At 66.4% G+C, this 56,082-nt stretch carries 55 protein-coding genes (2 of these 55 running past the window's edge); 20 read left to right on the top strand and 35 right to left on the bottom strand.

All coding sequences use genetic code 11. The annotated features are described in order from the left end of the window. The 9 genes from hslU to VPH47_RS02755 form a co-directional block, all read right to left on the bottom strand. Window positions 1-274, bottom strand: the 5' end (the start) of a protein-coding gene (gene hslU / locus VPH47_RS02795) for an ATP-dependent protease ATPase subunit HslU (RefSeq protein ID WP_014038532.1). 1,100 nt of this gene lie to the left of the window's left edge; only the first 274 of its 1,374 coding nucleotides appear in the window; it begins with the start codon at window positions 272-274; its stop codon lies off the left edge, out of view. Between the two features lie 103 nt (window positions 275-377). Then, a complete protein-coding gene (hslV, locus tag VPH47_RS02790; protein ID WP_005411093.1) occupies window positions 378-929 on the bottom strand; it encodes an ATP-dependent protease subunit HslV in 552 nt (183 codons plus the stop codon). A 172-nt stretch (window positions 930-1,101) separates the two neighbouring features. Then, window positions 1,102-1,302, bottom strand: a complete 201-nt coding sequence (locus VPH47_RS02785; protein ID WP_049421394.1) for a DUF3079 domain-containing protein — start codon at window positions 1,300-1,302, stop codon at window positions 1,102-1,104. Window positions 1,303-1,379: 77 nt separating this feature from the next. Then, window positions 1,380-2,270 (bottom strand): tyrosine recombinase XerC, encoded by an 891-nt coding sequence (xerC, locus tag VPH47_RS02780; protein ID WP_164161501.1) that lies wholly within the window; start codon window positions 2,268-2,270, stop codon window positions 1,380-1,382. Between the two features lie 16 nt (window positions 2,271-2,286). Then, complete coding sequence (locus VPH47_RS02775; RefSeq protein WP_153854552.1) at window positions 2,287-2,961, bottom strand: DUF484 family protein; 675 nt, start codon at window positions 2,959-2,961, stop codon at window positions 2,287-2,289. Next, window positions 2,958-3,809: a diaminopimelate epimerase gene (dapF, locus tag VPH47_RS02770; protein WP_153854553.1), complete on the bottom strand. Its 852-nt coding sequence runs from the start codon at window positions 3,807-3,809 to the stop codon at window positions 2,958-2,960. The genes VPH47_RS02775 and dapF overlap by 4 nt, the downstream gene beginning before the upstream one ends. Next, window positions 3,802-4,074: a lipoprotein gene (locus tag VPH47_RS02765; RefSeq protein ID WP_164161500.1), complete on the bottom strand. Its 273-nt coding sequence runs from the start codon at window positions 4,072-4,074 to the stop codon at window positions 3,802-3,804. Before VPH47_RS02765 ends, dapF begins: the two co-directional genes overlap by 8 nt. Before the next feature lie 82 nt (window positions 4,075-4,156). Continuing rightward, the gene (locus VPH47_RS02760; protein WP_153854555.1) at window positions 4,157-4,582 is read right to left on the bottom strand and encodes a YbaN family protein; all 426 of its coding nucleotides are present in this window, start codon (window positions 4,580-4,582) and stop codon (window positions 4,157-4,159) included. A gap of 54 nt (window positions 4,583-4,636) precedes the next feature. Continuing rightward, entirely contained in the window at window positions 4,637-6,748 is a 2,112-nt protein-coding gene (locus VPH47_RS02755; RefSeq protein ID WP_368850074.1) for a S9 family peptidase, read from the bottom strand. A gap of 143 nt (window positions 6,749-6,891) precedes the next feature. Between VPH47_RS02755 and VPH47_RS02750 the strand changes: the two genes are divergently transcribed. Next, on the top strand, window positions 6,892-8,085 hold the full coding sequence (locus VPH47_RS02750; RefSeq protein WP_071229056.1) for a pyridoxal phosphate-dependent aminotransferase: 1,194 nt from the start codon (window positions 6,892-6,894) through the stop codon (window positions 8,083-8,085). Between the two features lie 118 nt (window positions 8,086-8,203). On the opposite strand, the gene VPH47_RS02745 is transcribed toward VPH47_RS02750, so the two are convergent. Then, window positions 8,204-10,300, bottom strand: a complete 2,097-nt coding sequence (locus tag VPH47_RS02745; RefSeq protein ID WP_368850073.1) for a prolyl oligopeptidase family protein — start codon at window positions 10,298-10,300, stop codon at window positions 8,204-8,206. A gap of 69 nt (window positions 10,301-10,369) precedes the next feature. Continuing rightward, the gene (locus tag VPH47_RS02740) at window positions 10,370-10,696 is read right to left on the bottom strand and encodes a hypothetical protein (protein WP_368850072.1); all 327 of its coding nucleotides are present in this window, start codon (window positions 10,694-10,696) and stop codon (window positions 10,370-10,372) included. A gap of 127 nt (window positions 10,697-10,823) precedes the next feature. On the opposite strand from VPH47_RS02740, the gene VPH47_RS02735 reads away from it, so the two are divergent. Next, window positions 10,824-11,426, top strand: coding sequence for a lipocalin family protein (locus tag VPH47_RS02735; RefSeq protein ID WP_094001036.1), 603 nt, complete (start codon window positions 10,824-10,826; stop codon window positions 11,424-11,426). Between the two features lie 121 nt (window positions 11,427-11,547). Here VPH47_RS02735 and VPH47_RS02730 read toward each other — a convergent pair whose 3' ends face one another. From VPH47_RS02730 to VPH47_RS02720, 3 genes are all read right to left on the bottom strand, one after another. Next, window positions 11,548-12,237, bottom strand: coding sequence for a methionine ABC transporter permease (locus VPH47_RS02730; RefSeq protein WP_014038544.1), 690 nt, complete (start codon window positions 12,235-12,237; stop codon window positions 11,548-11,550). Further along, entirely contained in the window at window positions 12,234-13,241 is a 1,008-nt protein-coding gene (locus VPH47_RS02725; protein WP_006471119.1) for a methionine ABC transporter ATP-binding protein, read from the bottom strand. The genes VPH47_RS02730 and VPH47_RS02725 overlap by 4 nt, the downstream gene beginning before the upstream one ends. Window positions 13,242-13,451: 210 nt before the next feature. Continuing rightward, window positions 13,452-14,348, bottom strand: a complete 897-nt coding sequence (locus VPH47_RS02720; RefSeq protein ID WP_110713766.1) for a DMT family transporter — start codon at window positions 14,346-14,348, stop codon at window positions 13,452-13,454. Between the two features lie 185 nt (window positions 14,349-14,533). On the opposite strand from VPH47_RS02720, the gene VPH47_RS02715 reads away from it, so the two are divergent. Beyond that, window positions 14,534-15,016 (top strand): YajQ family cyclic di-GMP-binding protein, encoded by a 483-nt coding sequence (locus VPH47_RS02715; RefSeq protein WP_006471121.1) that lies wholly within the window; start codon window positions 14,534-14,536, stop codon window positions 15,014-15,016. Window positions 15,017-15,051: 35 nt separating this feature from the next. On the opposite strand, the gene VPH47_RS02710 is transcribed toward VPH47_RS02715, so the two are convergent. The 3 genes from VPH47_RS02710 to VPH47_RS02700 form a co-directional block, all read right to left on the bottom strand. Continuing rightward, window positions 15,052-16,149: a helix-turn-helix domain-containing protein gene (locus tag VPH47_RS02710; RefSeq protein WP_368850071.1), complete on the bottom strand. Its 1,098-nt coding sequence runs from the start codon at window positions 16,147-16,149 to the stop codon at window positions 15,052-15,054. 161 nt (window positions 16,150-16,310) lie between these two features. After that, window positions 16,311-17,438 carry an NAD(P)-dependent alcohol dehydrogenase gene (locus VPH47_RS02705; RefSeq protein WP_153854561.1) on the bottom strand — a complete coding sequence of 376 codons (1,128 nt, stop codon included), beginning with the start codon at window positions 17,436-17,438 and terminating at the stop codon, window positions 16,311-16,313. Between the two features lie 17 nt (window positions 17,439-17,455). After that, complete coding sequence (locus tag VPH47_RS02700) at window positions 17,456-18,922, bottom strand: benzaldehyde dehydrogenase (protein ID WP_368850070.1); 1,467 nt, start codon at window positions 18,920-18,922, stop codon at window positions 17,456-17,458. A gap of 193 nt (window positions 18,923-19,115) precedes the next feature. On the opposite strand from VPH47_RS02700, the gene VPH47_RS02695 reads away from it, so the two are divergent. Both VPH47_RS02695 and VPH47_RS02690 read left to right on the top strand, forming a co-directional pair. Further along, a complete protein-coding gene (locus tag VPH47_RS02695; RefSeq protein ID WP_368850069.1) occupies window positions 19,116-19,682 on the top strand; it encodes a DUF1415 domain-containing protein in 567 nt (188 codons plus the stop codon). Beyond that, window positions 19,679-20,482, top strand: a complete 804-nt coding sequence (locus VPH47_RS02690; RefSeq protein WP_368850068.1) for an SDR family oxidoreductase — start codon at window positions 19,679-19,681, stop codon at window positions 20,480-20,482. The genes VPH47_RS02695 and VPH47_RS02690 overlap by 4 nt, the downstream gene beginning before the upstream one ends. A gap of 138 nt (window positions 20,483-20,620) precedes the next feature. On the opposite strand, the gene VPH47_RS02685 is transcribed toward VPH47_RS02690, so the two are convergent. Then, window positions 20,621-22,651, bottom strand: coding sequence for a M3 family metallopeptidase (locus tag VPH47_RS02685; protein ID WP_368850067.1), 2,031 nt, complete (start codon window positions 22,649-22,651; stop codon window positions 20,621-20,623). Window positions 22,652-22,816: 165 nt separating this feature from the next. Here VPH47_RS02685 and VPH47_RS02680 point away from each other — a divergent pair, with 165 nt between their 5' ends. After that, the gene (locus VPH47_RS02680) at window positions 22,817-23,221 is read left to right on the top strand and encodes a hypothetical protein (RefSeq protein ID WP_110713776.1); all 405 of its coding nucleotides are present in this window, start codon (window positions 22,817-22,819) and stop codon (window positions 23,219-23,221) included. 71 nt (window positions 23,222-23,292) lie between these two features. On the opposite strand, the gene VPH47_RS02675 is transcribed toward VPH47_RS02680, so the two are convergent. Next, on the bottom strand, window positions 23,293-24,405 hold the full coding sequence (locus tag VPH47_RS02675) for a PLP-dependent cysteine synthase family protein (RefSeq protein ID WP_368850066.1): 1,113 nt from the start codon (window positions 24,403-24,405) through the stop codon (window positions 23,293-23,295). A gap of 122 nt (window positions 24,406-24,527) precedes the next feature. Between VPH47_RS02675 and gloA the strand changes: the two genes are divergently transcribed. Both gloA and VPH47_RS02665 read left to right on the top strand, forming a co-directional pair. Further along, window positions 24,528-25,046: a lactoylglutathione lyase gene (gene gloA / locus VPH47_RS02670; RefSeq protein WP_153854566.1), complete on the top strand. Its 519-nt coding sequence runs from the start codon at window positions 24,528-24,530 to the stop codon at window positions 25,044-25,046. Between the two features lie 92 nt (window positions 25,047-25,138). Continuing rightward, window positions 25,139-25,567 carry a VOC family protein gene (locus tag VPH47_RS02665; RefSeq protein WP_110713782.1) on the top strand — a complete coding sequence of 143 codons (429 nt, stop codon included), beginning with the start codon at window positions 25,139-25,141 and terminating at the stop codon, window positions 25,565-25,567. Between the two features lie 67 nt (window positions 25,568-25,634). Here VPH47_RS02665 and VPH47_RS02660 read toward each other — a convergent pair whose 3' ends face one another. After that, on the bottom strand, window positions 25,635-26,066 hold the full coding sequence (locus VPH47_RS02660) for a CBS domain-containing protein (protein WP_368850065.1): 432 nt from the start codon (window positions 26,064-26,066) through the stop codon (window positions 25,635-25,637). Between the two features lie 445 nt (window positions 26,067-26,511). Further along, on the bottom strand, window positions 26,512-28,350 hold the full coding sequence (gene glmS, locus VPH47_RS02655) for a glutamine--fructose-6-phosphate transaminase (isomerizing) (RefSeq protein ID WP_110713784.1): 1,839 nt from the start codon (window positions 28,348-28,350) through the stop codon (window positions 26,512-26,514). Window positions 28,351-28,553: 203 nt separating this feature from the next. On the opposite strand from glmS, the gene VPH47_RS02650 reads away from it, so the two are divergent. The 7 genes from VPH47_RS02650 to VPH47_RS02620 all read left to right on the top strand — a co-directional run bounded on the left by VPH47_RS02650 (window position 28,554) and on the right by VPH47_RS02620 (window position 36,349). After that, window positions 28,554-29,831 (top strand): efflux RND transporter periplasmic adaptor subunit, encoded by a 1,278-nt coding sequence (locus VPH47_RS02650; protein WP_110713786.1) that lies wholly within the window; start codon window positions 28,554-28,556, stop codon window positions 29,829-29,831. Between the two features lie 35 nt (window positions 29,832-29,866). Further along, window positions 29,867-30,592 (top strand): ABC transporter ATP-binding protein, encoded by a 726-nt coding sequence (locus VPH47_RS02645; RefSeq protein ID WP_014038558.1) that lies wholly within the window; start codon window positions 29,867-29,869, stop codon window positions 30,590-30,592. A gap of 10 nt (window positions 30,593-30,602) precedes the next feature. Beyond that, entirely contained in the window at window positions 30,603-31,904 is a 1,302-nt protein-coding gene (locus tag VPH47_RS02640) for an ABC transporter permease (RefSeq protein ID WP_153854567.1), read from the top strand. Between the two features lie 21 nt (window positions 31,905-31,925). Next, entirely contained in the window at window positions 31,926-33,143 is a 1,218-nt protein-coding gene (locus VPH47_RS02635) for an ABC transporter permease (RefSeq protein ID WP_164161490.1), read from the top strand. Between the two features lies 1 nt (window position 33,144). Then, window positions 33,145-33,531: a PDZ domain-containing protein gene (locus tag VPH47_RS02630; RefSeq protein WP_368850064.1), complete on the top strand. Its 387-nt coding sequence runs from the start codon at window positions 33,145-33,147 to the stop codon at window positions 33,529-33,531. A 122-nt stretch (window positions 33,532-33,653) separates the two neighbouring features. After that, window positions 33,654-35,000, top strand: coding sequence for a sigma-54 dependent transcriptional regulator (locus VPH47_RS02625; protein WP_110714381.1), 1,347 nt, complete (start codon window positions 33,654-33,656; stop codon window positions 34,998-35,000). Continuing rightward, a complete protein-coding gene (locus tag VPH47_RS02620) occupies window positions 34,997-36,349 on the top strand; it encodes a PAS domain-containing sensor histidine kinase (RefSeq protein WP_180847824.1) in 1,353 nt (450 codons plus the stop codon). Before VPH47_RS02625 ends, VPH47_RS02620 begins: the two co-directional genes overlap by 4 nt. Before the next feature lie 54 nt (window positions 36,350-36,403). Here the strand turns inward: VPH47_RS02620 and VPH47_RS02615 are convergent, their stop codons facing one another. Together VPH47_RS02615 and glmU are read right to left on the bottom strand one after the other, a co-directional pair. Next, the gene (locus tag VPH47_RS02615; RefSeq protein WP_197612354.1) at window positions 36,404-36,937 is read right to left on the bottom strand and encodes a GNAT family N-acetyltransferase; all 534 of its coding nucleotides are present in this window, start codon (window positions 36,935-36,937) and stop codon (window positions 36,404-36,406) included. Continuing rightward, window positions 36,906-38,273, bottom strand: a complete 1,368-nt coding sequence (glmU, locus tag VPH47_RS02610) for a bifunctional UDP-N-acetylglucosamine diphosphorylase/glucosamine-1-phosphate N-acetyltransferase GlmU (protein ID WP_164161488.1) — start codon at window positions 38,271-38,273, stop codon at window positions 36,906-36,908. Before glmU ends, VPH47_RS02615 begins: the two co-directional genes overlap by 32 nt. Before the next feature lie 83 nt (window positions 38,274-38,356). On the opposite strand from glmU, the gene VPH47_RS02605 reads away from it, so the two are divergent. After that, a complete protein-coding gene (locus tag VPH47_RS02605) occupies window positions 38,357-38,740 on the top strand; it encodes a GtrA family protein (protein ID WP_368850063.1) in 384 nt (127 codons plus the stop codon). A gap of 137 nt (window positions 38,741-38,877) precedes the next feature. Here the strand turns inward: VPH47_RS02605 and VPH47_RS02600 are convergent, their stop codons facing one another. The 9 genes from VPH47_RS02600 to VPH47_RS02560 all read right to left on the bottom strand — a co-directional run bounded on the left by VPH47_RS02600 (window position 38,878) and on the right by VPH47_RS02560 (window position 46,095). Continuing rightward, entirely contained in the window at window positions 38,878-39,300 is a 423-nt protein-coding gene (locus VPH47_RS02600) for a F0F1 ATP synthase subunit epsilon (protein WP_005411127.1), read from the bottom strand. A 113-nt stretch (window positions 39,301-39,413) separates the two neighbouring features. Further along, entirely contained in the window at window positions 39,414-40,820 is a 1,407-nt protein-coding gene (gene atpD, locus VPH47_RS02595; RefSeq protein WP_010481327.1) for a F0F1 ATP synthase subunit beta, read from the bottom strand. A gap of 38 nt (window positions 40,821-40,858) precedes the next feature. After that, window positions 40,859-41,722 carry a F0F1 ATP synthase subunit gamma gene (gene atpG / locus VPH47_RS02590; RefSeq protein WP_006471334.1) on the bottom strand — a complete coding sequence of 288 codons (864 nt, stop codon included), beginning with the start codon at window positions 41,720-41,722 and terminating at the stop codon, window positions 40,859-40,861. Window positions 41,723-41,819: 97 nt separating this feature from the next. After that, complete coding sequence (gene atpA, locus VPH47_RS02585) at window positions 41,820-43,367, bottom strand: F0F1 ATP synthase subunit alpha (protein WP_008266965.1); 1,548 nt, start codon at window positions 43,365-43,367, stop codon at window positions 41,820-41,822. Between the two features lie 44 nt (window positions 43,368-43,411). Continuing rightward, window positions 43,412-43,939 (bottom strand): F0F1 ATP synthase subunit delta, encoded by a 528-nt coding sequence (locus VPH47_RS02580; protein WP_110713802.1) that lies wholly within the window; start codon window positions 43,937-43,939, stop codon window positions 43,412-43,414. 2 nt (window positions 43,940-43,941) lie between these two features. After that, entirely contained in the window at window positions 43,942-44,412 is a 471-nt protein-coding gene (locus VPH47_RS02575; RefSeq protein WP_005419512.1) for a F0F1 ATP synthase subunit B, read from the bottom strand. Between the two features lie 106 nt (window positions 44,413-44,518). Further along, window positions 44,519-44,824 carry a F0F1 ATP synthase subunit C gene (atpE, locus tag VPH47_RS02570; RefSeq protein ID WP_005411133.1) on the bottom strand — a complete coding sequence of 102 codons (306 nt, stop codon included), beginning with the start codon at window positions 44,822-44,824 and terminating at the stop codon, window positions 44,519-44,521. A 73-nt stretch (window positions 44,825-44,897) separates the two neighbouring features. Beyond that, a complete protein-coding gene (gene atpB / locus VPH47_RS02565) occupies window positions 44,898-45,698 on the bottom strand; it encodes a F0F1 ATP synthase subunit A (RefSeq protein WP_049466592.1) in 801 nt (266 codons plus the stop codon). A 31-nt stretch (window positions 45,699-45,729) separates the two neighbouring features. Next, entirely contained in the window at window positions 45,730-46,095 is a 366-nt protein-coding gene (locus VPH47_RS02560; RefSeq protein ID WP_006394654.1) for a hypothetical protein, read from the bottom strand. A gap of 459 nt (window positions 46,096-46,554) precedes the next feature. On the opposite strand from VPH47_RS02560, the gene VPH47_RS02555 reads away from it, so the two are divergent. Beyond that, on the top strand, window positions 46,555-47,373 hold the full coding sequence (locus VPH47_RS02555) for a hypothetical protein (protein ID WP_368850062.1): 819 nt from the start codon (window positions 46,555-46,557) through the stop codon (window positions 47,371-47,373). Between the two features lie 445 nt (window positions 47,374-47,818). Here VPH47_RS02555 and lpdA read toward each other — a convergent pair whose 3' ends face one another. From lpdA to VPH47_RS02540, 3 genes are all read right to left on the bottom strand, one after another. Continuing rightward, a complete protein-coding gene (gene lpdA / locus VPH47_RS02550; RefSeq protein ID WP_368850061.1) occupies window positions 47,819-49,621 on the bottom strand; it encodes a dihydrolipoyl dehydrogenase in 1,803 nt (600 codons plus the stop codon). 107 nt (window positions 49,622-49,728) lie between these two features. Continuing rightward, window positions 49,729-51,432, bottom strand: a complete 1,704-nt coding sequence (aceF, locus tag VPH47_RS02545; protein WP_368850060.1) for a dihydrolipoyllysine-residue acetyltransferase — start codon at window positions 51,430-51,432, stop codon at window positions 49,729-49,731. Window positions 51,433-51,545: 113 nt separating this feature from the next. Next, window positions 51,546-52,115, bottom strand: a complete 570-nt coding sequence (locus VPH47_RS02540) for a DNA-deoxyinosine glycosylase (protein WP_368850059.1) — start codon at window positions 52,113-52,115, stop codon at window positions 51,546-51,548. Window positions 52,116-52,301: 186 nt separating this feature from the next. Here VPH47_RS02540 and VPH47_RS02535 point away from each other — a divergent pair, with 186 nt between their 5' ends. The 3 genes from VPH47_RS02535 to glpK all read left to right on the top strand — a co-directional run. Continuing rightward, a complete protein-coding gene (locus tag VPH47_RS02535; protein WP_153854577.1) occupies window positions 52,302-52,937 on the top strand; it encodes an OmpW family protein in 636 nt (211 codons plus the stop codon). Between the two features lie 126 nt (window positions 52,938-53,063). Then, on the top strand, window positions 53,064-54,566 hold the full coding sequence (glpD, locus tag VPH47_RS02530; RefSeq protein ID WP_368850058.1) for a glycerol-3-phosphate dehydrogenase: 1,503 nt from the start codon (window positions 53,064-53,066) through the stop codon (window positions 54,564-54,566). A gap of 106 nt (window positions 54,567-54,672) precedes the next feature. Next, window positions 54,673-56,082 carry the 5' portion of a glycerol kinase GlpK gene (glpK, locus tag VPH47_RS02525; protein WP_368850057.1) on the top strand. It continues 90 nt past the right edge of the window, so 1,410 of the gene's 1,500 nt are visible here — the first part of the coding sequence; its start codon is at window positions 54,673-54,675; its stop codon lies off the right edge, out of view.

Here is a 56,082-nt window from a genome sequence, read left to right as displayed (position 1 = left end):
GGGTCGCTTCAACCTTCACGAACGGTGCGTTGGCCAGGGTGGCCAGGCGACGCGCGATCTCGGTCTTGCCGACGCCGGTCGGGCCGATCATCAGGATGTTCTTCGGCATCACTTCATTGCGCAGCTCGGGCACCAGCTGCATGCGGCGCCAGCGGTTGCGCAGGGCAATGGCCACGGCGCGCTTGGCGTCGTGCTGGCCCACGATATGCCGGTCCAGTTCCTGCACGATCTCGCGCGGGGTCATGGTGGCGGAGGAAACTTCGATCTTCGACATGGATGTGCTCACGAATTCAGTGTCGGTAGTGCCGGCTGCTGGCCGGCAACCAGGCACGCGTGGGGGGGATCATGAGGTTGCTGGCCAGCGGCCGGCACGACCCTCACAGCTCCTCGACCACCACGTTGCGGTTGGTGTAGATGCAGATGTCGCCGGCAATGCCGATCGCTTCGCTGGCGATGGTGCGCGCATCCAGTTCGGTGTGCGCCATCAGCGCGCGCGCGGCCGACAGTGCATAGGAACCACCGGAACCGATGGCGATGATGCCGTCCTCCGGCTCGATCACATCGCCGGTGCCGCTGATGATCAGCGAGGTTTCCTTGTCGGCCACCGCCAGCAGGGCTTCAAGCTTGCCGAGGCGGCGCTCGGTGCGCCAATCCTTGGCCAGCTCGACCGCAGCGCGCTGCAGCTGGCCGTGCTTTTCCAGCTTGGCCTCGAACAGCTCGAACAGGGTGAAGGCATCGGCGGCGGCACCGGCGAAGCCGGCCAGCACCTGGCCGTCACGACCGAGGCGGCGCACCTTGCGCGCATTGCCCTTCATCACGGTGTGGCCCAGCGTGACCTGGCCGTCGCCGGCAATGGCCACGTGCTCGCCGCGACGGACGCAGACGATGGTGGTGGCGTGGAAAACGTTGGGATTCTGACTGGGGTCCATGCGGCCTCCGATAGCTGTTCCCGGGACATGGGGACAGCGCCGGGTACGATCAAGCCTGTGCGGATGGCTGCCGTTCAGCGCTTGGTGGCGCCCCATGGGAAGAGGGCGCCCTTTTAACGAGCGCATCGCAATGCGCGCGGACCCCGCCGCCCGAACGTGGAACGCCTGCCGTTCAGCGCTTGGCCTGCGAAGGCCGATCCGGATTCGGCTCGATGCCCCAGGCGAGGTACCAGTCTTCGCCCTGCGTCTCGATCGGGTGCTGGGTGCGGCCGGAACCATTGCCGCAGGCCAGCGCGTCGGCCGCGCAATAGCGGTCGCAGCCCCAGCAGATGCGCTCGGGATGCCTGGGGTGCAGCGGAATGGGCTTCGCCATGGTGGCAGTGTCCTCGTGGCCTGCGGCCACGATGCGCCGGTAGCGCCCGCCCTGCCCTGATCCAGATCAAGGGCGGGCTATTCAGCCTTGTCGTCCCTGCTGCGGCGCTTCGCACGTGGATGCGCGGCGTCGTAGACCTTGGCCAGGTGCTGGAAATCGAGGTGGGTGTAGATCTGGGTGGTGGCGATGTCGGCATGGCCAAGCAGCTCCTGCACACCGCGCAGGTCGCCGGACGATTCCAGGATGTGGCTGGCGAAACTGTGCCGCAGCATGTGCGGATGCACGTGCTTGAACAGGCCCTGGCGCTGCGCCAGCTGGCGGATGCGGATCTGCACCGCGCGCTGGCTGATCGGCCCGTTGCGGCCGGGAAACACCGGCGAGGCCGGGCCGCCGCCACTTTCCGCACGCCACGCCTGCAGCGCTTCGCGCGCCGGCCGGCCGAACGGCACGCGGCGCTGGCGGTTGCCCTTGCCCAGCACGTTCACCAGGCCGCTGTCGAAATCCAGGTCGCGCCAGGTCAGCGCGCAGACTTCGCTCAGGCGCAGGCCGGAGGAATAGAACAGTTCCAGCAGTGCGCGATCACGGCGGCCGAGTTCACCTTCCGGCTCCAGCTCGACCAGCTGCACGGCTTCGTCGGCATCGAGCACCTGCGGCAACCGGCGCGGTGCGCGTGGCGCCTTCAGCGTCGCCGCCGGGCTGACCTCGATGCGTCCATGCTTCAACAGCCAGGCGTAGAAGCTGCGGCACGCCGACAAGCGGCGCTGCAGGCTCTTGGCCGACAGGCCACGCCGGTGCTCATCGGCGACGAACTGACGCAGCGCCTCGGCATCGAGTGCCTCCACCGCAACACCGCGTGGCTCGGCCCAGGCCGACAGCGCGTCCAGGTCGCGGCGGTAGGCGTCGAGCGTATGTGCCGACATCCGCCGCTCCACCTGCAGGTGCTGCAGGAAGGCCTGTACCGCGCTCATCGTCGTCGTGCCCTGCTCAGTCCTGGAATCGCTTCAAGCCGGTAACCAGGGCGTCACCCATCATGCGCAGGAACAGCGTGCCCATGCCCGGATAGAAGCGGTTCGGGTCGTGGCTGCCCACGGCAATCAGGCCCACACCCGGCAACGGCAGCAGCGCGGTGGTCTGCACTTCTTCGCTGCGCACGCCATACAGCACGGCATTCTTTTCCGGCTGCAGGCGGCCGCAGATCGGCTCGCCGTCGTTCAGGCAATCGCGGAACGGGCCCAGCTGCGGATCGTCCGCGGCGATCACCTGCAGCCAGTCGGCCTGTTCCAGCCCGGCCACCGGTGTGTGCACCACCAATCGCACCAGGTCGCCAGCGAAATCCTCCTGCAGCGATGCCGCCATTGCACGCAGGGTATCGGCAGCGTTGTCCTGCTTCATCAGCGCCAGGGTCAGCTGGTGCGTGCGCACCGCCAGGCGTTCATTGACCTGGGCGGTGGCGCCCAGATCGGCCAACCGTCGCGCCAGCTCGCGGTTCTTCTCGCGCAGCACTTCCAGCTGGTAGCTGGCCAGCGATGCGGTCGGGCCGTCATCGCGTGGCACCACCAGGGTCAGGGCCAGGTCCGGGAACTGCTTGAGGAAGCCGGGATGGCGCCGCAACCAGGCAGCGACTTCATGGGCCCCGAGCTTGTCGACGGTTTCGGTCATGCGATCCACTCCCCTTCGAAGACGAATGCAGTCGGGCCGGCCATCACCACCGGCTGGCCATCGCCCGGCCACTGGATGCGCAGGTCGCCACCGGGCAGGCTGATGCGCGCATCGCGCTGCAGGCGGCCACGCTGCATCAGGGTCACCGCGGCGGCACAGGCACCGCTGCCGCAGGCCAGGGTTTCACCGACGCCGCGCTCGAACACCCGCAGGCGTGCATGCGCGGGGCTCATCACCTGGGCGAAGCCCACGTTCACCGAGCGCGGGAACGACGCATGCTGCTGCAGCAGCGAACCGACGCGCTCGACCGGGGCCGCATCGATCAGGCCCACTTCGATCACCGCATGCGGGTTGCCCATCGACACCGCAGCGAAACGTACGCTCTCGCCCTGCAACGGCAGCAGGTATTCCTCGCGTGCGTGGGCAAAGCCCATCAGCGGCACGTTGGTCGGCTCGAACGCGGGCACGCCCATGGTTACCGCGAACTGCCCCTCGCCCAGCACCTTCACTTCGTGGCTGGCCAACGGGCTGTCGATGACGAATGCATCGCCCTGCGCACTGCCTTCGCGCACCAGCCAGGCCGCGATGCAGCGCGCGCCATTGCCGCACTGTTCGGAGTTGGAACCGTCGGCATTCCAGATGCGGTACGAAGCCACCGAGCCTTCCGCACGCGGCGCTTCGATGGTCAGGATCTGGTCGCAGCCGACGCCGGTGTGGCGGTCGGCCAGGCGCGCGGCCAGTTCAGGCGTGGGCGGCGACGTACCGTCACGCAGGTCGATCACTACGAAATCATTGCCCGCGCCGTGCATCTTGCTGAAGCGCAGGGCCTTGGAACCGGCCTTACTCATTCCCGCCGCCCACCTTCTTTGCCGGCGCAGGCGCCGGCTGGGTGGTCGGTGCGGCCGGCTCCACGGTCGTGGCCGGGGTGCCGCTGCCCTGGGTCTCCGCCGGGGTCGCCTCGGTGGCGGGCTCGGCAGCGGGCTCGACGGTTTCTTCCACCGGCACCGGCTTCTGCGGCAGTACCAGCGGGCCCTTGTTGCCGCAGGCGGCGAGGAGCAGCAGCGAGGCCGCTGCCAGCGGAATCAGGATGGCGTTTCGATGGGGGATCTTCATGCCCCGAGTATAGCCATTGGCGGCTGAGCGGTTGGTGCAGGGGCTCGGGTTGCCGGCCAGCGGCCGGCACTACCGCAGGCGCTCAATCCGCGGGCGGTGGCAGCGGCCGCGTCCACAGCCAGATCGCCACCACGGTCATGCTGCCGATCGAGAACCACTTCACCCAGGCGATCGGCACGCACCACAGCATGATGCCGGCGCACACCGCCATGGTGATCGTCGCCATCCACTTGCCGTAGCGGCTGACCGCACCGTGCGCCTGCCAGTTGGCGATGGCCGGGCCGAAGCGCGGATGCTGCAGCAGCCAGGTATGCAGACGCTCGGAACCCCGCGACGCAGCCCACGCGGAAATCAGGATGAATACGGTAGTCGGCAGGCCCGGAACGAAGATGCCAACGATGCCGGTACCGAGGCTGACATACGCCAGCAGCCACCACGCCCAGCGGAAACGCACCACGCGCGGTGGCGTGGCAGCATCGCGGGGTGCGGGGGGTTCAGGCGGGTTCATGGCCGCAAGGATACCGGTTCGGGGTGCCAGGCAACGCCCGGCCCCCCTGTGCCCTTACGGTTGGGCGATGCCCAGCTGCTGCAGCACGAACGCATACGACTCGGACAGCTCGCGGTAGCGCTGGAAGCGACCCGACTTGCCACCGTGGCCGGCTTCCATGTTGGTGCGGAACAGGATCGGGTAGTGGCCGGTGTTGTCGTCACGCAGCTTGGCCACCCACTTGGCCGGCTCCCAGTACTGCACCTGCGAATCCCACAGGCCAGTACCCACGAACAGCGCCGGATAGGCCTGCTTCCTGACGTTGTCGTAAGGCGAGTAGGACAGCATGTAGTCGTAGTACGGCTTCTGCTCCGGGTTGCCCCACTCGTCGTACTCGTTGGTGGTCAGCGGAATGGTCGGGTCGAGCATGGTGGTGACCACGTCGACGAACGGTACCTGCGCCACCATCACCCGGTAATCCTGCGGCGCCTGGTTGGCCACCGCGCCCATCAGCAGGCCACCGGCGCTGCCACCCGAGGAGGCAACGCGATCCTTCGCCGCCCAGCCCTGCGCCACCAGGCCACGGGTGACGTCGATGAAGTCGTTGAAAGTGTTCTGCTTGTGCAGCAGCTTGCCGTTCTCGTACCAGTCGCGGCCCATCTCCTGGCCGCCGCGGATGTGGGCGATGGCATAGACCACGCCACGGTCGAGCAGGCTCACTGCGGTCTGGTTGAAGTACGGATCCATCGACATGCCGTAGCTGCCGTAGGCGTACTGGAACAACGCACCCTTGCCATCCTTCTGGTAGCCCTTGCGGTAGACCAGCGACACCGGCACCTTCACGCCATCGCGTGCGGTGATCCAGACGCGGTCGGTCTCGTACTTCGACGCGTCATAGCCGATCACCGGCTGCACCTTCAGCTGGCGGCGCTCACCGGTGGCGGTGTTCAGCTCGAACACGGTGGTGGGGGTGGTCATCGAGGTGTAGACGTAGCGCAGCCACGGCGTATCGGCCTCGGTGTTGTCGCCCAGGCCCATCGAATACGCCGGCTCATCGGCCTTCACGTAGTCGCTGCGGCCATCCTTGAACAGCAGGCGGATGCGCTCCAGGCCCTCGGAACGTTCGGCGATGGCGGTGTACGCATCGAACAGCTCGAAGCCTTCGATGAACACCGCATCGTCGTGCGCGATCCAGTCCTTCCACTGTGCGCGCGAGGTCGCATCGGTCGGTGCGGTGACCAGCTTGAAGTTCTTCGCACCGTCGTTGGTGCGGATCACCCAGCGACCATCGTAGTGGTCAGCGTCGTACTCCACATCGCGCTGGCGCGGCGCCAGTACGGTGAACGTGGTCGGGTCGCTGGCCGGCGCGTAGCGCTCTTCCGAGGACACGGTGCTGTGCACGCCGATGGTGATGAAGCGATCATCGCGGGTACGGCCGATACCCATGTAGAAGCTGTCGTCCTTCTCTTCGTAGACGACGGTGTCGGCGCTGGCCGGGGTGCCCAGCACGTGCTTCTTCACGCGCACGGTCAACAGCGTTTCCGGATCGTTCTCGACGTACAGCACGGTGCGGTTGTCGTCGGCCCAGACCAGGTCACCGGAGCTGCCGGTGATCACATCGGGCAGCACCTTGCCGGTGGCCAGGTCCTTGAAGCGGATGGCGTACTGGCGGCGGCCGACATCATCATCGGCCCAGGCCAGCAGCTGGTTGTCCTGGCTGACCTCCATCGAGCCAACGCTGAAGTAGCCCTTGCCGGCGGCCATCGTGTTGACGTCCAGCAGGATTTCCTCGGCGGCATCCATGCCGCCCTTGCGGCGTGCGTGGATCGGGTAGTCCTGGCCGGTCTCGAAGCGGCTGTAGTACCAGTAGCCGCGCTCGCGCGCCGGCACACTGGAATCGTCCTGCTTGATGCGGCCGACGATTTCCTTGTACAGGGTGTCTTCCAGCGGCTTCAGCGGCGCCAGCAGCTGGTCGGCGTAGGCATTCTCGGCCTGCAGGTAGGCCAGCATGTCCTTGTTCTCGCGCTTGTCGTCGCGCAGCCAGTAATAGTCGTCGTTGCGGGTCGCGCCGAACGGCGCCTTGACCACATGCGGATGCTTGGCGGCATCCGGCGGAACGGGCGGCGTGGCGGCGGTAGCAGTGGTGGTCATCAGGCTGGCAAGCAACAGGCAGAGGGTGGATTTCATGAGATAAGGCTCCAGGCGCATCAATGCAATGGTCTTCGGCGGGGTCAGATCCCTTTTCCCGAAAAAGGATCTGACCCCAATCCCGGCAATGCGGCAACCCTGCGGATCGTCATGGGTCGTGCCGGCCGGCGTACCATGGGCACATGAGTACCCTGCCCCACACGCCGGGCTACAGCCGGCGCAGCCATGAAATCGCTCCGTTCCACGTAATGTCCCTGCTGGCCCGCGCGCAGGCGCTGGAACAGGCGGGCCACGATGTGATCCACCTGGAAATCGGCGAACCGGACTTCACCACGGCCGAACCGGTCGTGCGGGCCGGCCAGGCCGCATTGGCCGCCGGCCATACCCGCTACACCGCCGCACGTGGCCTGCCGGCCCTGCGCCAGGCGATCAGCGGCTTCTATCGCAGCCACTACGGGCTGGACATCGACCCCGAACGCATCCTGGTCACTCCCGGCGGCTCCGGTGCGCTGCTGCTGGCCAGCAGCCTGCTGGTCGATCCGGGCCGCCACTGGCTGCTGGCCGACCCCGGCTACCCCTGCAACCGCCATTTCCTGCGCCTCGTTGAAGGCGGCGCGCAACTGGTGCCGGTCGGCCCGGACACCGCCTACCAGCTCACACCGTCGCTGGTGGAACAGCACTGGAATGCCGACAGCGTCGGCGCACTGGTCGCCTCCCCCGCCAATCCGACCGGCACCGTGCTGTCCGCCGACGAACTGGCCGCCCTGTCGCAGGCCCTGCACGCGCGCGGTGGCCACCTGGTGGTGGACGAGATCTACCACGGCCTGACCTACGGCCTGGATGCACCCAGCGTGCTGCAGGTGGATGACAGCGCGTTCGTGCTGAACAGCTTCTCCAAGTATTTCGGCATGACCGGCTGGCGGCTGGGCTGGCTGGTGGCCCCACCGGCCGCGGTACCGGACCTGGAGAAGCTGGCGCAGAACCTGTACATCAGCGCCTCAAGCATCGCCCAGCACGCCGCACTGGCCTGCTTCAGCGAGGAATCGATGGCGATCTTCGAACAGCGCCGTGATGCGTTCCGCCAGCGCCGTGATTTCCTGCTGCCGGCACTGCGTGAACTGGGCTTCCGTATCGAAGTCGAGCCGCAGGGTGCGTTCTACCTGTACGCCGACGTCAGCGCGTTCACCGACGACGCACAGGCCTTCTGTGCCCATTTCCTGGAAACCGAGCACGTGGCGTTCACCCCGGGGCTGGATTTCGGCTTCCATCGCGCCAACCAGCATGTGCGCCTGGCCTACACCCAGGAAGTGCCGCGATTGCAGGAGGCGGTGGCGCGGATCGCGCGCGGGTTGAAGCGTTGGCAAGGATCACGTTGACGGTCGTGCCGGCCGCTGGCCGGCAACCCGGGAATGCGTGAATGATGCAGTTGCCGGCCAGCGGCCGGCACTACCGGTAATGAAAAACGCCGCCCTGGGGCGGCGTTTTCCGTTCTGCTTACTTACCGCCCAACCGCTCCCACAGGAAGCTGTAGGCCAGCGCCGACATGTGCGCGGCCTGCGCATTGTTGGCTGCGCCGCCGTGGCCACCTTCGATGTTCTCGTAGTAGGTCACGTCCTTGCCGGCGTCGATCATCTTCGCCGCCATCTTGCGGGCATGGCCCGGGTGCACGCGGTCATCGCGGGTGGAGGTGGTGAACAGCACCGGCGGGTACTTCTTCTTCGCGTCGAACAGGTGGTACGGCGAGAAGGTCTTGATGAACTCCCAGTCGCTGGTGTCCGGGTTGCCGTATTCGGCCATCCACGACGCGCCGGCCAGCAGGTGGCTGTAGCGCTTCATGTCCAGCAGAGGCACCTGCACGACCACTGCACCGAACAGTTCCGGATACTGGGTCAACATGTTGCCGGTCAGCAGGCCACCGTTGCTGCCGCCCTGCACGCCCAGGTGCTTGGCGGTGGTGATCTTGCGCTTGACCAGATCCCGCGCCACGGCGGCCATGTCTTCGTAGGCCTTGTGGCGGTTCTGCTTCAGCGCTGCCTGGTGCCAACGCGGGCCGTACTCGCCGCCGCCACGGATGTTGGCAACCACGTACACGCCGCCCTTCTCCAGCCAGGCGCGGCCCATGCCACCGGAATAGCTCGGGGTCAGCGAGATCTCGAAGCCACCATAGCCGTACAGCAGGGTCGGGTTGGAGCCGTCCAGCTTCATCGCCTTGTCATGCACCACGAAGTACGGCACGCGGGTGCCGTCCTTGCTGGTGGCGAAGTGCTGCTCGATCACCTTGCCCTTGGCATCGAAGAAGGCCGGCATGGTCTTCAGCGTTTCCGGCGCCTGCCCGATCTCGGCCAGGGCCAGGGTGGTCGGGGTGAGGTAGTCGGTGGCGGTCAGCCACACCGCGTCGCTGTCGTTGCTGTCCACCGCAGCCACGCCCAGCGTGCCGAAGGCCGGCGCGCCGACGAAGCGGCTGGTCTGCCAGCCATTGGCGCCCGGGGTCAGCACCGACAGGCGGTTCTTGACGTCATCCAGCACGTTCAGCACCAGGTGGCTCTTGGTCCAGGTGGCGCTGGCCAGCGAGGTGGTCGCGGTCGGGGTGAACAGCACCTCGAAGTCGCGCTTGCCGGCCAGGAAGTCGTCCAGCTTCGTCGCCAGCAGCGAACCGGACGCGTAGGTCTTGCCGCCCACGGTCCACGGATCGCGCAGTTCCAGGGTCAGCCACTGCTTGTGCAGGCCCTTCTCGGCCGAGTTCGGCGCGTCGATCTTGGTCAGCGTGCCGTCGTCGCCACGCAGGTAGAGCTCGTTGTTGTAGAACGCCAGCGTGCGGCTGACCAGGTTGCGCTCGAAGCCCGGGGTGTCATCGTGCATCGCCGCGATGTACATGTCTTCCGGCTTGCCTTCATACACCACGGTGGCCGAGGCCATCGGCGTGCCGCGCTTCCACAGTTTGGCCACGCGCGGATAGCCCGACGTGGTCATCGTGCCGGCACCGAAGTCGGTGTAGACGAACACCGTGTCGCGGTCGATCCAGTTGAGGCCGCCCTTCGACTCCGGACGGAAGAAGCCGTCCTTGATCCAGGTCTTGTTGGCCAGGTCGAATTCGCGGGTGACGTCGGCGTCGGCGCCGCCACGCGACAGCGCGATCAGGCAGCGGCTGTAGTCCGGGCGCAGGCAGTCGGCACCGTGCCAGACCCAGTTCTCACCCTCGGCCTTGTTCAGCGCATCCAGGTCGAGCACGGTCTCCCACTGCGGCGAGGCCTTGCGGTATTCGGCCAAGGTGGTGCGCCGCCACAGGCCGCGCTCGTGCTGCTGGTCCTTCCAGAAGTTGTAGTAGTAGTCGCCGATCTTCTGCACGCCGGGGATCTTGGCATCGGAGTCGAGCACCTCGCGGATGCTGGTCTCCATCTGCTTGAAGGCCGGGGTCTGCGCCAGGCGCGCCTCGGACTTGGCGTTCTGTTCCTTGACCCAGGTCAGCGGCTTGTCGCCGGTGACGTCTTCGAGCCAGGCGTAGCGATCGGTGTCTTCAGCGGCCACGGCGGTCCCCACCGAGGCAGCGGTCATCATGCCGGCCAGCAGGCAGGCGGAAGCGAGTCGAGACATTGCAGCTCCAGGCAGTCATAAGCCGTGGAACGCTAGCATGGATCGCCGCGGCCGCCCCCGTGTCGAAGGTCAGGCCGCGGCGGTCGAGCCGCGACGGCCTCGCACCGCCCCGCCGCTACGGCGACGCGCCTGTCCACCGGTACGACGCGCCAGCCGCAGCCACGACAGGTGCGGCAACGGGAAGCGCAGCAACGCCCACCAGGCCACCAGCGGCATGCCCACCAGCCACATCGGCAGCCAACCCAGCCAGGCACTGCTGCCGCGCGCGGCCGGCCAGACCAGTACCAGTGCCACGCCGGCCAGGGCCAGCTGCTGCACGCTGCGCAGCAGGCGGGGGTCGGCACGCTCGAGAATGACGCGTTCAGTTGCAGGGCGGCGGACGGAACGTGCGTTCATGGGGCTTCTCCGGTGGACAATGCAACACAGCATGGGCAAGGCCCTTCTCACAGGTTGCGACACCATTGACGGATCGCGTGCACACAGTCGACCATGCGCGTGCAAGCCCACTGGAGCCCGCTCCCGCATGACTTCGATCCGCCCGCTCTGCGCCGTGCTGCTGGCCCTGTCCCTGGCGGGCCCCGCCGTGGCCGCCAGTGAGCCGCCGTCGCCCCGTGCCAGCGCTCCGCGCGCCGCCGACCCGGATGCGCCGATCGACCTGAAGCGTTTCATGGGCACCTGGTACGTGATCGGCCGCGTGCCGAACTTCATCGAACGGGGCCATGTGGCCAGCGTCAACGAGTATGAGCTCCGCGACGCGCACAAGGTCGGCATCACCTACCGCTACCGCGATGGCTTCGGCGAACCGCTGCAGGAAGTCCGCGCGCGTGCCAGCGTCGACCCGGACAGCGGCAACCACGGCTGGCGCACCTGGTTCTACCGCGTGGTGCCCACCCATTCGCGGGTACTGGAAGTGGCCCCGGACTATTCGTGGGCGCTGATCGGCTATCCCGGCCGTGAAATGGCCTGGATCTTCTCTCGTACGCCGGACATGGACAAAGCCCTGTACAAGGAGCTCGCAGAGCGACTGCGCGACGAGTACGGCGTGAACACCGACAAGCTCAAGCGCGTGCCGCAGCACCCGGAGCAGGTCGGCAAGCTGGGCTACGAAGTACCGAACGTGCGTTGATTGCAGGTGGAATTGCCGGCCAGCGGCCGGCACTACCATTTCCAGGCAATGGGGTAGAGCCGGCCGCTGGCCGGCTGCCGCGATGCACCGGGCGACGCCGGGGCAGCGCCCCGGCGCCTCGTCATTTGCGGCTGTAATGCGCGACCAGGCGGTCGCCGAGCATCTGCAGCAGCTGCACCAGGACCAACAGCAGGACCACGGTAACCAGGGCCACGTCGGTGTGCGAACGCTGGTAGCCATCGCGGAACGCCAGGTCACCAAGGCCGCCGGAACCAATCGCGCCGCCCATCGCGGTGAAGCCGATCAGGGCCACGGTGGTGACCGTCGCACCGGCGATCAGGCCAGGACGCGCTTCCGGCAGCAGCACGCGGGTGACCAGCTGCCAGGTGGTGGCGCCCATCGCCTGGGTGGCCTCGATCACGCCACGGTCCACTTCGCGCAGCGCGGTCTCGACCAGGCGCGCGTAGAACGGCGCTGCGCCGATCACCAGTGGCACGATCGCACCACGCACGCCCAGCGACGTCCCCATCAGGAACAGGGTGACCGGAATCAGCACGATCATCAGGATGATGAAAGGCACCGAGCGCAGCAGGTTCACCACCAGCGCCAGCACGCCATAGGCGAACGGACGGCGCTTCATCTGCGGTGCGCCGAACAGGTACAGCAGCACGCCCAGCGGCAGGCCGATGGCCAGGGTCAGCGGCAGCGAACCGAGCAGCATCAGCAGGGTGTCGATGGTGGCCTGGCCGATGTCGGCCCACTTGCCCGCATCCAGGTGGCGGAAGAAACCGCCGGCAGTGGCGATGATCATCGACGCAGTTCCTCAACGTGCACGCCGGCGGCCACGAACGCGGCCTGCGCGGCGGACTGGTCACCGCCCACCAGGGCGACAACCAGCTGGCCATACGGGGTGTCCTTGATCCGGTCGATACGGCCGGACAGGATGTTGTAATCGACACCGGTCTCCCGCGCGACGCTGCCGAGGAGGGGTTCGTAGGTGTCTCCGCCGAGGAAGGTCAGGCGCACGATGCGGCCACCGACGGCATCGAAATCACGGTGCAGCGCGCCTTCATCCACGTGCTCCGATTCGCTGACGAAACGGCGCGTGGTCGGGTGCTGCGGGTGCAGGAACACCCGGGTGACCGGCCCGGTCTCGACCATCTGGCCGGCATCGAGGACGGCGACGCGGTCGCAGACGCGGCGGATCACGTCCATCTCGTGGGTGATCAGCACGATCGTCAGGCCGAGCTCGCGATTGATCTTCGACAACAGCGACAACACCGAGGCGGTGGTCTGCGGGTCCAGCGCACTGGTGGCCTCGTCGCACAACAGGATCTGCGGGCGTGTCGCCAGCGCACGGGCGATGCCGACGCGCTGCTTCTGGCCACCGGAAAGCTGTGCGGGGTACTTCTGCGCATGCGCCTCCAGGCCCACGGTCTGCAGCAACTCGGCCACGCGCGCGTCGATCTCCGCCTTCGGCGTGCCGGCCAGCTCCAGCGGGAAGGCGACATTGCCGGCCACCGTGCGCGACGACAGCAGGTTGAAGTGCTGGAAGATCATGCCGATTCGCCGGCGCAACGCGCGCAGGCCATCCGCGTCCAGTGCGGTGACATCCTCGCCACCGATCAGCAGCCGGCCACCGCTGGGTTCTTCCAGACGGTTGATCATGCGGATCAGAGTCGACTTGCCGGCGCCGGAGTGGCCGATGATGCCGAATACCTCACCGGCCTCGATGGTCAGGTCCAGCGGCTGCAGCGCGCTGACTTCGCGGCCGGCAACGGCATAGGATTTGTGCAGGCGCTGGAACTCGATCACGGGCGTGGCTCACCGGCTGGGTGACGGAAGGGGGCGTGCAGCCTACCAGCGCAGGCGGTCGCGCGCCCGCGCCATGGGCCAGAATGTTATTCCTTTTGGTTCTAAGGCGCCCGCACCGACACGTTGGCTGGGGTCAGAGCCCCTGCGGGGATCCGACCCCGGGGTCGGATCCCCGCAGGGGCTCTGACCCCATTCCCCGGCCAAACCGACTCAGGGATGGTCCAGCGGCTTCGGCGGCTCCTGCCGGTTCACCCGCTCACGGTGCAGCAGGTACAGCCCCGAGGCGACGATGATCGCCGCACCCACCCAGGTATAGCTGTCTGGCAGCTGGCCCCAGAAGGCCAGATCCCAGCCGATCACCCAGACCAGGCCGCTGTACTCCAGCGGCGCGATCATCGAGGCCTCGCCCAGCTGGAACGCCTTGGTCAGGGCGATCTGGCCGAGCGCGCCGGCCAGGCCCATGCCGGCGATCAGCGGCGCATGCGCCAGCTGCAGCGGCACCCAGCCGGGAAGGGCCAGCAGGCCGGCGCCGATGGCCATGATCACCAGGAACCAGACCACCATCGACTGCGAGGTATCGGTGCGGGTGAGCAGGCTGACCGTGATCGCCGCCACGGCATAGGCGGTGGCGGCGGCCAGCACCATCAGGCCGGGCACCGAGATGAAACCGTCCACACCCGGCCGCAGCACCACCAGCACGCCGACCAGGCCGATGCCGATGGCCACCCAGCGCCGTGGCCCGACCCGCTCGCCCAGCAGCGGCACCGACAATGCGGCGATCAGCAGCGGGGCGACGAAATAGATGGTGTAGGCGGTGGACAGCGGCAGGTCGCGCAGGGCGAACACGAAGCAGCCGATCATCGCCATGCCCAGCGCGCCACGCAGCAGGTGCAGCCCCCAGCGACGCGGGATCAGCGAGCGCGGGCCGGCGCTGGCCAGCACCCAGACCAGCACGAACGGCAACGAGGCCGCGCCGCGCAGGAAGGTCACTTCCAGGGTCGGATAGCTGGCCGACAGCTGCTTCATGCCAGCGTCCATCAGCGAGAAACAGGCGACCGCAGCGACCATCCAGGCCACCGCACGCGAAGGGGAGCGTTGCACGTTCATGGCCCATTATCGCCGACCGCACCGGATTGTAGAGTCGAGCTTGCTCGACTGCCGCCCTTCTGTAGAGTCGAGCCATGCTCGACTGCCTTGTGAAGAGCAGTCGAGCATGGCTCGACTCTACAGAAAGCGGGCATGCGGGCCCTCGCGATAGAATGGCCACCACTGAATCCTGCGGAGCATCGCCCATGCCTTCCTTCGACGTCGTGTCCGAAGTCGACACCCACGAGCTGACCAACGCCATCGACCAGGCCAACCGCGAACTGGCCACCCGCTTCGACTTCAAGGGCGTGGACGCCAAGTTCGAGCGCGATGGCGATGTGATCAACCAGACGGCGCCGACCGAGTTCCAGCTCAAGCAGATGAACGACATCCTGCGCGCCCGCCTGGCCGCGCGCGGCATCGACGTGCTCAGCCTGGAGTTCGGCGACATCGAAACCAACCTGGCCCAGGCCCGGCAGAAAATCACCGTCAAGCAGGGCATCGAGCAGAAGATCGCCAAGAAGATCGCGGCGGCACTGAAGGACGCCAAGCTGAAGGTGGAAAGCCAGATCAACGGCGACAAGCTGCGCGTGCAGGGCAAGAAGCGCGATGACCTGCAGGACGCCATCGCCGTGCTCAAGGCCGGCAAGTTCGAACTGCCGCTGCAGTTCAACAACTTCCGCGACTGATGCCCCCGCCGGGCCCTGCCCGGTGGACTACGCGGTCAATCGCGCAGCAGCTTGTACAGCGTGGTGCGCGAGATTCCCAACTGGCGTGCGGCCAGGCTGAGGTTGCCGTCAGCGGCCTGGGCCGCGCGGCGCGCGGCCTCACGCTGCTGGTCACGCAGCCGCGGCGCGCCTGGATCTGCCGGGGTGCTCCGCACAGTAGACCGGTGCGCCGCGCCTCGCGGCCCCTGCAGACGCTGCAGGTAGACCGCACTGCCCTCGCCCAGCCGGACCCGATGCGCTGCGCCCGGTTGCAGCAGCCGACGCCGTTGCGCCGCACTGGCACCAGCAAACAGCGCTTCCAGACCCAGCAGCGGCAACGGCCCGCGCCGTGGCAGGCCCAGCAGGCGCCGTGCAACGCGGTTGGCTGCACGCAGCTGGCCATCCTCCTGCACCGCCAGCAGCCCCTGCAGCGGTGACGCCAGCCAGCGCGGATCATGTTGCACGGCCAGCAGGTGCACGTCGGTAAGGCTGTGGAACAAGCGGTTTTCGCTGGCCAGCGCAGCCTGCCGGAAATAGCCCTGCAGCAGGGCGGGATCGCGCTCGCCAAGACCGGTGATGTCGATCACTCCGCAGACCCGACCGTCGAGATCGTGCAGTGGCTCGCTCAGGCAGAACACCGGCGCGAACCGCTGCAGGTAGTGTTCGTTGCCGCGCACCAGTGCCGGCACATCGTCGGCCAGGCTGACCGCTGGCGCGGTGGTGCCGATCTCGGTCTCGCCCAGCTGTCGCCCGACCTGGATCGGCCGCAGCAAGGGAGCATCTTCCAGCCCGTGGGCCTGCTGCGCGATCACCATGCCATCGCGGTTGGCGCAGAACATCGTCCAGCCACGCCCACCGAAGGCCGCCCAAAGCTGTTCCAGCTCCGGCTGCACGCAACGCGCCAGGCGCCGGTCATCGGGATGGGACAGATGGCGGCCATCGCCCAGCAGCGGCCGATAGTCCGGCTCCTGCCCCGGCTGCAGGCCCGCCGCGCGCGAACGCAGCCATGACTGCTGCAGCGGCAGCGGCAACACGCCCAATGAGCGCGCATCGCCGTCGGCGAAGGCGGCACGTGCCGCCACCAGTTGTTGCTGCCCGACTGTCGTGGCCATCATGGACGCAGCGTACACCCGCCAGCGGCAACGCCATGTTACGTCTCGGCAACGGAGCGTTTCCGTTTCAAGACGCGTTCAAACTAAGGGGGCAGAGCCGTTTTCTCCTGGAAAACGGATCCGCCCCCGGGCCGGCCGGCGTCCGGCACTACCAACAGGGGAAACTACGCCGCGATGCGCAGCACCGGCTTCAGGGTAATGCCACGGGTACTGTCTTCTGCGGCCTGGTTGATCTGTTCCAGCGGATAGAACTTCACCAGCTTGTCGAACGGGAAGCGTCCCTGCTGGAACAGGGTCACCAACTGCGGAATGAACACCTGCGGCACACTGTCGCCCTCGACGATGCCGCGGATGCTGCGACCGCCGAGCAGCAGGTTGTTCACATCGAAGCTGGCCGTCGTGCCCAGTTTCGGCGCGCCCACCACGCCCATCATGCCCAGCCCACCCAGCGCCTCGACGCCAGCGGACAGCACGTCCGGACGACCGGTCGATTCCAGCGCGAAGTCAGCACCCCCACCCGTGATCGCACGCACCGCCTCGACCACATCGGTCTCCCGGCTGTTGACCACGTGGGTGGCCCCCAGCTCCAGAGCAAGCTCCAGGCGCGAAGGCACCACGTCGATGGCAATGATGGTGGTGGCCCCGGCCACCTTGGCCGCCATCACCGCGCTCAGGCCCACCGCACCGGCACCATAGCTTGCAAAGCTGCTGCCCGACCGCACCTGCAGCGAGTTGAGCACCGCACCGGCACCGGTCTGGATGCCGCACCCCAGCGGGCCCAGCAGTTCCAGTGGTGCGTCATCAGGCACCTTGATCGCATTGATCTCGCGGGCCAGCGCGTAGGTGGCAAACGAGGACTGGGCGAAGAAATGATCGTGCAGCGGCTGGCCCTGCGCATCGGTGATCGCGGTACGTCCGTGGCCATCATCGCCACCGAAGTTCAGGGCGAAGAAATCCCTGCAGTAGGCACCGTGTCCACCCCGGCAGGGATTGCAGTGACCACAGGCGCCGTAGGTCAGCACCACGTGATCCCCCGCCTTGAGGTCGCGCACGTTCGGGCCAACCGATTCGACGATGCCCGCCCCCTCATGGCCCAGCACCGCCGGCAGCGGCACCGGATAGTACTGATCGCGCACGATCAGGTCGGTATGGCACAGGCCGGTGGCCACCACCTTCACCAGCACCTCGTCGTCCTGCGGACCGCGCAGCGTCGCCTGCTCGATGACGAAGGGCTGCTCCTTGCCGCGTACCACGGCGGCGGTGATCTCACGCGTTGCGTTGTTGTCGTTCATCGTGATGGCTCCTTCGATCAGATCGGGTATGCGGGCGCTTCGCCCTTGACGGTCAACCACTGCCACTGGGTGAACTCCTCGCCATTGGCCGGGCCACCGATGCTGGTGCCGTTGCCGGACGCGCCGACGCCGCCGAAGGGGTTGATCACCTCGTCATTCACGGTCTGGTCGTTGATGTGCAGCAGACCGGTACGCAGGCGCTCGCCGATCTTCAGCGCGCGGCCGACGTTGCTGGACACGATCGCCATCGACAGCCCGTACTCGCTGTCGTTGGCCAGGCGCACGGCTTCGTCGTCATCGTCGAACGGCACCACCACCGCCACCGGCGCGAAGATCTCCTCGCTGAAGGCCGGATTGTCGGCCGCAACGTTGCCGAGCACGGTGGGTGCGAAGAACAGCTCCCGGTGCGAGCCGCCCGCTTCCAGCGTGGCACCGGCCTGCACCGCCTGCTCGACCACGCGTGCGGCATGGTCGCGCTGGCCGGCATTGATCAGCGGGCCGATCGCCACGTCCTCACGTGCCGGGTCGCCTACCTTCAGCGCGTTGGCCTTGGCCACCAGTTTCTGCAGGAACGTGTCGTGGATCTTCCGGTGCACCAGCACGCGCCCGGTCGCCATGCAGATCTGGCCCTGGTGCAGGTAGACGCCCCACGCGGTGTTGGCCACCGCCAGGTCCAGGTCCGCATCGTCCAGGATGATCAACGAATTCTTGCCACCCAGCTCCAGCGAAACCTTTTTCAGGTGCTTGCCCGCCGCTTCGCCGACCTTGCGCCCGGCGGCGGTGGAACCGGTGAACTGGATCATCGCCACGTGCGGGTCACTGGTCAGTGTAGCCCCGGCCGCGCCATCGCCGGGCAGCATGTGCAGCACGCCTGCCGGAAGGCCCGCCTGCTCGAACAGGCGTGCGATCACCGCGCCACCACACACTGCCGTACGCGGGTCCGGCTTGAGGACCACAGCGTTGCCCAGCGCGATCGCCGGGGCCACCGCGCGCATCGCCAGGTAGAGCGGGAAGTTGAACGGCGAGATGACCCCGACCACGCCCAGCGGCCTGCGCCGTGCCAGGTTCAGCCGGCCCGGTTCGGAGGGCAGGATCTCGCCCACGCTGCGCGACGGCAGTGCGGCGGCTTCATGCAGCGCCTTGATCGTCACCTTGGCCTCGAAGCCGGCCTTGAGGCGGGTCGAGCCGCTTTCGCGGACCAACCAGTCGATGAGGGTGTCGATGTTCTCCTCGGCCAGCCGCGCAGCCTTGCGCAGCACCTCGGCGCGCTGTTCGTAGGGCGCCGCCGCCCATGCCTGCTGCGCCTGTGCCGCGGCGGCTGCCGAACGCGCGACCTGCGCCGGGTCGGCCAGGCCGATCTCGCCCAGCTCCTGGCCGGTGGCCGGTTCAATCACCGGGTGCCGTTGCGGGGCAGCCTGCCAGTGGCCATCAAAGAAGGCGCCGGCCCAGAGGGCGTCCGGCAGCCACGGGGAAGATGCAGTCATGGGTGTCCTCCTGTGTCGTGCATCCATTCCACGCCCGTCGCCCCGGGCTGGCAATCGGCCATCCATCGGTAGCGCGCAACAGTTTGAATCTTCGGGGATTTCCAGCTTCGCCTCTGTCCAGTTCCTGCACAGTGGACAGCGCAGCACCGGCACACTGCCTACAATGGCGGCACCGCCAGCCGACGTGCCCGCCATGACCGATTCCCACCTGCCCACCGATGACCCGATCGCCGCCACCCGCCTGTGGCTGGAGCGCATCGTCATCGGCCTGAACCTGTGCCCGTTCGCCAAAGCGGTGTACGTGAAGGACCAGGTCCGCATCGTGCTCAGCGATGCGACCACGCCGGAAGCCCTGGTTGAACAGCTGGCCGAGGAACTGGTGCTGCTGCGTGACACACCCGCCGAGCAGGTCGACACCACCCTGATCGTGCACCCACAGGTGCTGACCGACTTCCTCGACTACAACGATTTCCTCGATAACGCCGACGCGGCGATCGAAGCGCTGGACCTGCAGGGCATCCTGCAGGTGGCCAGCTTCCACCCGGACTATCAGTTCGACGGCGTGGCCGCGGACGACGCCAGCAACTACACCAACCGCGCGCCCTTCCCCACCCTGCACCTGCTGCGCGAAGACAGCGTGGCGCGCGCGGTGGATGTCTATCCGGACCCGGACGTGATCATCGAGCGCAACATCCAGACGCTGGACCGCATCGGTGTGGACGGCTGGCATCGCCGCCTGCGTGGCGAAGACCTGACGTGAGCACGGTGCCGCCGATTGCCACATGGCCGGCCGCGCCGCTGTCGGGCAAGGCGGTGCTGGTCACCGGCGGCGCCAACGGCATCGGCCGTGGCATCGCCCAGGCCGTGCTCGGTGCCGGCGGACGCGTGCTGATCGGCGACCTGGATGAGGAGGCCGGCGAGGCGTGTCTGGCGGAATGGCAGCGTGGTGATGACGCCGCGTTCCAGCGCCTGGACATCACCGACGAAGCCAGCGTGCGCGACTTCATCGCCGTGGCCCAGCAGCGTTTCGGCCGCATCGACGGGCTGGTCAACAACGCGGGGATCGCCGGCCCGCACGGCACGCTGCTGCAGGACATGGACTGGGACGAGTGGCAGCGCCGGCTGTCCTCGCTGCACGGCGCCTTCCTGTGCAGCAAGCACGCGTTGCCCGCGCTGACTAACAGCGCCGCCGGTGCGATCATCAACATCGCCTCCACCCGCGCCTGGCAATCCGAAGCACACAGCGAAGCCTATGCCGCGGCCAAGGGTGGGCTGGTGGCCTTCACCCATGCACTGGCGATCAGCGCCGGCCCGGCGGTGCGGGTGAACAGCATCAGTCCCGGCTGGATCGGCACCACTGCGTGGCAGGCACCCTCACGGCGCCTTGAGCCAGAGTACTCGGCCATCGACCAGGCGCAACACCCGGTCGGCCGGGTCGGTCGCCCCGAAGACATCGGTGCACTGGCGGTGTACCTGCTGTCGTCACTGTCCGGTTTCACCACCGGCCAGGACTTCATCGTCGACGGCGGCATGACCCGGAAGATGATCTACGCCGAATGACCCCAAGGCGCGACGCCCGGTAGAGGCCAACCTTGGTTGGCCTGGGCTTTTCGCCAACCAAGGTTGGCACCTACCAAGGCGTTACGCCATGTCCGAACATTCCGGTAGATCCACGCCATGCGTGGATGATCGTTGGGTTTACGCCATGCCCGAGTGGCGCAGCAGCGCGTCAATCTGCGGCGCGCGGCCGCGGAAGGCCTTGAAGTTCTCCGCCGCCGGGCGGCTGCCACCACGCGACAGGATCTCATCGCGGAAGCGTGCACCGGTTTCAGCCAGTGCCTGCGGCGCTTCCTCGAATGCGGCGTAGGCATCGGCGCTGAGCACCTCGGCCCACTTGTAGCTGTAGTAACCCGCGGCGTAACCGCCGGCGAAGATATGGCTGAACTGGTGCGGGAAGCGGTTCCAGACCGGCGGGTGGTTCACTGCCACTTCCGCACGCACGCGGTCGAGCAGTGCCAGCACGCTGTCCTGCGCCGGTTCGAACTGGCTGTGCAGCAGCATGTCGAACAGGCCGAACTCCAGCTGGCGCACCGTGGCCATGCCGCTGTGGAAATTGCGCGCGGCCAGCATGCGCTCGTACAGCGCGCGCGGCAGTGGCTCACCCGTTTCAACATGCGCGGTCATGCCCTGCAGGTGGTCCCATTCCCAGCAGAAGTTCTCCATGAACTGGCTGGGCAGCTCCACCGCGTCCCATTCCACGCCGTTGATGCCGGCCACACCCAGTTCGCCGATGCGGGTCAGCAGCTGGTGCAGGCCGTGGCCCATCTCATGGAACAACGTGGTTACTTCGTTGTGGCTGAAGGTCGCCGGCTTGCCGTTGGCACCACGGCCGAAGTTGCACACCAGGTAGACCAGCGGCGTCTGCACGCTGCCATCCCCACGCACGCGACGGTTGCGGCAATCGTCCATCCACGCGCCACCGCGCTTGCCTTCGCGCGCGTACAAGTCCAGGTAGAACTGGCCAACCAGCGCGCCCTGCGCATCGACCAGGCGGAAGAAGCGCACATCTTCGTGCCACACCGGCGCGCTGTCCTCCTGCACGCGCAGGCCGTACAGCTGCTCGATCACCGAGAACAGGCCGCCCAGCACCTTCGGTTCGGTGAAATATTGCTTCACTTCCTGCTCTGAATAGCTGTAGCGCGCCTGCTTCAGGCGATCGGCGGCGAACGCCAGGTCCCAGGCCTGCAGGCTGTCGATGCCGAGCTGTTCGCGTGCAAACTGCTCCAGCTCGGCGCGGTCCTTGGCCGCAAACGGTTTGGCGCGCGAGGCCAGGTCGCGCAGGAAGCCGAGCACCTCGGCCGGGTCCTGCGCCATCTTGGTGGCCACCGAATAGTCACCATACGAACCGAAGCCGAGCAGTGCGGCCAGCTCCGCGCGAAGGGCGAGGATGCGGTCGATGTTGCCGCTGTTGTCCAGCGCATCGTCGCCGAATTCGGACGCACGCTGCGCGCTGGCACGGTACAGAATCTCGCGCAGGTCGCGATCTTCGGCCCAGGTCTGCACCGGCAGGTAGCACGGCATCTGCAGGGTCAGCTTCCAGCCGCTCTTGCCCTCCTTTTCCGCCGCAGCGTGCGCGGCTGCCTTCACGTCCTCCGGCAGCCCCTTCAGTCGCGCTTCGTCCTCGATGATCAGCGACCACGCATCGGTAGCATCGAGCACGTTCTGCGAGAACTTCGCCGACAGCGCCGACAGTTCCTCCTTGATCGCCGCGAAGCGCTGCTGTGCCTCGGGCGCCAGCTCGGCACCGCCAAGGCGGAAGTCACGCAGCGTGTTGTCCAGCACCTTGCGCTGGGCCTCGTCGAAGCCCGCGGCCTCCGCGCTGGCGGCCAGTGCCTGGTACTGGCGGTACAGCGCCAGGTTCTGGCCCAGCGCACTGGCGAAGCGGGTCACCCGCGGCAGGTTGCTGTTGTAGGCCTCACGCAGTTCCGGGGTGTTGACCACGCCCTGCAGGTGGCCGACCAGGCCCCAGGCGCGCCACAGGCGCTCGGTGGCGTCATCCAGCGGGGCCACGAAGGTCTCCCAGCGCACCGGCTGCACCTGCTCGGCCGCGCTGACGGCGGCTTCGGCCTCGGCCAGCAGCACATCCAACGCCGGTGCCACGTGCTCGGGGCGGATGGCCTCGAAGCGCGGCAGGCCGGAAAAATCGAGCAGGGGGTTGGCAACGGTCACGGCAGATCTCCAGGGAACGGGCCCGGCGGGCGGGCAGCTTGGTACATATGGCGCTGGCAGGCGTGGCTGACAAGGGGGCGCGGCATTCACATCGGCCTTACGGTCACGCATCGAAGCTCTGGCTGCGGGGGAGTCCGCAGCGGTAGGTACTGAACGAGGCCCCACATGGAAGGTCTGGCTGCAGTTGCATCCGCCCCACCGGCGCGGTCGTTGGCGTTGTCCGCCAGCCCGGCCGAACTGACCTGGATCGCCGCGCTGTGCGATGCCGGCGATGACGCCCCGCGCCATCTGCAGCAACTGCAGGCGGTGCTACAGCAGGGCGGCACCTTCAACGACGCCCAGGAGTGGTACCCGTTCGAGGTGATCGAGCGCGGCGCCAGCCAACTGCGGCTGGGCCATGAGCGCGAGTTCGTGATCTGCGTGCTGCTGTGGCTGCAGGCGCTGGCCCAGGGCCGTGCCAGCAGCCTGGACCCGAGCCTGCATCTGGATGACCGCGCGATGGACATCGAGGCATTGCCCGATGCACTGCGCGATGCGGTGCTGGATGCGTTCACTGCGGCGGGGTATTGAATCTGTAGCGTCGAGCCATGCTCGACGGCTCTTTCCCGGAGTGTCGAGCACGGCTCGGCTCTACGAGGGCGCTACAGCGCTTCCAGGCTGCACCACGGCAGTTCGGGCAGTCCCTGCCCAGCCACCGCCGCTGCCAGCTGTGCATCGGCGCCGTCGACATCGATGCCCTGGCGCACGTACCACGCCGGGTCGTAATAGCTCTGCGCATAACGCTCGCCGCTGTCGCACAGGATGCTGACAATGCTGCCCTGGTGGCCCGCGTCTCGCATCCACTGCGCCGCCTGCAGCACACCGATGAAGTTGGTGCCGGTGGACCCACCGACACGGCGGCCAAGCTGGCGGCTGACATGGCGCATCGCGGCCAGGCTCAGCGCGTCGGGCACCTTCACCATTGCATCGACGCTGGTCGGGATGAAACTCGGCTCCACCCGTGGCCGGCCGATGCCTTCCACGCGCGAGCCACCGCTGCAGGTCAGTCCGCGCCAGTCCTGTTCACCGGCCACGGCAGCCTGGTAGCCGTCGAAGAACACCGACACTTCCGGGTCCGCGCACAGGATGCGGGTGTCATGCCGGCGGTAGCTGACATAACGCCCCAGCGTGGCAGCGGTACCGCCGGTGCCGGGGCTGCAGACGATCCACTCCGGAACCGGGCTGGGCTCTTCGGCCATCTGCTTGAAGATGGATTCGGCGATGTTGTTGTTGGCGCGCCAGTCGGTAGCGCGCTCGGCATAGGTGAACTGGTCCATGAAGTGGCCGCCGGTTTCGCGGGCCAGCTTCTCCGATTCACCGTTGAGTTCACAGGCACGCTCGACCAGGTGACAGCGGCCCCCGTGGAACTCGATCGCGGCGATCTTTTCCGGCGAAGTGGTCGCCGGGATCACCGCAATGAACGGCAGGCCGAGCAGACGCGCGAAATAGGCTTCGGAGACGGCGGTCGAGCCGCTGGAGGCCTCGATCACCGGCCGGCCTTCGCGCAACCAGCCGTTGGTCAACGCATACAGGAACAGCGAGCGCGCCAGCCGGTGCTTGAGACTGCCGGTGGGATGGCTCGACTCGTCCTTCAGGTACACATCGATGCCCTCGAACCCGGGCAGCGCCAGCGGAATCAGGTGGGTATCGGCGGAACGGTTGAAATCGGCTTCGATCTTGCGGATGGCGGCGGCCACCCATTCACGCTGCGACATGGCGGGCAATGCTCAGAACGGAACGGTGCGATGCGGCCATTGTACGTCGCGGTGCCGTCAGGTGACGGCCGGTAGAATGGGCCCATCCGGCCGGCAACGGCCCTGTCTGAAGGACCTCCCCCATGACCATTCCCGCCCTGCGCGATGTCCCCGGCGTCGCCACCCAGGCCCCAGCCGAAACCAGCGGCTTCGTGTTCAACCACACCATGCTGCGGGTGAAGGACATCACCGCCTCGCTGGACTTCTACACCCGCGTGCTCGGCTACCAGCTGATCGACAAGCGCGACTTCCCGGAGGCCCAGTTCAGCCTGTACTTCCTGGCCTACGTGCCGGCCGGCGCGGTGGTGCCGGAAGACGATGCCCAGCGCCGCGTGTGGATGGCCGGCCTGCCGGGTGTGCTGGAACTGACCCACAACCACGGCACCGAGACCCAGGACGGCGCGGTCTACCACGATGGCAACAGCGACCCACGCGGCTTCGGCCACATCTGCGTGTCGGTGCCGGACATCGAGACCGCCTGCCAGCGATTTGAAGACCTGGGCGTGACCTTCCAGAAGCGCCTGACCGACGGCCGCATGAAGAACCTGGCCTTCATCAAGGACCCGGACGGCTACTGGGTCGAGATCATCTCCAACGTCTGACCCAAAAAGGGGACGGAGGGGATTAAGTCGTTTCTGGCACTATTGGCTGGAAGCGACTTAATCCCCTCCGTCCCCTTTTTTGCGAGGTTCGTATGGAAACGATGGAACTGCACCGCGGCCGCTTGATCGACCATCTGCAGCTGGTGGTGCGTGACCTGGCCGCCAGCCGCCGCTTCTACCAGGCGGTGTTCGACACCATCGGCGTGCCGCTGGGCGGCGAAGGGCCGGACTTCTTCTGGGCCGATGAGCTGTTCATTTCCAGCGCCAGCAGCGAGGCCGCCGCCGGCCAGCTGACCGGGCGCCACCATCTGGCCTTCCAGGCCCGCGACAGCGCCACCGTCGATGCCTTCCATACCGCCGCGATCGCCGCCGGCGGCACCGACAACGGCGCGCCGGGCGAACGCCCTTACCACCCGGGCTACTACGGCGCGTTCGTGCTCGACCCGGATGGCAACAACATCGAAGTGGTCTACCACGGCCCAGCCAACTACAGCGCCGATTCGGTGAAGGTCACTTTCTGATTTCACCGGTGCCGTGAACGAAGAAGCCGGGCAATGCCCGGCCTCTCTGCTTCCAGCGCTGCAGCCCTCAGTGGGCGGCCATGTAGATGTCCTGCAGCACGGCCTTTTCCAGCTCCAGCTCGCCCAGCAGGTTCTTCACGATGTCGCCCAGGCTGAGGATGCCGACCAGGCGGGTGCCGTCGGTGACCATCAGATGACGGCGCCGCGAATACGTCATCAACGACATGGCCTGCTTCAGGGTGGCTTCCGGCGCGATGCCTTCCAGGCCGGTGGACGGCAGGCTGGAGATCACCCGGCGGCCGGCCTGCGGGCCGTCGTCGGCCAGGGTACGCACGATGTCCTTCTCGGAAATGATGCCGACCGGGGCATCGTCCTTCATCACCACCAGCGCAGCGATCCTGTTCGCGCTCATCTTGTGGGCGGCGGCACCGATGGTGTCTTCTGCGTCGATGGTGATGACAGCTTCTTTCTTGGATTGCAGGAGTTCGCGGACGTTCATTCTTGTTTCCTGGTGCAGGTCACTGAAGTCAAAAAAGTGTGCTCTTCCGATACGCCCCCTCCCCGGGAACAGACCTTTCAGCGCACGTCTGGCGCACCCGACTGCCGCGTGGAATGAAGCGGCAAACGATGTGCTGCAACGCGAACGAGGGGGTTCAACCGCTCAACCCTAACCTCGGTCAAATCGATTCTACGACTGCGACCATCGGTCACTACCGGCATCGATAGGACAGTTCGTCGTGGGAACCAACTGACGATCCAGAGAATGGCACCGCGGCTGAAACCGCCGCTGAATACAGGCCATGTCGCGCATTAAAGATTGGTTGCCTGCTGCCGACGGCGGACAGAACACCCGGCGGCTGTCCCACTTGGCATTGCCAGCGACGCAAACGAAAGGGGCCCTCGTGGGGCCCCTTCGCATGCAGCATCCAATGGATCCGGCGGGGTTACTCCACCGTCACGCTCTTGGCCAGGTTGCGCGGCTTGTCCACGTCGGTGCCACGCGCCAGTGCGGTGTGATACGCCAGCAACTGCACCGGGATGGTGTGCACGATCGGGCTGAGCACGCCGGCATGGCGCGGCGTGCGGATCACGTGCACGCCTTCGGACTCGTTGAAGTTGCTGTCCTGGTCAGCAAACACGAACAGCTCGCCGCCACGCGCGCGCACTTCCTGCATGTTCGACTTCACCTTCTCCAGCAGGCTGTCGTTGGGCGCGATCACCACCACCGGCATGTCCTCGTCCACCAGCGCCAACGGGCCGTGCTTCAGTTCGCCCGCCGGATAGGCCTCAGCGTGGATGTAGGAGATTTCCTTGAGCTTGAGCGAGCCTTCCAGCGCGATCGGGTAATGCAGGCCACGGCCGAGGAACAGTGCGCTGCTCTTGCGCGCGAAACGTTCCGCCCAGGCGGCGATCTGCGGCTCCATGTTCAGTGCATGCTGCACGCTGCCCGGCAGGAAGCGCAGCTGCTCCAGGTAGTCCGCTTCCTGCGCCGCGTCGATGCGGCCATGCAGCTTGCCCAGCACCACGGTCAGCTGGAACAGTGCGGCCAGCTGGGTGGTGAAGGCCTTGGTCGAGGCCACGCCGATCTCGGCACCGGCGCGGGTGTAGCAGACCAGTTCGCTGGCGCGCGGAATCGCACTTTCCGGCACGTTGCAGATCGACAGCGTGTGCTTGTGGCCGAGCGACTTGGCGTACTTCAGCGCTTCCATCGTATCCAGCGTTTCGCCGGACTGGGAGATGGTGACGATCAGGTGCTTCGGGTTCGCATAGGCGGCGCGGTAGCGGTACTCGCTGGCGATCTCCACGCTGCACGGCAAGCCGGCGATGGCTTCGATCCAGTAGCGTGCGGTCAGGCCGGAGTAATAGCTGGTACCACAGGCGATGATCTGCACGCCTTCGATGCCCGACAGCACCGCTTCGGCGTTCTTGCCGAACAGCTCGGCCGGGAAGCCACCGGCGTCGATCGCCGCCTCGATGGTATCGCCCAGCGCGCGCGGCTGTTCGTGGATTTCCTTCTGCATGAAGTGGCGGTACGGGCCCAGCTCCAGCGATGCCAGCGATACATCGGACAGGTGCACGTCGCGCTCGATCGGCTGGTCGTGCTCATCGAAGATGCGCACGCCATCGCGGCGGATCTCGGCGGTGTCGCCCTCTTCCAGGAAGATCACCTTGCGGGTGGCCGAGATCACCGCCGAGACGTCGGAGGCGACGAAGTTTTCGCCCTCGCCCAGGCCGATCAGCAGCGGGCAGCCCATGCGCGCGCAAACGAAGCGCTCCGGCTCGGCGCGGCTGACCACGGCCAGCGCATAGGCACCGGTCAGCTCCTTCACCGTGTGCTGCAACGCCACCAGCAGGTCGTCGCCGCCCTTCAGGTGATGGTGGATCAGGTGCGCGATGACTTCGGTATCGGTCTGCGACTCGAACGTGTAGCCCATCGCGCGCAGCTTCTCGCGCTGCTCTTCGTGGTTCTCGATGATGCCGTTGTGCACCAGCGCCACGCCCTGGCTGATGTGCGGATGCGCGTTGGCCTCGGTGACACCCCCATGGGTGGCCCAGCGGGTGTGGCCGATGCCCAGCACTGCATTGAAGCCTTCGGCTTCGGCTGCCGTGGCCATTTCCGACACGCGGCCGGTACGACGGACGCGACGTACTTCGGGGCGCTCGGCATGGTCGATCACCGCAATACCCGAGGAGTCGTAACCACGGTACTCAAGCCGCTTCAGGCCCTCGATCAACACCGGCACTACGTCGCGATCGGCGATTGCACCCACGATTCCACACATGTCACGCGTTTCCTTGAAGACGATCGGCGCATTCTAGCCCGCGTGTCCGGCTTCCCCCTCCTGTCCGCTTAATGAAAGTGTCCGGAAAGGTGTCCGCGGACACCCGGACACTTCAAACCTCTCTCCAACTCATTGATCTGAAATGAAATAAAGTTGGCACGCTACGTGCTTGGTATTGGCTACCACCGTCAGGCACGCACCCGATGATCCGCGACACTTCCGCACAGGACCAGATCGTTTCCTCCGCCCCGGCCAGCACCACCCGCGCCAGCTGGCAGCGCTACCGCTGGCCGGCGTTGGGCGCCATCGCGCTGCTCGCCGGCATCGGCTGGGCCGTGCACGCCTGGTCCAATGCCAGTCGCTCCTACGACAGCAGCCGCGTGCGAATTGCCGAAGTGAAGCGCGGCGACCTGGTCCGTGACATCGCCGCCGACGGCCGGGTGATCGCCGCCAACAGCCCGATCCTGTACGCCATCTCGGCCGGTACCGTGGACCTGAAGGTGGTTGCCGGTGACGTGGTCAAGAAGGGCCAGGAACTGGCGGTCATCGACAGCCCGGAACTGCGCAGCAAGCTGGCCCAGGAGCAGGCCACCCTGGCCGGCCTGGAAGCCGAGGCCAGCCGCGCCGCGCTGGACGCCACCCTGGCCCGCGCCAAGTCGCGCAAGGAAACCGACCAGGCCACCATCGAGCGGCAGGCCGCCGACCGCGACCTGCAGCGCTACCAGCGTGGCTACGACGGCGGCGCAGTCCCGCAGATCGATCTTGCCAAGGCCAAGGACTCGCTGAAGAAGGCCGACATCACCCTGGCCAACGCCACCACCGATGCCCGCCTGCAGAGCCAGGGCGCGGACCTGGACGCCCGCAACAAGCGCCTGCTGGCCGACCGCCAGAAGGCCGTGGTGGCCGAGGTGCAGCGCCAGGTCGATGCACTGACCCTGCGTGCACCGTTCGACGGCCAGGTCGGCCAGGTGCAGGCCATCCAGTCCACCAACCTGGCGGCCAACGCACCGGTACTGGGCGTGGTCGACCTGTCCAAGTTCGAGGTCGAGATCAAGGTGCCGGAAAGCTTCGCCCGCGACCTGGCGATCGGCATGCCGGCACAGTTGACCGGCGGCAATGGCAAACCGTTCCCGGGCGAGATCAGCGCGGTGTCGCCGGAAGTGGTCAACGGCGAAGTCAACGCCCGCGTGCGCTTTGCCAGCGCGCAACCGGAAGGTCTGCGCCAGAGCCAGCGGATGTCGGTGCGCGTGCTGCTCGATACCCGCAAGGACGTGCTGAAGGTCGAGCGCGGCCCGTTCGTCGAACAGGGCAACGGCATCGCCTACGTAATGGACGGCCGCACTGCGGTGCGGCGTCCGGTGGAACTGGGCGTCAGCAGCCTGGGCGAAGTGGAAATCAAGTCGGGTGTGCAGCCAGGCGACCGCATCGTGGTCTCCGGCAGCGACCTGTTCAAGGACGCCGAACGCGTCTCCGTCAACTGATACCTGATACCTGAATCCTGGAGAGAGGACACCCCATGTACATGCTCGAAATGCGTTCGGTCGCCAAGGTCTTCCGCACCGAACAGGTGGAAACCCACGCACTGCGCTCGCTGGAACTGCAGGTCAAGGAAGGCGAGTTCGTCGCCGTCACCGGCCCGTCCGGCTCCGGCAAGACCACCTTCCTCAACATCGCCGGCCTGCTGGAAACCTTCACCAGCGGCACCTACATGCTTGACGGCCAGGACGTGAGCACGCTGGGCGATGACGCCCGCAGCCGCCTGCGCAACCAGAAGATCGGTTTCATCTTCCAGGGCTTCAATCTGATTCCCGACCTGAACCTGTTCGACAACGTCGACGTGCCGCTGCGCTACCGGAAGATGAGCGCCAACGAGCGCCGCGAACGCATCGAAAAGGCGCTGACCCAGGTCGGCCTGGGCTCGCGCATGAAGCACTATCCAAATGAACTTTCCGGTGGCCAGCAGCAGCGTGCGGCGATCGCGCGTGCCCTGGCCGGCAGCCCGCGCCTGCTGCTGGCCGACGAACCGACCGGCAACCTGGACACGCAGATGGCCCGCGGCGTGATGGAACTGCTGGAGGAGATCAATGCCGCCGGCACCACCATCGTGATGGTTACCCACGATCCGGAGCTGGCCGCGCGCGCACAGCGCAACGTGCACATCGTCGATGGCCAGGTGACCGACCTGGTCCGCGAGCCGGTGCTGGCCACCCCGCCGCGCCACATCGTCGCCGTCAACGAGTGAGGGCCCGACCATGTTCGCCTACTACGCCCGATTGGCGGCGCGCAGCTTCCGCCGCAACAAGGTACTGACCGCGCTGATGGTGGTCGCCATCGCACTCGGCATCGGTGCCTCGATGACCACGCTGACCGTGTTCCACGTGCTCTCCGGCGATCCGATTCCCGGCAAGAGCGACCGTCTGTTCTACGTCCAGCTCGACCCCGGCGGACGCGGTGGCTATGTGCCGGGCGAAGAGCCGGAGACCCAGCTGACGCGGTTCGACGGTGAAGCGCTGCTGCGCGAAGCCAAGGGCGAGCGCCAGGCGCTGATGAGCGGCGGCGGCGGCACCATCGAACCGACCAGCGCCACGCTCAAGCCGTTCACCATCGATACCCGATGGACCTCGGCTGACTTCTTCCCGATGTTCGAAGTGCCGATGCAGTACGGGCGTCCGTGGACGCGTGAGGACGACACCGCCCGCGCCCGGGTCGTGGTCATCTCCAAGGCGCTCAACGACAAGCTGTTCCAGGGCGCCAACAGCGTGGGCCGTGACATCCGCATGGAAGGCCAGTCCTACCGCATCGTCGGTGTGATGAAGGAGTGGAGCCCGGAACCGCACTTCTACGACCTGACCACCGGCAGCTACGGCAAGGATGAAGACCTGCTGCTGCCGATCACCACTTCGTTCGACCTGAAGCTCGGCAACAACGGCAACATGAACTGCTTCGGCGAGAACCCGGACGACAACAGCCATTCACTCAATGCGCCGTGCGCGTGGCTGCAGTACTGGGTAGAGATGGATCCGGCCAAGGCCGGCGACTATCGCCGCTACCTGGAGAATTACTCCAACCAGCAGCGCGAAGCCGGTCGCTTCCAGCGTCCGCCGAACGTGCGCCTGCGCAACGTGATGGAGTGGCTCGACTTCAACGGCGCAGTACCCAGCGATGTGCGCCTGCAGCTGTGGCTGGCACTGGGCTTCCTCGGCGTCTGCCTGGTCAACACGGTCGGCCTGCTGCTGGCCAAGTTCCTGCGCCGCAGCGGCGAAATCGGCGTGCGCCGCGCACTGGGTGCCAGCCGTGGGCAGATCTTCCTGCAATGCCTGGTGGAAGCCGGTGCGGTCGGCGTGGTCGGTGGCGTGCTCGGTATCGGCCTGGCCCTGCTTGGCCTGTATGCGGTGCGCCAGCAACCTGTCGACTACGCGAAGCTGGCCCACCTGGACGGCAGCATGCTGCTGCTCGCACTGGGCCTGACCCTGCTCGCCAGTCTTGCCGCGGGTTTCCTGCCCGCCTGGCGCGCGATGCAGGTAACTCCGGCCATCCAGCTCAAGTCGCAGTAAGCACGAGTACGAGGACCTCCCATGGACATCCGCCCCATCCTCAGCACCCTGCGCCGGCACAAGACTGCCGCCGCCCTGATCGTGCTGGAAGTCGCACTGACCTGTGCCATCGTCTGCAACGCGTTGTTCCTGGTCAGCCAGCGCATCGAGAAGATCAGCATGCCCAGCGGCATCGCCGAGAACGAACTGGTGATGCTGCGTGTCAGCGGCATCGGCGAGCAGACCAACGCCATGGCCCGTACCCGCGAAGACCTGGCCTCGCTGCGCGCCATTCCCGGCGTCACCAGCGCCACCATCATCAACCAGGTTCCATTCCGCAATGGCTCCTCCAGCAGCAGCATCTCGCGCGTGCTCGACCAGGAGCGCCCGACCACGAATGCCTCGATGTACACCCTGTCCGAGGGTGGCTTGGGCACCCTGGGCATCAACCTGATCGCCGGCCGTGATTTCCTGCCCAGCGAATACAAGGACATCAAGGAAGCCACCAAGGGCGGCGCCAAGGAACAGGCGATCCCGGTGATCCTCACCCAGAGTACCGCTGCCAAGATGGAACCCAACGGCAGCGCCTTGAACAAGACCTACTACATGGGCAAGCAGCCCCTGAACGTGGTCGGCATCGTCGACACGCTCAGCACGCCCAACGGCTGGAGTGACAACTGGACCAACTCGATGCTGCTGCCGTTGCGGCGCACCTTCGATGACGGTGGCACCTACGTGCTGCGCACCGATCCGGCGCGCCGCGAGGAAGTGCTCAATGCCGCCGCTGCCGCCTTGGAGCGCAACGATCCCAACCGGCTGATGCGCGACAAACTGAGCTACGAAGACCAGCGCAAGGATTTCTTCAAGAACGACCGCGCAATGGTCGGCCTGCTGATCACGGTCAGCGTCTCGTTGCTGGTGGTCACCGCCCTGGGCATCATCGGCCTGGCCAGCTTCTGGGTGCAGCAGCGCAGCAAGCAGATCGGCATCCGCCGCGCGCTCGGCGCGACGCGTGGGCAGATCCTGCGCTACTTCCAGACCGAGAACTTCCTGCTGGCAACGCTGGGCATCGTGCTCGGCATGCTCGCGGCCTATGCAATCAACCTCGCACTGATGAACATGTACGAGCTGCCGCGCATGCCCTTGTTCTACCTGCCACTGGGTGCGCTGCTGCTGTGGGTGCTGGGCCAGATCGCGGTGTTCGGGCCGGCCCGGCGCGCAGCAGCGGTACCGCCCGCGGTCGCCACGCGGGGCGCGTGAGATGCGTGCGCGCTGGTTGCTGTTGATGATGCTCCTGCCACTGCCGGCTGTGGCCGGCGGTGGCAGCTCGCAGACACTGGAATGGCGCCAGAACGATGCACGGCTGGCGCTGCGCTCGACCGAGGGCCAGGTGCGCGTGGACGCGGCCAGTCCGGAAGCCCGCTTCGGCGTGCGCAGCGGCGATCGCATCCTGCGGGTGGACGACACCGCCGTACGGCGGATCGAGCACCTGGCCGACGCCCTGCGTCACTCCAACGCTTCGACTGCGTATCTTCTGCTGCGCCGCGACAGACGCGAGTTCACGGTCTCGGTGGATGCTGACGCCTGGCGACTGGCGCTGGTCGCTCCACCGCCACCGGCACCACCGCCTCCCCCACCACGGCGCTGAGACCGGCCCGCCCCCTGCGGCCACAGGTTTGGCTATGCTTGATGGGTGGCGCCGGGCTCTCCCGGTGCGTGGACACGAACGGCTCCATCGGCGCCGCCCATCCCTTTCCGCAGAACTGCTTGATGCCTTCGATCCTGATCATCGACGACAACGCCAGTGTGGGCACCGCACTGGACGTGCTGTTCTCCCTGCACGACATCGATACCCTGCAGGCGCAGAGCCCGGCCGAAGGGCTGGCCCTGCTCGAATCGCAGCCGGTCGACCTGGTGATCCAGGACATGAATTTCAGCGAGGACACGACTTCCGGCGAAGAAGGCGAAGACCTGTTCGCACAGATCCGCGCACGCCACCCGGACCTGCCGGTGATCCTGCTCACCGCATGGACCCACCTGAGCAGCGCGGTGGACCTGGTCAAGGCCGGTGCCGCCGACTACCTGGCCAAGCCCTGGGACGACCGCAAGCTGATGACCACGGTCAACAACCTGCTGGAACTGTCCGAGGCGCGCCGCGAACTGGATCGGCGCCGCAGCCGTGAACTGCGCCAGCGCAACGCGCTGGAAGAGAAGTACGACCTGTGCGGCGCGGTCTTCGCCGATCCGGCCAGCGAGCGCGTCATCGCCCTGGCCTGCCAGGTCGCGCGCTCGGAACTGCCGGTACTGATCACCGGCCCCAATGGTGCCGGCAAGGAAAAGATCGCGCAGATCATCCAGGCCAATTCGCTGGTGGCCAAGGGCCCGTTCATCACGGTCAACTGCGGTGCACTGCCATCGGAGCTGATCGAGGCCGAACTGTTCGGTGCCGAGGCCGGCGCCTACACCGGTGCCAACAAGGCACGCGAAGGCAAGTTCGAAGCCGCCGACGGAGGCACCCTGTTCCTGGATGAGATCGGCAACCTGTCGCTGGGCGGGCAGATGAAGCTGCTGCGTGTGCTGGAAACCGGCCGCTTCGAGCGCCTGGGCTCCAACCGGGAGCGCCAGGTCAAGGTGCGCGTGGTCAGCGCCACCAACGCCGACCTGCCGGCCATGATCCGCGACGGCACCTTCCGCGAAGACCTCTATTACCGCCTCAATACGGTGGAACTGGTGCTGCCCCCGTTGGCCGAGCGCGCGGGCGACATCGTGCCACTGGCCGAGCGCTTCCTGGCGGCCGGCAAGCCATTGTCCAGTGCTGCCAGCGCCGCCCTGCAACGGCACCCGTGGCCGGGCAACGTCCGCGAACTGCGCAACGTGATCCAGCGTGCCGAACTGCTGGCGACCGGCAACCGCATCGAAGTGGCCGATCTCAATCTGCCACGCGCCGCCCCGGCGCCGCGCCCGGCACCGAGTGCCGGCCATGATCCCGACCGCGCGCGCATCGAGGACGTACTGGCACGCAACCACGGTGTCATCGCCCAGGCCGCCGCCGAACTCGGCCTGAGCCGCCAGGCGCTGTACCGGCGCATGGACAGGCACGGCATCCCACGCGAATGAAACGGCGTTCGTTCACCTTCCGCCTGTTCCTGCGCCTGCTGCCCGTGCTGGCGCTGGCCGCGGCATTGCCGTGGCTGCTGGCGTACTGGATGAACCATGGCTGGGTGGTGACCACGGTGTCGACCATGATCCTGCTGGCGCTGATGTGGTGGACCCTGCGCCGTGCCACCGCACCGGTGCGCTCGCTGATGCGTGCACTGTCCGGCACCACCAGCAGCTACCGCGACGGCGAGTACAACTTCGGTGTGTACTGGCCAGGCAACGACGAACTGGGCGATCTGGTGCAGGCGCACCGCGAGTTGGGGGACGTGCTGCGCGAGCAGCGGCAGGGCCTGGTGCAGCGCGAACTGCTGCTGGACACCATGGTGCAGAACACGCCGGTGGCGATGCTGCTGATCGCATCCGGCGGCGACGGCATCGCGCGCGTGGTGTTCTCCAACCTGGCCGCGCGCAAACTGCTGCATGGTGGCTGGAAGCTGGAGGGCCAGCGCCTGGAAGAGGTGCTGGAACAGGTGCCGGTGGAGCTGCGCGATGCCATCGCCCGTGGCGGCGACAGCCTGTTCGCCGTGCATGCGGAAGGCGAAGACGGTGATGAGGATGACGAGCAGGTCTACCACCTGTCGCGCCGCGCGTTCCAGCTCAACGGCCGTCCGCACGATCTGCTGCTGGTGCGCCTGCTGACCGCCGAGCTGCGCCGCCAGGAAGTACAGACCTGGAAGAAAGTAATCCGGGTGATCAGCCACGAGCTCAACAACTCACTGGCGCCTATCGCCTCGCTGGCCCACTCCGGTGGCGTGCTGGTGCAGCGCGAGCGCTTCGATCGGCTGCCCGAGATCTTCACCACCATCGAGGACCGCGCGCGCCACCTGGAAGGCTTCATCCGTGGCTATGCACGCTTCGCCAAGCTGCCGCAGCCACAGTTGCAGACCGTGCACTGGGCGCCGTTCCTGTCCAGCCTGCGCCAGCAGATCCCCTTCACCATGGAACGCGAGCCGGACGAGGAACTGAGCAGCCGCATCGACATCGCGCAGTTCGGGCAGGCACTGTTGAATCTTCTGAAGAACGCGCATGAAGCCTGCGCCGAAGCTGATCCGCCCAACGATGACGTACAGGTGCAACTCACGCGGCTGCCGCAGTGGCTGCGCCTGGACGTACTGGATCGCGGCAAGGGCATGAACGAGCAGGTGCTGCAGAACGCACTGATGCCCTTCTATTCGACCAAGCGCAATGGCACCGGGTTGGGGCTGGCGCTGACCCGCGAGATCGTGGAAGCGCACGGTGGGCGGGTGTCGCTGCAGAACCGCGGTGATGGAGGGTTGTGCGTATCGATCCTGCTGCCGGTGGGTTGAGTGGCCGATCGGTAGATCCACGCCATACGTGGATGTGCCGACCAAGGTCCGCACCTACCAGACCCGCCGCATCGCCACCCGCAGGTGCATCGGGAATCCGAGCGCAGCCTCTTCGGCCATGACTGCGCGCAGGCCGTCGTTCCACTCAGCCTCAGGCACCACGTCGAAGCCTTCGCTGGCATAGAAGGCTGCATTCCACGGCACATCGCTCAACGTGGTCAGCACCGCTGCAGCGAAGCCGGCAGCCCTGGCCTGCGCCAAGGCATGCCGCAGCAACGCTCGGCCATGGCCGCGACGCGCATGTGCCGGGTCCACGTCCATCTGCAGGACATGGAACTCACCGCACAGCTCGCCCGCCAACAGGTAACCCGCAATACCGCCCTCGGCGGCATCGACTACCCACAGCCGCTCACGCAGGAGGCCGTCCTGCAATGCCGGCAGGTCCAGGCCGTGCCCGGCAAACACCGGATACGCCTCGTGGCCCTTCAACAGCTCGCCGGCACGCTGCTCGATCGCCGGCAGCACGCCGAGTTCGTCGGCGTGCGGGATGCGGGGCTCAGGACTTCTTGACCGGGCGCTTCCAGCCATCGATGGTTTCCTGTCGTGCACGTGCGAGTGTCAACTTGCCATCCGGGGCGGTGCGGGTGATGACCGAGCCGGCGGCGATGGTCGCGCCCTCGCCGATCGTCAGCGGCGCCACCAGCGAACTGTTGGAACCGATGAACGCGTTGTCGCCGATGGTGGTGGTCGACTTGTTCACGCCGTCGTAATTGCAGGTGATGGTGCCGGCACCGATGTTCACCCTGCTGCCGATCACCGCATCACCCAGGTAGGTGAGGTGGTTGGCCTTGCTGCCAACGCCGAGGGTCACCTTCTTGGTCTCGACGAAGTTGCCCACGTGCACGCCATCGGCCAGCACGGTACCCGGCCGCAGGCGCGCGAACGGACCGACCAGTGCTGCGCCTTCGGTGACCACGCCTTCCAGATCACAGTGCGCACGTACTTCGGTGCCCGGACCGAGAGCAACGTCCTTCAGGCGGTTGAATGGACCGATGGTCACGCCATCGCCCAGCACGATATTGCCTTCAAGAACGACATCGACATCGATCAGCACGTCACTGCCCACGGTGACAGTGCCACGGATATCGAGACGTGCCGGATCGCGTACGCGCGCGCCCTGCGCGCACAGCGCTCGCACCGCGCGGCGCTGCCAGGCACGCTCCAGCTGCGAAAGCTGCCAGGGATCGTTTGCCCCCTCCGCTTCCTGCGCGTCGGCCACCAGCGCCATCTCGGCCGGGGTGTACTCGTGCGCGGCGAACGCGAACACATCGGTGAGGTAGTACTCGCCCTGTGCATTGCTGTTGGACAGCTGCGACAACCAGCGCCGCAACGCGGTCGACTCGGCGGCAATGATGCCGGTGTTGATCGTGCGCACGCGCAGCTGATCGTCATTGGCATCCTTCTGCTCGACGATCGAACCCACCTTGCCTTCGGCATCGCGCAGCACGCGGCCGTAACCGGTCGGATCATCAACCTCGGCGACCAGCACCGCCAACCGCCCCGGCTGCGCCAGCAGGTCGCGCAGGGTCTGCGCGCGGATCAGCGGCACGTCGCCGTACAGCACCAGCACCTGCGCGGCATCCGGCACCTGCGGCATCGCCTGCGCCACTGCGTGGCCAGTACCCAGCTGCTGCGCCTGTTCGGCCCATTGCAGATCGGGCTGGTCGGCGAAGTACTGCCGCACCGCTTCACCACCATGGCCATGGACCACGTGGATGGCCGCCGGCTGCAGCTCGCGGGCCGCGTCGATCACGTGCGCCAGCATCGGTTGGCCGGCGATCGGCTGCAGCACCTTCGGCAGCACCGACTTCATGCGCTTGCCCGCGCCGGCGGCGAGGATGATGACGTGCAGGGCTTGGGTCATGGGAACGGCAGTCCGTGGTTCGTTGCCGGTGATTCTAGAGCGTGGGCCGTTAACATGGGCATCCTTCCTCCTTCACCATGCCGATGGGCCTCGTCCGCCAGGGAAGCACCTATCTCATCATCGGGCTCGTGCAGCTGCTGCTCGACTGGCTGGTGTTCGTGGTCGCCACCGCGCTGGGCATGCCGGTGGCGCCGGCCAACGTCGGCGGACGCTTGGCCGGGATGCTGCTGGGCTTCTGGCTCAACGGCCGATATACCTTCGCCCATGCGGATGGTGCACGCCTCGGCTGGCGTCGATTCACACGCTTCTTCGGGGTGTGGCTGCTGCTGACCGCGGCAAGCACGTTGCTAATGAGCCTGGTCGACCACGCGCTGGGCCTGCAATACACCTGGCTGGCCAAGCCACTGGTGGAAGGCGGCCTGGCGTGCGTATCGTTCCTGATGATGCGCTACGTGGTCTTCCGCTGATGCGGTGCAGGGATCGGGATCGGGATCGGGATCGGTAGAATCGACTGACAGTCGACGCTACCCAGTCAACGCCCTATCCCACTCAAACAAAAACGCCGGCACGGGGCCGGCGTTCTCATGGATGCAGCGCGTGAACCTCAGTGCTTGAGGGTCTTGCGCAGGCGCTCCAGCGCCTGCAGCTGGACGACGGCTTCGGCCAGCTTCTGCTGGGCTTCAGCCACTTCCATCGCTTCGCCGCGGTTGGCCAGGATGCGCTCGGCTTCTTCCTTGGCCTTGCGGACCGAGGCTTCGTCGATGTCCTGCGCGCGGATCGCGGTGTCGGCCAGCACGGTCACCACCTGTGGCTGCACTTCCAGGATGCCGCCGGAAATGGCGAAATCCAGCTGCTCGCCGTTCGGCGTGGTCACCACCACCTTGCCCGGCTTCAGGCGGGTGATCAGCGGCGCGTGCTTGGGCGCGATGCCCAGTTCGCCCAGCTCACCGGTGGCCACGACCAGGGTCGCTTCGCCACGGAAGATTTCCTGCTCGGCGCTGACGATGTCGCAACGGATCGTGCTCATGCAAATCTCTTCGCTGTTCGCGGCGGCGCAATGCCACCGTGGGAGTCCACCGGCGCGGGCGGTTGCCCGGCGCCGGCGTCAGGTCGGGCAGGATCGCTCCCGCCCGTCCCGGATCAGGCCTTCTCGGCCATCTTCTTGGCCTTCTCGACCGCTTCTTCGATGCCGCCGACCATGTAGAACGCCTGCTCCGGCAGGTGGTCGTACTCGCCATCGACGATGGCCTTGAAGCCACGGATGGTGTCCTTCAGCGGCACGTACTTGCCCGGCGAACCGGTGAACACTTCGGCCACGTGGAACGGCTGGCTGAAGAAGCGCTCGATCTTACGGGCGCGCGACACGGCCTGCTTGTCCTCTTCGGACAGCTCGTCCATGCCCAGGATCGCGATGATGTCCTTCAGTTCCTTGTACTTCTGCAGGGTCTGCTGGACGCGCTGGGCGGTGTCGTAGTGCTCGTGGCCGATGACCAGCGGATCCATCTGGCGGCTGGTGGAGTCCAGCGGATCGACGGCCGGGTAGATACCCAGCGAGGCGATCGAACGCGACAGGGTAACGGTCGAGTCCAGGTGGGCGAAGGTGGTCGCCGGCGACGGGTCGGTCAGGTCGTCCGCGGGAACGTAGACGGCCTGGATCGAGGTGATCGAACCGTTCTTGGTCGAGGTGATGCGTTCCTGCAGGACGCCCATTTCCTCGGCCAGGGTCGGCTGGTAACCCACGGCGGACGGCATACGGCCCAGCAGTGCCGACACTTCGGTACCGGCCAGGGTGTAGCGGTAGATGTTGTCAACGAACAGCAGGACGTCCTTACCCTTGCCGTTTTCGTCCTTCTCGTCGCGGAAGTACTCGGCCATGGTCAGGCCGGTCAGGGCGACGCGCAGACGGTTGCCCGGCGGCTCGTTCATCTGGCCGTACACCATCGCCACCTTGTCGAGGACGTTGGAGTCCTTCATTTCGTGGTAGAAGTCGTTGCCCTCACGGGTACGCTCACCCACGCCGGCGAACACGGACAGACCGCTGTGCGCCTTGGCGATGTTGTTGATCAGTTCCATCATGTTGACGGTCTTGCCGACGCCGGCGCCGCCGAACAGGCCGACCTTGCCGCCCTTGGCGAACGGGCACATCAGGTCGATGACCTTGATGCCGGTTTCCAGCAGCTCGGTGGCCGGGGACTGGTCTTCGTACGACGGGGCCGCACGGTGGATTTCCCAGCTGTCGCTGGCGGCCACCGGGCCGGCTTCGTCGATCGGACGGCCGAGCACGTCCATGATGCGGCCCAGGGTGCCAGCACCGACCGGCACGGAGATGCCGCGGTTGGTGTTGGTGGCGACCAGGTTGCGCTTCAGGCCGTCGGTGGAACCGAGGGCGATGGTACGCACCACGCCGTCGCCCAGCTGCTGCTGGACTTCGAGGGTGATTTCGGTGTTGTCGACCTTCAGTGCGTCGTACACCTTCGGCACCGACTCACGCGGGAATTCGACGTCGACGACCGCGCCGATGATCTGAACGATCTTGCCCTGACTCATTGCTGCATCCTCTAAATGTGTGCTTTGAACGAACGCGGTCAGACTGCTGCCGCGCCGCCGACGATTTCGGAGATTTCCTGGGTGATCGCTGCCTGGCGCGCCTTGTTGTAGACGAGCTGCAGGGTGCCGATCAGCTTGTTGGCGTTGTCGCTCGCCGCCTTCATCGCAACCATGCGTGCCGCATGCTCGGAGGCGACGTTTTCCAGCAGGGCCTGGTACACCAGCGACTCGATATAACGCGTCATCACGTGCTCGAGCACGGTCGCGGCATCGGGTTCGTACAGGTAGTCCCAGTCGTGGTGAGCGACCTGCTTCTCAGCCGGCGGCAGCGGCAGCAGCTGATCGAAGCTGGCCTTCTGCGTCATGGTGTTCACGAAGCGGTTGTAGACCAGGTACACGCGGTCGACCTTGCCTTCGGTGAAGGCGTCGAGCATGACCTTGATCACACCGATCAGCGACTCCAGCTTCGGCACGTCGCCGATGTGGGTCACGCTGCCGACCATGTTGACCTTCACGCGGCGGAAGAAGGTCGATGCCTTCTGGCCGATGGTCACCAGGTCCACTTCCGCACCCTTGTCCTGCCATGCCTTGGCTTCGCCCAGCATCTTGCGGAACAGGTTGTTGTTCAGGCCGCCGGCCAGGCCGCGATCAGAGGAGATCACGATGAAGCCGACCCGCTTGACCTGCTCGCGCTCGACCAGGAACGGATGCTGGTAGTCGGTGCTGGCCTGGGCCAGATGACCGATCACCTGCTTCATCGCCTGCGCGTACGGACGCGAGGTCTTCATCCGATCCTGCGCCTTGCGGATCTTGGAGGCCGAGACCATCTCCAGGGCGCGCGTCACCTTGCGGGTGTTCTGCACGCTCTTGATCTTGGTTTTGATTTCGCGTCCGCTTGCCATCTCTTGTTTCCCGTGGCGCGGGGCTGTTGCCCCGCGTTGTTCAACCGTTTGTCATCTGGTCCAGCGGAGCCAGCGGCTCCGCTCTACAGGACCGCGATTACCAGCTGCCGGTGGTCTTGAACTCGGCGATGCCCTTCTTGAAGGCACCTTCGATGTCGTTGTCCCAACCGCCGGTGGCGTTGACCTTGCTGACCAGTTCGCCCTGGGTGTTGGCGAAGTGGGCGTGCAGGCCTTCTTCGAACGCCAGCAGCTTGTTGACCGGCACGTCGTCGAGGTAACCCTCGTTGACGGCGTAGATCGACAGCGCCTGGTTGGCGATCGACATCGGCGCGTACTGCTTCTGCTTCATCAGCTCGGTGACGCGCTGGCCACGCTCCAGCTGCTTGCGGGTCGCTTCGTCCAGGTCCGAGGCGAACTGCGCGAACGCAGCCAGCTCACGGTACTGGGCCAGCGAGATACGGATGCCGCCCGACAGCTTCTTGATGATCTTGGTCTGGGCCGAGCCACCGACGCGCGACACCGAGATACCGGCGTTCACGGCCGGGCGGATGCCGGCGTTGAACAGGTCGGTTTCCAGGAAGATCTGGCCGTCGGTGATCGAGATCACGTTGGTCGGAACGAAGGCGGACACGTCGCCGGCCTGGGTTTCGATGATCGGCAGCGCGGTCAGCGAACCGGTCTTGCCGGTGACCTTGCCTTCGGTGAACTTCTCGACGTATTCCTCGGACACGCGGGCAGCGCGTTCCAGCAGGCGCGAGTGCAGGTAGAACACGTCACCCGGGTAGGCTTCACGGCCCGGCGGGCGCTTCAGCAGCAGCGAGATCTGGCGGTAGGCAACGGCCTGCTTGGACAGATCGTCGTACACGATCAGCGCGTCTTCGCCGCGGTCCATGAAGTACTCACCCATGGTGCAGCCCGAGTAGGCGCTGATGTACTGCATGGCTGCCGATTCGGAAGCGGTCGCGGCCACCACGATGGTGTGGGCCAGCGCGCCGTTCTCTTCCAGCTTGCGCACGATGTTGGCGATGGTCGAAGCCTTCTGGCCGATCGCAACGTACACGCACTTGATGCCGGTGCCCTTCTGGTTGATCACCGCGTCGATCGCCATCGCGGTCTTGCCGGTCTGGCGGTCACCGATGATCAGCTCGCGCTGGCCACGGCCGATCGGGATCATGGCGTCGACCGACTTGTAACCGGTCTGCACCGGCTGGTCGACCGACTTGCGCCAGATCACGCCCGGAGCAACGCGCTCCACCGGAGCGGTCAGGTCGGTGCCCAGCGGGCCCTTGCCGTCGATCGGCTCGCCCAGCGCGTTCACGACGCGGCCCAGCAGTTCCGGACCGACCGGCACTTCCAGGATGCGGCCGGTGGTCTTGGCGACGTCGCCTTCGCGCAGGTGCTCGTAGTCACCCAGGACCACGGCGCCGACCGAGTCGCGCTCCAGGTTCAGGGCCAGGGCGAAGGTGTTGTTCGGCAGTTCGATCATTTCGCCCTGCATCACGTCGGCCAGACCGAAGATGCGCACGATGCCGTCGGACACGCTGGTCACGGTGCCTTCGTTGCGCGATTCCGCGGCCAGCTTGACCTTCTCGATGCGGTTCTTGATCAGTTCGCTGATTTCGGAGGGGTTGAGCGTGGTTGCCATCGTCAAGTCCTAGTGCCGGCAGCGGGGCCGGACGTTAAATGAATTCAGTTAGCGAGCGCGGTCTGCAGACGGGCCAGCTTGCCCTTCAGCGAACCATCGATGACCACGTCGCCGGCGTCGATCACGGCGCCGCCGATCAGCGAGGCATCCACCGCGGTGGTCACGTCGACCTCGCGGTTGAAGCGCTTGCGCAGCGCGACCTTGATCGCGTCCAGCTCGCCGGCCGACAGTTCGGCCGCCGAGGTCACCGTGGCCTTGACCACGTGCTCGGCTTCGGCGCGCAGGGCGTCGAACATGCCGGAGATTTCCGGCAGCAGCGGCAGACGATGCGAGTCGGCCAGGATGGCCAGGAAGCGCGAGTAGGTCTCGCCGTGGGACACCGGCGCCAGCAGGGCGACGGCGTCGTCACGACCCAGCTCCGGGTTGGCGAGCAGGGCCGCCACGCGCGGGTCGGCGGCGACGTGGGCGGAGAACGCGAGGGCGTCCGACCACGGCGCGAACGCGCCTTCGTCGCGCGCGGTCGCGAACGCGGCGCGGGCGTACGGGCGGGCAAGCGTGAGGGCCTGGCTCATCCTTAGATCTCCGAGGCCAGCTCGTCGAGCAGCGCCTTGTGGGCGTTGGCGTCGATTTCGCGCTTGAGCAGCTTTTCGGCACCGGTCACGGCCAGCGCGGATACCTGCTTGCGCAGATCTTCACGGGCACGGTTGGCGGCGGCGTCGATTTCAGCCTGGGCCAGTTCCTTCTGACGGGTGGCTTCGGTGATCGCTTCGTTACGGGCAGCATCAACGATCTGGTTGGCACGCGCGTGGGCCTGATCGATGATCTCGTTGGCCTTGGTGCGGGCTTCCTTCAGCGCTTCGTTGACCTTCTCCTGCGCCTGGGCCAGATCTTTCTGGCTGCGGTCGGCAGCAGCGAGGCCTTCAGCAATCTTCTGCTGGCGCTCTTCGATCGCGTTCATCAGCGGCGGCCAGATCTTGGTCGCGATGATCCAGATCAGACCAGCGAAGGCCAGCGCCTGCGCAAGAAGGGTGAAATTGATATTCATGGTTAGCTCGATCGCTGGTTTCGGGGTGGACGCGCCGCCGTAGCGGCGCATCCGGCCTTCATCCGAAACCGGGTGCATCAGCACCCGGTCGTCTCAAACCGCTGTATCAGCCGGCCAGAGCCTTGGTGACGGCGCCAGCAAAGGCAGCCGACAGCGGGTTGGCGAAGGCCAGCAGCAGGCCAACGGCGACCGAGATGATGAACGCGGCGTCGATCAGGCCGGCGGTGATGAACATGCGGACCTGCAGGACCGGGATCAGTTCCGGCTGGCGGGCGGCCGACTCCAGGAACTTACCAGCCATGATGGCCAGACCCAGACCGGCGCCCAGCGCGGCCAGGCCGATCATGATGCCGACGGCAAGGGCGGTGGAGCTCTGAATCTGCGCGAAGTTGGTCAGGACGGCGAAGTACATGGTTATCTCCAGGAACTTAAGTTGCTAAGGGTGATGAAACGGATGAAGGTTGAAACGCGTTGAAGCTTGAAACTCAGTGAGCGTCTTCCGACAGGCTCAGGTACACGATCGACAGCATCATGAAGATGAAGGCCTGCAGCGGGATCACCAGCAGGTGGAACAGCATCCAGCCGAGGCCGAACGCACCACCGGCAATGGCACCGAAGAAACCGGCACCACCCAGCACCCAGATCAGCAGGAACACGATTTCGCCGCCGAACATGTTGCCGAACAGTCGCATCGCCAGCGAGATCGGCTTGCTCAGCCACTCGACGATGTTGAGGATCAGGTTGAACGGCATCATCCACTTGCCGAACGGCGCCGTCAGGAATTCCTTGATGAAGCCAAGCAGGCCCTTGGACTTCAGCGCGAAGAACAGCATCAGGAAGAACACGCTGATGGCCATGCCCAGGGTGGCGTTGACGTCGGCGGTCGGCACCGGCTTCCAGTAGTGGATGCCCGCCCATTCCAGCGGCTTGGCGATGAAATCGGCCGGGATCATCTTGATCAGGTTCATCATCAGGATCCAGAAGAAGATCGTGATGGCGATCGGCGTGACCAGCTTGCTCTTGCCGTGGTAGGTATCCTTGGCCTGGCGGTCGACGAACTCCAGGCAGATCTCGACGAAGGCCTGCCACTTGCCCGGCACGCCGGCGGTGGCCTTGCGGGTCCCCAGCCAGAACGCGACCACGATCACCAGGCCCATCAGGACCGCGGTGAGGAAGGTATCGACGTGGATATGCCAGAACATACCCTCACCCTTGCCGACCGGCGCGGTCAGGTTGTGCAGGTGATGCTGGATGTAGCTGGTAGGGGTTAGAGCCTCGCCCGCCATGTGTCCGGAACCTTCAGTTAATTGAATTCTGTCAACGCCTGGCCATGGCCAGGACCTGGAACATCAAGCCGACGGCGATACCGGCCAACAGCGCCAATGCAGGCAGCTTGAAGACCAGGAACCCCACCAGCAGGACGCCGAAAACCACCACCCACTTGGCCACGATCGCAATGATCAGGCGAGCCATCGCCGATCCTGCGGCCAGTGCCCCACCGCCCAGTGCCATCCGTGCCGCCACCCAGCCACCGGCCGAAATGGCCACACCGGACGCCAGCGCGCCGAGGGCATATTTCGGACCTACCAGCAGGAAGGCCAGGGCCAGGACAGCCACTGCGGCCAGCGGGTAGACCGCGGCGCGCAGCATCAGTCGCCGACCCGCATCAACGGAGTTCAGCACAGGACGTCCCGCGTGGTTGCAAGTGGAGGGCTGAGGCGGCTAAAGCAGGGGGGCCTCATCGAGCCGCCAAATTATAGCAATGGGACAATTTGCGAGACAACCGCTCCCTGTTCATCCCGGGAGGCCGCAAGTTGCGGTAACGGTTACATTTTTGCGTGCCACCCAGGGGACAATGACGTCCGTATGATGTTGCAGCGCAGTATTGAACTTTGGTCGCAGGCCGCGGAACTTTCGCCGAATGCGCCGGTCCGATCTTTCGACCTGCCTGCAGCAACCTCGTCGACGCTCCGCCCCGCAGGTCCCACGATGGCCCCGAAGCCCGGCTCCGGGGCCATCTTTTTGCATCGTCGCGACAGCGCTGAACCGTGCACACTTCGTGGACCATACGTTCACGGATGGTGGACGGGCCTGTCCGGCACAGTGGCCTTCATTCTGATGAACCACTGCAAGGACTCTTCGATGCGCCCCGTACCCACCCTGCTCGCCCTCTCCCTGCTCGCCGCCGGCGCTTCGTTCGCCACTGCCGCCCATGCCGCCGAAGGCGATGACCGCTTCGCCATCCGCCTGGGTGCGATGAACATCGACTCGGACAACACGATCCGCGGCAAGACCAACGTGGCTGGCCAGGATGTCTCCCTGAACCAGGACTTCAAGCTGGGGGGCAAGGAATGGGAACCGCGCATCGATGGCATGTTCCGCATCAGCAATCGCCAGCGCCTGCTGTTCAACTACTTCAAGTACGACAAGGACCGCCGCGAGACCCTCGACCAGGGCATTTCCTTCGGCGGTGAGAACGTGCCGGCCGGCAGCTTCGTGAAGGGTGAACTGAAGTACCAGGTGGCCAGCCTGGTCTACGACTACTCGGTCGTCGATACCGACACCTTCGACCTCGGCCTGCAGATCGGTGGCGAGTACGCCAAGGTCAGCACCAAGGGCTACGCCGACCTGGGCACCGTGTACGACGGCCAGTTCCTCAACGAGAAGGCTGACGGCATCGCGCCGGTGGTGGGTGCGCGCATGACCTTCACGCCGTCCGAACGCTGGATGATCACGCTGCAGGGCCAGTATCTCAACACGCGCTGGGGCAGCTTCGATGACTACAAGGGCGACCTGAGCCGCGCCAACGCCATCGTCGATTACCGCTTCACGAAGAACTTCGGTGTGTTCGCCGGCTACGACTGGTTCAAGCTGGACGTGGACAAGAAGGGCAGCGATGGCACTGTCGGCCTGAAGCAGGAATTCAAGGGCCCGGTGGCCGGCGTCAGCTTCGTGTTCTGATCCCCCGCCCCTTCCACGGCACCCTCTCTCCTGGCGCGGCCTCCGGAACATCGGGGCCGCGTTTTTTGTGGGTTCCTGACAGAAGAGCAGAAGCTGGTTGGTCGAGCGCTGGAGGGAGCGGGGACTGCGTGCGAATGTCCCCCGGCGCCGGCCTGCGGCCGACGCCTCCTCCTTTACTTCGCACACAGCCCCCGCTCCCTCCGCGTTTCAGGCATCCAGGCGGCTTGGGCAGTGGCTCTCGACTGTCCGCAAGCCGAGCCGCTGCGCGGGTGGCAGGCGTTTCGACAAAGTAAAGGAGGAGGCGACCGCCGCAGGCGGGCGGCGGGGGACATTTGTCGAAACGCCTGCCACCCGCGCAGCGGCCCCACCCTTCGCTGCAGCACTGATCGAAGAAAAAAAGCCCCAGCAGATGCCGGGGCTTTTCGTTCGGAACGGCGCGGACGCCTTACTTCTTCTTCGGCATGTACAGATCGGTGATCGTGCCGTCGTAGATTTCCGAGGCCATCGCCACCGACTCGCTCAGCGTCGGGTGGGCATGGATGGTGTGGCCGATGTCTTCCGCCTCCGCACCCATCTCGATGGCCAGGCCGATCTCGGCCAGCAGGTCACCGGCGTGCACGCCGACGATCGCACCACCGATGATGCGGTGGGTCTCTTCGTCGAAGATCAGCTTGGTGAAGCCCTCGGTGCGGCCAATGCCGATCGCACGGCCACTGGCGGCCCACGGGAACTTGGCCACGCCGACCTTCAGGCCCTTGGCCTTGGCTTCGGTCTCGGTCACACCGACCCAGGCGATTTCCGGGTTGGTATAGGCCACCGACGGAATCACGCGGGCCACCCACTCCTTCTTGTGGCCAGCAGCCACTTCGGCGGCAAGCTTGCCCTCATGCGTAGCCTTGTGGGCCAGCATCGGGTTGCCGACGATGTCGCCGATGGCAAAGATGTGCGGCACGTTGGTGCGCATCTGGCGATCGACCGGGATGAAGCCACGGTCGGTGACCTGCACGCCGGCCTTCTCGGCATCGATCTTCTTGCCGTTCGGCGAACGACCCACGGCCACCAGCACGCGGTCGAAGGTGCCCTGCGCCAGCGCAGGCGCCTGGCCTTCATCGGCGGCGTCGAAGGTCACGGTGATGCCCTTGGCATCGGCGGTGACGCCCGAAGCCTTGGTCTTCAGGTGGACTTCGATGCCCTGCTTCTTCAGGCGGTCGGCCAGCGGCTTGACCAGGTCCTTGTCGGCGCCCGGCATCAGCTGGTCCATGAACTCGACAACGGTGACCTTGCTGCCCAGCGCGCTGTACACGGTGGCCATTTCCAGGCCGATGATGCCGCCGCCGACGACCAGCAGCGAGCCCGGCACTTCGGCCAGCTCCAGCGCGTCGGTGGAGTCCATCACGCGCTTGTCGTCCCACGGGAAGTTCGGCAGCTTCACTGCCTGCGAACCGGCGGCGATGATGCACTTCTGGAAGCGCAGCAGCTGGGTGCTGCCATCAGCGGCGGTGATTTCCAGCTCGTTGGCCGAAACGAATTTGCCGACGCCCTGCACGCTGCGGACCTTGCGCTGCTTGGCCATGCCGGCCAGGCCCTTGGTCAGCTGGTTGACGACCTTTTCCTTGTACTCGCGCAGCTTGTCCAGGGTGATGGTCGGCTTGCCGAACTCGACGCCGAAATCACCGGCATGGGCCACTTCGTCGATCACCGCTGCGGCGTGCAGCAGCGCCTTGGACGGAATGCAGCCCACGTTGAGGCAGACGCCACCGAGGCTGGCGTAACGCTCGACCAGCACCGTATCCAGGCCGACGTCGGCGGCGCGGAAGGCGGCGGTATAGCCGCCCGGGCCCGAGCCCAGCACGACCATTTCGCATTCGATGTCGGCCGGCTTGCCGCTGGACAGCGCCGGCTTCGGCGCAGCCGGTTCGGCCGGGGCGCGGTGCGACGGGGTCACCGGCGGCTTGCTGGCCGGGGCGGCCGGAGCCGGCGCGGCGGCCTTGGCCGGGGCTTCGGCGGCGCCTTCGGCGTCCAGCACCACGACCACAGCGCCTTCGGACAGGGTGTCGCCCAGCTTGACCTTGATTTCCTTGACCACACCGGCGGCCGAGGACGGCACTTCCAGGGTGGCCTTGTCCGACTCCAGGGTCACCAGACCCTGATCCTTCTTCACCGTGTCGCCGACGGCGACCAACACTTCGATCACCGGCACATCGCTGTAATCGCCGATGTCGGGAACCTTGACTTCAATCGTGGCCATGGTGGGTTTTCCTCGTGCCCGCGCGGCGGTGCCGGCGGGCTGTCACTGCATCTGTTCACGCGGCCGCGCCAGGGGCGGCGGCCACACGGTGGGGGCGAAGCGGTGCCTTACAGCAGCACGCGGCGCATGTCGGCCAGTACCTGCGACAGGTACGTGGTGAAGCGTGCGGCCAGGGCGCCATCGATGACACGGTGGTCGTAGCTCAGCGACAGCGGCAGCATCAGCTTCGGTGCGAATTCCTTGCCGTTCCAGACCGGCTGGATGGACGACTTGGAGACGCCGAGGATGGCCACTTCCGGTGCATTGACGATCGGGGTGAACGCGGTGCCGCCGATGCCGCCCAGCGAGCTGATCGAGAAGCAGCCGCCGCTCATGTCGGCCGGGCCGAGCTTGCCGTCGCGCGCCTTCTTGGCCAGTTCGCCGGTTTCCTGCGCGATCTGCACCACGCCCTTCTTGTCCACGTCGCGGATGACCGGCACGACCAGGCCGTTCGGCGTGTCGGCGGCAAAGCCGATGTGGAAGTACTTCTTCAGGGTCAGGTTTTCACCGCTGGCATCGAGCGAGGCGTTGAATTCCGGGAACTTCTTCAGCGCCGCGGCGCTGGCCTTGATCAGGAAGGCGAGCATGGTCAGCTTGATGCCGGCCTTCTCGTTCTCCTTGTTCAGCGCCACGCGCAGGCCTTCCAGGTCGGTGATGTCGGCCTGTTCGAACTGGGTGACGTGCGGGATCATGGCCCAGTTGCGGGCCAGGTTCGCACCCGAGATCTTCTTGATGCGCGACAGCGGCTGGACTTCGGTCTCGCCGAACTTGCTGAAGTCGACCTTCGGCCACGGCAGCAGGTTCAGGCCACCACCGGCAGCGACAGCAGCACCGCCGGCAGCCGGCACGCCGCCGCTGAGTGCGGCCTTGACGAACTTCTGCACGTCACCCTTGGTGATGCGGCCGCCCTTCTCGGTGCCGTTGATCTGCAGCAGGTCCACGCCCAGCTCGCGGGCGAACACGCGCACCGCCGGGGTGGCGTACGGCACCTTGGCCGGCAGCACGCCATCGGCATTGAACTGCACCGGCGGGCTGGAGGGAGCGCCGGCCGACGGTGCGGCGGCTGCCGGAGCAGGTGCCGCAACCGGTGCGGCAACCTGAGGAGCCGACGGCGCAGCCGCCGGAGCCGGAGCAGCGGCCTTGGCTGGTGCCGGTGCAGCAGCGCCCTCGGCCTCGATGATGGCGACCACGTTGCCCTGCGACAGATTGTCGCCGACCTTGACCTTGATCTCCTTGACCACACCGGCCACTGAAGACGGCACTTCCATGGTGGCCTTGTCGCTTTCCAGCGTGACCAGGCCCTGGTCCTTCTTGACCGTGTCGCCGACGGCGACCAGCACTTCGATGACCGGAATGCCGGAATAGTCGCCGATATCCGGCACCAGCGCTTCAACCGCACCACCGCTGGCAGCCGGAGCGGCCGGCGCAGCTGCGGCCGGGGCCGGCGCGCTCTGGGTGGCGGCAGCCGGGGCAGCGGCCTTGGCCGGTGCCGGGGCAGCCGCCGCCGGCTTGGCGGCTTCGGCTTCACCTTCGGCCACTTCGATCAGGGCCACCACCTTGCCTTCGGACAGGCTGTCGCCAACCTTGACCTTCAGTTCCTTGACCACGCCCGCCACCGAGGACGGCACTTCCATGGTCGCCTTGTCGCTTTCCAGCGTCACCAGGCCCTGGTCCTTCTTGACCGTGTCGCCAACGGCGACAAGCACCTCGATTACCGGGATATCGCTGTAGTCACCGATATCGGGGACAAGTGCTTCCTTGATTTCGGCCATGGGGATAACTCCGGCAATCTGGTGTAGGGAAACGTCTATTGTGCGGCCAGCGGGGTCCAGCGCCAACCGTTACAGGTGTTTTCAGTACGCACGCAGCCGGGACACGCTGTTGCTCATGGGTTGCGGCCATGACCAGTCGGTAGCGTATTGTCCGGACGATGTCCGCTTGATGTCGCCAGTGCGTCGGCCACCGGCTGCCAGGCCTGGCGCAGGCGCGGCAGCGACCACGCCGCATTGGCCGGGCTGGTGGACGGCAGTGCCAGCAGCCTGGGCGGGGCCTCCAGCCGTGGCAGCACCCAGCGCTGGAACGCCTGCAGTGACGCAGCACCATTGCAGCCGATCAGCTCCAGCTCAGGGAGGGTGGCGATCAGTTCGGGCAGCGCATTGGTCACTTCCGTGCCACGCACGATGTCCGCATCCAGGCTGCCACGCCGCTCGCAGTGACCGATCACATCCCACAGACCGATACCTGCGGCGTTCAACGCCCGCAGCCGCTGTGCATAGGCCAGATCCGCATCGAAACCGCAGATATCCGCCATCAGCGGCCAGAAGCGGTTGCGCGGATGGGCGTAGTAGCGCTGCTCCTGCAGCGACGCCACGCCCGGCATCGAGCCCAGCAGCAGCACCCTGCAATCCACGTTCACCTGCGCTTGCAGGCCGATGCACATCGTCGCCGCGCTCACATCTTCTCCAACTGAATGAATGCCACTGATGGCCGAAAACCCCATGAATACAGGCTTTTCGAGCTGATCGCTGAACAAGGAAAACTATTTTTTAACGTGCGTCGGATTCGATTCATGTTGGGGCGACTACGGTGTGCTCGCCCCGCAACCGGGGGCCCAAAACAAGAAACATTAGGAGATACCCCCATGCGCTCCATCCGTATCCTGAGTCTCGCCCTGCTGACCTCCGCCGCCTTCGCACCGGCCGCTTTCGCCCAGGACAGCAGCAGCACCGACACCGCTTCGGGCAAGCATTTTGCCGTTGTTGGCGGCATCTCGCTGCTGCAGCCGAAGAACGACCCGATCACCGGCGTGAAGAAGACCGATGGCGGCCCGGCGCCGACCGTCAGCTTCAGCTACTACATCAACGACAACTGGGCCGTTGAACTGTGGGGCGCCGCCGACAAGTTCGACAACAAGTTCAAGGGCCCGAACAACGCCCGCCTGGGCTCGGTCGAGCAGCAGCCGGTCGCGCTGAGCGGCCAATACCACTTCGGCCAGGCTGACAACGTGTTCCGTCCGTTCGTGGGCGTGGGCTACTACCAGTCGAGCTTCAGCAACGAGAAGCTGGGCAACGGCGCTGACACCGACATCCGCTTCAAGGATGCCAAGGGCGTGATCGGCACCGTCGGCGTCGACATGAACATCAACTCCACCTGGTTCGCCCGTGCTGACGCCCGCTACATGCGCGCCCGCCCGGACATCAAGGTTGGCGGCGAGAAGATCGGCGAAGCCAAGATGGACCCGTGGACCGTCGGCTTCGGCATCGGCGCCCGCTTCTGATCCAGGCTGCACCTGCTTCACTGATGTAACACGACGGGCCCTTCGGGGCCCGTCGTCGTTTCCGTCACCCGCTGTCTGTAGAGTCGACTGACAGTCGACTCTACACACACAGGAGGCGGAGGCACGATGGACGACGTCGACCTGCTGGTGATCGGTGGCGGCATCAATGGCACCGGCATCGCCCGTGACGCCAGCGGCCGCGGCCTGCGCGTGCTGCTGTGCGAACAGCACGACCTGGCCGCGCACACCTCCAGTGCCAGCAGCAAACTGATCCATGGCGGCCTGCGCTACCTGGAACAGGGCGAACTCGGCCTGGTGCGCAAAGCGCTGGGCGAACGTGAGGTGGTACGCCGGCAGGCGCCCTATCTGGTCCGCCCGCTGCGTTTCGTGCTGCCGTGGGAACCGCACCTGCGCCCGCGCTGGATGCTGCGCGTGGGACTGTGGCTGTACGACCACCTGGGCCCACGCAGCCCAGCATTTCCCGCCTCGCGCGCCCTGGACCTTCAGCGTGATCCGCTCGGCCCCTGGCTCTCCCCGGATCTGCGGCAGGCCTTCAGCTACGCCGATGCGCAGGTCGATGATGCGCGCCTGGTAGTGCTCAACGCATTGGACGCCGCGCAGCGCGGCGCGCAGGTCCACGTGCGCAGCCGCTGCATCGAACTGCGCCCTGTGCAGGGCCGTTGGCAGGCCGTGCTGGATTCCGCCGACGGCCAGCGGCATGTGACCGCGCGCGCCATCGCCAATGCGGCGGGCCCATGGGCCGGCGGCCTGCTGGAGCAGATGGAGGCACGCAGCGGCAGCCCCGCGCTGCGGCTGGTGCAGGGCAGCCACATCGTGCTGCGCCGTTCCTGGCCCGATGACAGTGCCTGCCTGCTGCAGCAGCCCGATGGCCGCGTGGTGTTCCTGCTCCCGTTCGCCCACGATCACCTGCTGGTCGGCACCACCGACACCGACTACCGCGGTGACCCGGCGCGCTGCAGCGTACTGCCTTCCGAGGTGAGCTACCTGTGCGCGGCCGCCAACCGCTATCTGCGCGAACCGATCACTCCGCAGGACGTGGTCTGGCAGTTCGCCGGTGTGCGGCCACTGCTGGCCGACCCGGACCCGCGTGCGGCAAAGCTGAGCCGCGACTATCGCCTTCGGCTGCAATCCAGCCCGGCGCCGGCGCTGCATGTGCTGGGCGGCAAGCTGACCACCTACCGCGTGCTGGCCGAGGAAGCGCTGGACCTGCTGCGCCCTGCCCTGCCACAGATGGGGCCGGCCTGGACCGCAGGCGGAGACCCGCTGCAGGGCAGCGACTGGGGCGACGCCGCGCAGGCGCGCTCCCGTCTGCAGGCGCTGGCACCGTGGTTGCCCGTGGAGATCGCACAGCGTTGGGCCGAAGCCTACGGCAGCCGCAGCGCCACCCTTCTGCGGGGTGTGCGGGGCATGGACGATCTTGGAGAGGACTTCGGCGGCGGCCTGCATGCGTGTGAAGTGGCTTTCCTGCGCGACCACGAATGGGCCTGGGACGCCGAGGACGTGCTGTGGCGGCGGAGCAAGCTGGGGTTGCGGCTGGATGCTGCGCAGGTGGCGCGGCTGCAGGCGTGGATGCGGGATCGAATCTCTTTCCCATGGAATGGGCTCTGACCCCGGTGTTTCCAGGTGTGCCAACCAAGGTTGGCAGCTGCCAGGGCGGCCGCGCGCGACGCGACCGATGCATTAGGATTTTCCCCATCGCTACCGGAGACACTGCATGACGCCCCGCTACGTGCTGGCCATCGACCAGGGCACCACCAGTTCGCGCGCGATCCTGTTCGACCGCGCCGGCGACATCGTCGGCAGCGCGCAGCGCGAATTCGCGCAGATCTTCCCGCACCCCGGCTGGGTCGAGCATGACCCGCGCGAAATTCTCACCAGCGTCTATGCCACGCTGACCGAACTGCTCAGCCGCGGGCAGATCGACCCGCGCCATATTGCGGCACTGGGCATCACCAACCAGCGTGAAACCACCGTGGTCTGGGACCGTGCCACCGGCCAGCCGATCCACAACGCCATCGTCTGGCAGTCGCGGCAGAGCCACGCCATCTGCGAGCGGCTGAAGTCCGAAGGGCATGAGGCGCTGATCCGCGAGCGCACCGGCCTGCTGATCGACGCCTATTTCTCCGCCACCAAGGTGCGCTGGATCCTCGACCACGTGGAGGGCGCGCAGCAGCGCGCCGAACGTGGCGAGCTGCTGTTCGGCACCATCGACAGCTGGCTGGTCTGGAACCTCAGCGGCGGCCAGGCGCACGTGACCGACTACAGCAACGCGGCGCGCACGCTGCTGTTCAACATCCACACGCTGGACTGGGATGACGACCTGCTGGCGCTGCTGGACATCCCGCGCGCGATGCTGCCGCAGGTGCGCGATTCCAGCGCGGTGTACGCGCATACCCGGCCGCAGTTCTTCTTCGATCACCCGATTCCGATCGCCGGCATCGCCGGTGACCAGCAGGCGGCGCTGTTCGGCCAGGCCTGCTTCCAGCCGGGCATGGTCAAGAACACCTATGGCACCGGCTGTTTCATGCTGATGCACACCGGTGCGCAGGCGGTGCGTTCGCGCAATGGCCTGCTGACCACCATCGCCTGGGGCCTGGACGGGCGCGTGGAATATGCGCTGGAAGGCTCGATCTTCATCGCCGGCTCGGTGGTGCAGTGGCTGCGCGACGGTCTGCGCATGATCGAACGCGCCAGCGACAGCCAGGCGCTGGCCGCGCAGGTGCCCGACAGTGGCGGTGCTTACCTGGTACCAGCATTTGTCGGCCTCGGTGCGCCCTATTGGCGCAGTGATGTGCGCGGCGCGATGTTCGGCCTGACCCGTGGCACCCGCAAGGCGCACTTCGTGCGTGCCGCGCTGGAGGCGATGGCGTACCAGACCCGCGACGTGCTTGATGCGATGCAGTCCGATGCCGGTATCGCGCTGACCGAGCTACGCGCCGATGGCGGTGCGATCGGCAACGACTTCCTGGCCGGTTTCCAGGCCGACATCCTCGGCGTGCCGCTGCTGCGGCCGCGACTGACCGAGACCACCGCACTGGGTGCGGCCTACCTGGCCGGCCTGGCGGTGGGGTTCTGGACCAGCCGCGAACAGATCGCCACGCAATGGGGCCTGGACCGGCGCTTC

This window comes from Stenotrophomonas sp. WED208 (genome assembly GCF_040984485.1).
GTDB classification, from domain to species: domain Bacteria; phylum Pseudomonadota; class Gammaproteobacteria; order Xanthomonadales; family Xanthomonadaceae; genus Stenotrophomonas; species Stenotrophomonas riyadhensis.
This window is presented reverse-complemented; position numbering and strand designations above follow the sequence as displayed.

Coding starts and splice junctions, on each gene's coding strand:
- VPH47_RS02785 (WP_049421394.1), bottom strand. CDS start 1,302: ATGGCGAAGCCCATTCCGCTGCACCCCAGGCATCCCGAGCGCATCTGC.
- glpD (WP_368850058.1), top strand. CDS start 53,064: ATGGACGACGTCGACCTGCTGGTGATCGGTGGCGGCATCAATGGCACC.
- VPH47_RS02740 (WP_368850072.1), bottom strand. CDS start 10,696: ATGAACGCACGTTCCGTCCGCCGCCCTGCAACTGAACGCGTCATTCTC.
- VPH47_RS02745 (WP_368850073.1), bottom strand. CDS start 10,300: ATGTCTCGACTCGCTTCCGCCTGCCTGCTGGCCGGCATGATGACCGCT.
- atpB (WP_049466592.1), bottom strand. CDS start 45,698: ATGGCGGGCGAGGCTCTAACCCCTACCAGCTACATCCAGCATCACCTG.
- VPH47_RS02555 (WP_368850062.1), top strand. CDS start 46,555: ATGCGCCCCGTACCCACCCTGCTCGCCCTCTCCCTGCTCGCCGCCGGC.
- VPH47_RS02695 (WP_368850069.1), top strand. CDS start 19,116: ATGACCGATTCCCACCTGCCCACCGATGACCCGATCGCCGCCACCCGC.
- VPH47_RS02630 (WP_368850064.1), top strand. CDS start 33,145: ATGCGTGCGCGCTGGTTGCTGTTGATGATGCTCCTGCCACTGCCGGCT.
- atpG (WP_006471334.1), bottom strand. CDS start 41,722: ATGGCAAGCGGACGCGAAATCAAAACCAAGATCAAGAGCGTGCAGAAC.
- VPH47_RS02650 (WP_110713786.1), top strand. CDS start 28,554: ATGATCCGCGACACTTCCGCACAGGACCAGATCGTTTCCTCCGCCCCG.
- xerC (WP_164161501.1), bottom strand. CDS start 2,270: ATGAGCGCGGTACAGGCCTTCCTGCAGCACCTGCAGGTGGAGCGGCGG.
- VPH47_RS02535 (WP_153854577.1), top strand. CDS start 52,302: ATGCGCTCCATCCGTATCCTGAGTCTCGCCCTGCTGACCTCCGCCGCC.
- VPH47_RS02675 (WP_368850066.1), bottom strand. CDS start 24,405: ATGTCGCAGCGTGAATGGGTGGCCGCCGCCATCCGCAAGATCGAAGCC.
- VPH47_RS02705 (WP_153854561.1), bottom strand. CDS start 17,438: ATGAACGACAACAACGCAACGCGTGAGATCACCGCCGCCGTGGTACGC.
- VPH47_RS02735 (WP_094001036.1), top strand. CDS start 10,824: ATGACTTCGATCCGCCCGCTCTGCGCCGTGCTGCTGGCCCTGTCCCTG.
- VPH47_RS02750 (WP_071229056.1), top strand. CDS start 6,892: ATGAGTACCCTGCCCCACACGCCGGGCTACAGCCGGCGCAGCCATGAA.
- glmU (WP_164161488.1), bottom strand. CDS start 38,273: ATGACCCAAGCCCTGCACGTCATCATCCTCGCCGCCGGCGCGGGCAAG.
- VPH47_RS02580 (WP_110713802.1), bottom strand. CDS start 43,939: ATGAGCCAGGCCCTCACGCTTGCCCGCCCGTACGCCCGCGCCGCGTTC.
- VPH47_RS02625 (WP_110714381.1), top strand. CDS start 33,654: ATGCCTTCGATCCTGATCATCGACGACAACGCCAGTGTGGGCACCGCA.
- VPH47_RS02680 (WP_110713776.1), top strand. CDS start 22,817: ATGGAAGGTCTGGCTGCAGTTGCATCCGCCCCACCGGCGCGGTCGTTG.
- VPH47_RS02755 (WP_368850074.1), bottom strand. CDS start 6,748: ATGAAATCCACCCTCTGCCTGTTGCTTGCCAGCCTGATGACCACCACT.
- VPH47_RS02760 (WP_153854555.1), bottom strand. CDS start 4,582: ATGAACCCGCCTGAACCCCCCGCACCCCGCGATGCTGCCACGCCACCG.
- VPH47_RS02700 (WP_368850070.1), bottom strand. CDS start 18,922: ATGACTGCATCTTCCCCGTGGCTGCCGGACGCCCTCTGGGCCGGCGCC.
- atpE (WP_005411133.1), bottom strand. CDS start 44,824: ATGTACTTCGCCGTCCTGACCAACTTCGCGCAGATTCAGAGCTCCACC.
- VPH47_RS02665 (WP_110713782.1), top strand. CDS start 25,139: ATGGAAACGATGGAACTGCACCGCGGCCGCTTGATCGACCATCTGCAG.
- VPH47_RS02765 (WP_164161500.1), bottom strand. CDS start 4,074: ATGAAGATCCCCCATCGAAACGCCATCCTGATTCCGCTGGCAGCGGCC.
- aceF (WP_368850060.1), bottom strand. CDS start 51,432: ATGGCCGAAATCAAGGAAGCACTTGTCCCCGATATCGGTGACTACAGC.
- VPH47_RS02640 (WP_153854567.1), top strand. CDS start 30,603: ATGTTCGCCTACTACGCCCGATTGGCGGCGCGCAGCTTCCGCCGCAAC.
- VPH47_RS02645 (WP_014038558.1), top strand. CDS start 29,867: ATGTACATGCTCGAAATGCGTTCGGTCGCCAAGGTCTTCCGCACCGAA.
- VPH47_RS02605 (WP_368850063.1), top strand. CDS start 38,357: ATGGGCCTCGTCCGCCAGGGAAGCACCTATCTCATCATCGGGCTCGTG.
- VPH47_RS02575 (WP_005419512.1), bottom strand. CDS start 44,412: ATGAATATCAATTTCACCCTTCTTGCGCAGGCGCTGGCCTTCGCTGGT.
- VPH47_RS02615 (WP_197612354.1), bottom strand. CDS start 36,937: ATGGCTGGAAGCGCCCGGTCAAGAAGTCCTGAGCCCCGCATCCCGCAC.
- VPH47_RS02720 (WP_110713766.1), bottom strand. CDS start 14,348: ATGAACGTGCAACGCTCCCCTTCGCGTGCGGTGGCCTGGATGGTCGCT.
- VPH47_RS02600 (WP_005411127.1), bottom strand. CDS start 39,300: ATGAGCACGATCCGTTGCGACATCGTCAGCGCCGAGCAGGAAATCTTC.
- dapF (WP_153854553.1), bottom strand. CDS start 3,809: ATGAGTAAGGCCGGTTCCAAGGCCCTGCGCTTCAGCAAGATGCACGGC.
- atpA (WP_008266965.1), bottom strand. CDS start 43,367: ATGGCAACCACGCTCAACCCCTCCGAAATCAGCGAACTGATCAAGAAC.
- VPH47_RS02660 (WP_368850065.1), bottom strand. CDS start 26,066: ATGAACGTCCGCGAACTCCTGCAATCCAAGAAAGAAGCTGTCATCACC.
- glmS (WP_110713784.1), bottom strand. CDS start 28,350: ATGTGTGGAATCGTGGGTGCAATCGCCGATCGCGACGTAGTGCCGGTG.
- VPH47_RS02635 (WP_164161490.1), top strand. CDS start 31,926: ATGGACATCCGCCCCATCCTCAGCACCCTGCGCCGGCACAAGACTGCC.
- VPH47_RS02710 (WP_368850071.1), bottom strand. CDS start 16,149: ATGATGGCCACGACAGTCGGGCAGCAACAACTGGTGGCGGCACGTGCC.
- lpdA (WP_368850061.1), bottom strand. CDS start 49,621: ATGGCCACGATTGAAGTCAAGGTTCCCGACATCGGCGATTACAGCGAT.
- gloA (WP_153854566.1), top strand. CDS start 24,528: ATGACCATTCCCGCCCTGCGCGATGTCCCCGGCGTCGCCACCCAGGCC.
- VPH47_RS02620 (WP_180847824.1), top strand. CDS start 34,997: ATGAAACGGCGTTCGTTCACCTTCCGCCTGTTCCTGCGCCTGCTGCCC.
- VPH47_RS02775 (WP_153854552.1), bottom strand. CDS start 2,961: ATGACCGAAACCGTCGACAAGCTCGGGGCCCATGAAGTCGCTGCCTGG.
- VPH47_RS02730 (WP_014038544.1), bottom strand. CDS start 12,237: ATGATCATCGCCACTGCCGGCGGTTTCTTCCGCCACCTGGATGCGGGC.
- hslV (WP_005411093.1), bottom strand. CDS start 929: ATGGACCCCAGTCAGAATCCCAACGTTTTCCACGCCACCACCATCGTC.
- atpD (WP_010481327.1), bottom strand. CDS start 40,820: ATGAGTCAGGGCAAGATCGTTCAGATCATCGGCGCGGTCGTCGACGTC.
- VPH47_RS02715 (WP_006471121.1), top strand. CDS start 14,534: ATGCCTTCCTTCGACGTCGTGTCCGAAGTCGACACCCACGAGCTGACC.